This is a genomic window from Seohaeicola zhoushanensis, from assembly GCF_014656415.1.
Classification (GTDB): Bacteria; Pseudomonadota; Alphaproteobacteria; order Rhodobacterales; family Rhodobacteraceae; genus Seohaeicola_A; species Seohaeicola_A zhoushanensis.
The window spans coordinates 1-42,985 of record NZ_BNCJ01000021.1 but is presented as its reverse complement, the minus strand read 5'-3'; the positions used below and the strand labels follow the sequence as shown (position 1 = coordinate 42,985).

The 42,985-nt window shown below is 67.8% G+C and carries 41 protein-coding genes; 23 read left to right on the top strand and 18 right to left on the bottom strand.

The features are described from left to right. The first annotated feature begins 92 nt into the window (after nucleotides 1-92). The 3 genes from leuC (at nucleotide 93) to IE266_RS22245 (ending at nucleotide 3,634) form a co-directional block, all read left to right on the top strand. Nucleotides 93-1,511 carry a 3-isopropylmalate dehydratase large subunit gene (leuC, locus tag IE266_RS22255; protein WP_189682339.1) on the top strand — a complete coding sequence of 473 codons (1,419 nt, stop codon included), beginning with the start codon at nucleotides 93-95 and terminating at the stop codon, nucleotides 1,509-1,511. 145 nt (nucleotides 1,512-1,656) lie between these two features. Continuing rightward, nucleotides 1,657-2,673 carry a YeiH family protein gene (locus IE266_RS22250; protein WP_189682338.1) on the top strand — a complete coding sequence of 339 codons (1,017 nt, stop codon included), beginning with the start codon at nucleotides 1,657-1,659 and terminating at the stop codon, nucleotides 2,671-2,673. A 67-nt stretch (nucleotides 2,674-2,740) separates the two neighbouring features. Next, nucleotides 2,741-3,634 (top strand): LysR family transcriptional regulator, encoded by an 894-nt coding sequence (locus tag IE266_RS22245; RefSeq protein ID WP_189682337.1) that lies wholly within the window; start codon nucleotides 2,741-2,743, stop codon nucleotides 3,632-3,634. A 2-nt stretch (nucleotides 3,635-3,636) separates the two neighbouring features. Here the strand turns inward: IE266_RS22245 and IE266_RS22240 are convergent, their stop codons facing one another. Further along, the gene (locus IE266_RS22240) at nucleotides 3,637-4,185 is read right to left on the bottom strand and encodes a helix-turn-helix transcriptional regulator (protein ID WP_189682336.1); all 549 of its coding nucleotides are present in this window, start codon (nucleotides 4,183-4,185) and stop codon (nucleotides 3,637-3,639) included. 85 nt (nucleotides 4,186-4,270) lie between these two features. Here IE266_RS22240 and IE266_RS22235 point away from each other — a divergent pair, with 85 nt between their 5' ends. Beyond that, entirely contained in the window at nucleotides 4,271-5,431 is a 1,161-nt protein-coding gene (locus IE266_RS22235; RefSeq protein ID WP_189682335.1) for an acetyl-CoA acetyltransferase, read from the top strand. After that, entirely contained in the window at nucleotides 5,428-6,945 is a 1,518-nt protein-coding gene (locus IE266_RS22230; RefSeq protein WP_189682334.1) for a class I adenylate-forming enzyme family protein, read from the top strand. Before IE266_RS22235 ends, IE266_RS22230 begins: the two co-directional genes overlap by 4 nt. A 12-nt stretch (nucleotides 6,946-6,957) precedes the next feature. Here IE266_RS22230 and IE266_RS22225 read toward each other — a convergent pair whose 3' ends face one another. The 7 genes from IE266_RS22225 to IE266_RS22195 are packed head-to-tail and all read right to left on the bottom strand — an operon-like array spanning nucleotide 6,958 to nucleotide 12,303. After that, entirely contained in the window at nucleotides 6,958-7,848 is an 891-nt protein-coding gene (locus tag IE266_RS22225; RefSeq protein ID WP_189682333.1) for a lysophospholipid acyltransferase family protein, read from the bottom strand. 38 nt (nucleotides 7,849-7,886) lie between these two features. Continuing rightward, nucleotides 7,887-8,156, bottom strand: coding sequence for an HPr family phosphocarrier protein (locus IE266_RS22220; protein ID WP_189682332.1), 270 nt, complete (start codon nucleotides 8,154-8,156; stop codon nucleotides 7,887-7,889). Next, nucleotides 8,153-8,563 (bottom strand): PTS sugar transporter subunit IIA, encoded by a 411-nt coding sequence (locus IE266_RS22215; protein WP_189682331.1) that lies wholly within the window; start codon nucleotides 8,561-8,563, stop codon nucleotides 8,153-8,155. Before IE266_RS22215 ends, IE266_RS22220 begins: the two co-directional genes overlap by 4 nt. After that, nucleotides 8,560-9,441 carry an RNase adapter RapZ gene (gene rapZ, locus IE266_RS22210; protein ID WP_189682330.1) on the bottom strand — a complete coding sequence of 294 codons (882 nt, stop codon included), beginning with the start codon at nucleotides 9,439-9,441 and terminating at the stop codon, nucleotides 8,560-8,562. Before rapZ ends, IE266_RS22215 begins: the two co-directional genes overlap by 4 nt. Next, nucleotides 9,438-9,890 (bottom strand): HPr kinase/phosphorylase, encoded by a 453-nt coding sequence (locus IE266_RS22205; protein WP_229864392.1) that lies wholly within the window; start codon nucleotides 9,888-9,890, stop codon nucleotides 9,438-9,440. The genes rapZ and IE266_RS22205 overlap by 4 nt, the downstream gene beginning before the upstream one ends. Further along, on the bottom strand, nucleotides 9,868-11,592 hold the full coding sequence (locus IE266_RS22200) for a sensor histidine kinase (RefSeq protein WP_189682328.1): 1,725 nt from the start codon (nucleotides 11,590-11,592) through the stop codon (nucleotides 9,868-9,870). Before IE266_RS22200 ends, IE266_RS22205 begins: the two co-directional genes overlap by 23 nt. Before the next feature lie 9 nt (nucleotides 11,593-11,601). Further along, a complete protein-coding gene (locus IE266_RS22195; protein WP_189682327.1) occupies nucleotides 11,602-12,303 on the bottom strand; it encodes a response regulator transcription factor in 702 nt (233 codons plus the stop codon). Between the two features lie 328 nt (nucleotides 12,304-12,631). Here IE266_RS22195 and IE266_RS22190 point away from each other — a divergent pair, with 328 nt between their 5' ends. The 3 genes from IE266_RS22190 (at nucleotide 12,632) to IE266_RS22180 (ending at nucleotide 15,761) form a co-directional block, all read left to right on the top strand. Continuing rightward, a complete protein-coding gene (locus IE266_RS22190; protein ID WP_189682326.1) occupies nucleotides 12,632-14,230 on the top strand; it encodes a phosphoenolpyruvate carboxykinase in 1,599 nt (532 codons plus the stop codon). A 323-nt stretch (nucleotides 14,231-14,553) separates the two neighbouring features. After that, complete coding sequence (locus tag IE266_RS22185; RefSeq protein WP_189682325.1) at nucleotides 14,554-15,087, top strand: DUF3859 domain-containing protein; 534 nt, start codon at nucleotides 14,554-14,556, stop codon at nucleotides 15,085-15,087. Beyond that, nucleotides 15,084-15,761, top strand: a complete 678-nt coding sequence (locus tag IE266_RS22180; RefSeq protein WP_189682324.1) for a glutathione S-transferase family protein — start codon at nucleotides 15,084-15,086, stop codon at nucleotides 15,759-15,761. The genes IE266_RS22185 and IE266_RS22180 overlap by 4 nt, the downstream gene beginning before the upstream one ends. Before the next feature lie 137 nt (nucleotides 15,762-15,898). On the opposite strand, the gene IE266_RS27205 is transcribed toward IE266_RS22180, so the two are convergent. Then, nucleotides 15,899-16,663: a hypothetical protein gene (locus tag IE266_RS27205; RefSeq protein WP_268249768.1), complete on the bottom strand. Its 765-nt coding sequence runs from the start codon at nucleotides 16,661-16,663 to the stop codon at nucleotides 15,899-15,901. Between the two features lie 138 nt (nucleotides 16,664-16,801). On the opposite strand from IE266_RS27205, the gene IE266_RS22170 reads away from it, so the two are divergent. Beyond that, entirely contained in the window at nucleotides 16,802-17,806 is a 1,005-nt protein-coding gene (locus IE266_RS22170) for a GT-B fold glycosyltransferase domain-containing protein (protein WP_189682323.1), read from the top strand. Between the two features lie 225 nt (nucleotides 17,807-18,031). Here the strand turns inward: IE266_RS22170 and IE266_RS22165 are convergent, their stop codons facing one another. Continuing rightward, nucleotides 18,032-18,709, bottom strand: a complete 678-nt coding sequence (locus tag IE266_RS22165; RefSeq protein ID WP_189682322.1) for a hypothetical protein — start codon at nucleotides 18,707-18,709, stop codon at nucleotides 18,032-18,034. 212 nt (nucleotides 18,710-18,921) lie between these two features. Here IE266_RS22165 and IE266_RS22160 point away from each other — a divergent pair, with 212 nt between their 5' ends. Then, the gene (locus tag IE266_RS22160) at nucleotides 18,922-20,214 is read left to right on the top strand and encodes an O-acetylhomoserine aminocarboxypropyltransferase/cysteine synthase family protein (protein WP_189682321.1); all 1,293 of its coding nucleotides are present in this window, start codon (nucleotides 18,922-18,924) and stop codon (nucleotides 20,212-20,214) included. Nucleotides 20,215-20,227: 13 nt separating this feature from the next. Here IE266_RS22160 and IE266_RS22155 read toward each other — a convergent pair whose 3' ends face one another. Then, on the bottom strand, nucleotides 20,228-20,920 hold the full coding sequence (locus IE266_RS22155; RefSeq protein ID WP_229864390.1) for an SIMPL domain-containing protein: 693 nt from the start codon (nucleotides 20,918-20,920) through the stop codon (nucleotides 20,228-20,230). 188 nt (nucleotides 20,921-21,108) lie between these two features. On the opposite strand from IE266_RS22155, the gene IE266_RS22150 reads away from it, so the two are divergent. Both IE266_RS22150 and IE266_RS22145 read left to right on the top strand, forming a co-directional pair. Continuing rightward, the gene (locus tag IE266_RS22150) at nucleotides 21,109-23,853 is read left to right on the top strand and encodes a hypothetical protein (protein WP_189682319.1); all 2,745 of its coding nucleotides are present in this window, start codon (nucleotides 21,109-21,111) and stop codon (nucleotides 23,851-23,853) included. A gap of 239 nt (nucleotides 23,854-24,092) precedes the next feature. Then, nucleotides 24,093-24,728, top strand: coding sequence for a VPLPA-CTERM sorting domain-containing protein (locus IE266_RS22145; RefSeq protein ID WP_189682318.1), 636 nt, complete (start codon nucleotides 24,093-24,095; stop codon nucleotides 24,726-24,728). Between the two features lie 66 nt (nucleotides 24,729-24,794). Here the strand turns inward: IE266_RS22145 and IE266_RS22140 are convergent, their stop codons facing one another. Both IE266_RS22140 and hppD read right to left on the bottom strand, forming a co-directional pair. Then, nucleotides 24,795-25,937: a calcium-binding protein gene (locus tag IE266_RS22140; protein WP_189682317.1), complete on the bottom strand. Its 1,143-nt coding sequence runs from the start codon at nucleotides 25,935-25,937 to the stop codon at nucleotides 24,795-24,797. Nucleotides 25,938-26,131: 194 nt separating this feature from the next. Then, nucleotides 26,132-27,226 (bottom strand): 4-hydroxyphenylpyruvate dioxygenase, encoded by a 1,095-nt coding sequence (gene hppD, locus IE266_RS22135; protein WP_189682316.1) that lies wholly within the window; start codon nucleotides 27,224-27,226, stop codon nucleotides 26,132-26,134. Between the two features lie 143 nt (nucleotides 27,227-27,369). Here hppD and IE266_RS22130 point away from each other — a divergent pair, with 143 nt between their 5' ends. Together IE266_RS22130 and IE266_RS22125 are read left to right on the top strand one after the other, a co-directional pair. Beyond that, complete coding sequence (locus tag IE266_RS22130) at nucleotides 27,370-27,825, top strand: Lrp/AsnC family transcriptional regulator (protein ID WP_189682315.1); 456 nt, start codon at nucleotides 27,370-27,372, stop codon at nucleotides 27,823-27,825. A gap of 22 nt (nucleotides 27,826-27,847) precedes the next feature. Next, complete coding sequence (locus IE266_RS22125) at nucleotides 27,848-29,734, top strand: cation:proton antiporter domain-containing protein (RefSeq protein ID WP_189682314.1); 1,887 nt, start codon at nucleotides 27,848-27,850, stop codon at nucleotides 29,732-29,734. A 148-nt stretch (nucleotides 29,735-29,882) separates the two neighbouring features. Here the strand turns inward: IE266_RS22125 and IE266_RS22120 are convergent, their stop codons facing one another. Beyond that, the gene (locus IE266_RS22120) at nucleotides 29,883-31,313 is read right to left on the bottom strand and encodes a Glu/Leu/Phe/Val family dehydrogenase (protein ID WP_189682313.1); all 1,431 of its coding nucleotides are present in this window, start codon (nucleotides 31,311-31,313) and stop codon (nucleotides 29,883-29,885) included. 338 nt (nucleotides 31,314-31,651) lie between these two features. Between IE266_RS22120 and IE266_RS22115 the strand changes: the two genes are divergently transcribed. The 3 genes from IE266_RS22115 to IE266_RS22105 are packed head-to-tail and all read left to right on the top strand — an operon-like array spanning nucleotide 31,652 to nucleotide 34,392. Beyond that, nucleotides 31,652-33,262, top strand: coding sequence for a TadE/TadG family type IV pilus assembly protein (locus IE266_RS22115; RefSeq protein ID WP_189682312.1), 1,611 nt, complete (start codon nucleotides 31,652-31,654; stop codon nucleotides 33,260-33,262). Further along, complete coding sequence (locus IE266_RS22110) at nucleotides 33,259-33,798, top strand: TadE/TadG family type IV pilus assembly protein (RefSeq protein WP_189682311.1); 540 nt, start codon at nucleotides 33,259-33,261, stop codon at nucleotides 33,796-33,798. Before IE266_RS22115 ends, IE266_RS22110 begins: the two co-directional genes overlap by 4 nt. 3 nt (nucleotides 33,799-33,801) lie before the next feature. Next, nucleotides 33,802-34,392, top strand: coding sequence for a TadE/TadG family type IV pilus assembly protein (locus IE266_RS22105; protein WP_189682310.1), 591 nt, complete (start codon nucleotides 33,802-33,804; stop codon nucleotides 34,390-34,392). 37 nt (nucleotides 34,393-34,429) lie between these two features. Here the strand turns inward: IE266_RS22105 and IE266_RS22100 are convergent, their stop codons facing one another. Together IE266_RS22100 and IE266_RS22095 are read right to left on the bottom strand one after the other, a co-directional pair. Then, entirely contained in the window at nucleotides 34,430-34,915 is a 486-nt protein-coding gene (locus IE266_RS22100) for a hypothetical protein (RefSeq protein ID WP_189682309.1), read from the bottom strand. A gap of 199 nt (nucleotides 34,916-35,114) precedes the next feature. Then, the gene (locus tag IE266_RS22095) at nucleotides 35,115-37,310 is read right to left on the bottom strand and encodes a primosomal protein N' (protein ID WP_189682308.1); all 2,196 of its coding nucleotides are present in this window, start codon (nucleotides 37,308-37,310) and stop codon (nucleotides 35,115-35,117) included. 89 nt (nucleotides 37,311-37,399) lie between these two features. On the opposite strand from IE266_RS22095, the gene fsa reads away from it, so the two are divergent. The 5 genes from fsa to IE266_RS22070 all read left to right on the top strand — a co-directional run bounded on the left by fsa (nucleotide 37,400) and on the right by IE266_RS22070 (nucleotide 41,391). Then, nucleotides 37,400-38,053, top strand: coding sequence for a fructose-6-phosphate aldolase (fsa, locus tag IE266_RS22090; protein WP_189682307.1), 654 nt, complete (start codon nucleotides 37,400-37,402; stop codon nucleotides 38,051-38,053). A gap of 218 nt (nucleotides 38,054-38,271) precedes the next feature. Further along, on the top strand, nucleotides 38,272-38,979 hold the full coding sequence (locus tag IE266_RS22085; protein ID WP_189682306.1) for a DUF484 family protein: 708 nt from the start codon (nucleotides 38,272-38,274) through the stop codon (nucleotides 38,977-38,979). After that, nucleotides 38,976-39,896, top strand: coding sequence for a tyrosine recombinase XerC (locus IE266_RS22080; protein ID WP_189682305.1), 921 nt, complete (start codon nucleotides 38,976-38,978; stop codon nucleotides 39,894-39,896). Before IE266_RS22085 ends, IE266_RS22080 begins: the two co-directional genes overlap by 4 nt. Nucleotides 39,897-40,013: 117 nt before the next feature. Then, on the top strand, nucleotides 40,014-40,628 hold the full coding sequence (locus IE266_RS22075; RefSeq protein WP_189682304.1) for a hypothetical protein: 615 nt from the start codon (nucleotides 40,014-40,016) through the stop codon (nucleotides 40,626-40,628). A 70-nt stretch (nucleotides 40,629-40,698) separates the two neighbouring features. After that, nucleotides 40,699-41,391, top strand: a complete 693-nt coding sequence (locus IE266_RS22070; protein WP_189682303.1) for a CDP-alcohol phosphatidyltransferase family protein — start codon at nucleotides 40,699-40,701, stop codon at nucleotides 41,389-41,391. Nucleotides 41,392-41,424: 33 nt separating this feature from the next. On the opposite strand, the gene IE266_RS22065 is transcribed toward IE266_RS22070, so the two are convergent. After that, on the bottom strand, nucleotides 41,425-41,892 hold the full coding sequence (locus IE266_RS22065; protein WP_189682302.1) for a hypothetical protein: 468 nt from the start codon (nucleotides 41,890-41,892) through the stop codon (nucleotides 41,425-41,427). A gap of 72 nt (nucleotides 41,893-41,964) precedes the next feature. After that, nucleotides 41,965-42,417 carry a methylated-DNA--[protein]-cysteine S-methyltransferase gene (locus IE266_RS22060; protein ID WP_189682301.1) on the bottom strand — a complete coding sequence of 151 codons (453 nt, stop codon included), beginning with the start codon at nucleotides 42,415-42,417 and terminating at the stop codon, nucleotides 41,965-41,967. Between the two features lie 195 nt (nucleotides 42,418-42,612). Here IE266_RS22060 and IE266_RS22055 point away from each other — a divergent pair, with 195 nt between their 5' ends. After that, complete coding sequence (locus IE266_RS22055) at nucleotides 42,613-42,900, top strand: hypothetical protein (protein WP_189682300.1); 288 nt, start codon at nucleotides 42,613-42,615, stop codon at nucleotides 42,898-42,900. Nucleotides 42,901-42,985: the final 85 nt, after the last annotated feature.

Genomic DNA, 42,985 nt, shown 5'->3' with positions numbered 1-42,985 from the left:
ACCCTCCGGGCGGCGCCGGCGCGCCTGCCCGGACCCCCAGGGCCCTGCCCTCCTCTCCCCCCTCTCCCGGAACTGCAGCAACGGAGGCGCCGATGCCCGGCCCACGCACCCTTTACGACAAGATCTGGCAGGACCACCTGGTCGGCACCCAGGACGATGGCGGCACGCTGATCTACATCGACCGCCACCTGGTGCACGAGGTGACCAGCCCGCAGGCCTTCGAGGGGCTGCGCGCCGCCGGTCGCAAACTGCGCTCGCCCGAGCGCACCATTGCGGTGCCCGACCACAACCTGCCCACCACCGAGGGGCGCGAGACCCATATCGAGGACGACCAGAGCCGCGTGCAGGTCGACCTGCTCGACCGCAACGCCCGCGAGTTCGGGCTGCACTATTACCCGGTCGCCGACGTGCGGCAGGGCATCGTGCACGTCGTCGGCCCCGAGCAGGGCTGGACCCTGCCCGGTACCACCATCGTCTGCGGCGACAGCCACACCGCCACCCACGGCGCCTTCGGGGCGCTGGCGCAGGGCATCGGCACCTCGGAGATCGAGCATGTGATGGCGACGCAGACGCTGCTACAGTCGAAGTCGAGGAACATGCGCGTCGAGGTCAGCGGGCCGCTGCCGCGCGGGGTGACGGCCAAGGACATCGCGCTGACGATCATCGGACGGATCGGCACGGCCGGGGGCACCGGGCATGTGATCGAATATTGCGGCGACACCATCCGGGCCCTTTCGATGGAGGGGCGGATGACGCTGTGCAACATGTCGATCGAGGCCGGCGCGCGGGCCGGGATGATCGCCCCGGACGAGACCACCTTCGCCTATCTCAAGGGGCGGCCCCATGCGCCGAAGGGCGCGCAATGGGAGATGGCCCTGGCCTATTGGCGCGGCCTGCAGTCCGATCCCGGCGCGCGGTGGGACCGCGAGATCAGCATTGACGCCGCCGAGATTGTGCCGACCGTGACCTGGGGCACCTCGCCCGAGGATACCGCGCCGATCACCGGTGCGGTGCCGGACCCGGAGCGGTTCGAGGGCCCCAAGCGCGAGGCGGCGCGGCGGGCGCTCGACTACATGGGGCTGACGCCGGGGACACCGATGGAGGAGGTGGCGATCGACGTGGCCTTCATCGGCTCCTGCACCAACAGCCGGATCGAGGACCTGCGCGCCGCCGCCGAGGTGGTCAGGGGCCGCAGGCTGGCGCCGGGGGTGCGCGGCATGGTGGTGCCCGGCTCGGGGCTGGTGCGGGCGCAGGCCGAACAGGAGGGGCTGGCGCGGATCTTCACCGAGGCGGGCTTCGAGTGGCGGCTGGCGGGCTGTTCGATGTGCCTGGGCATGAACCCCGACCGGCTGGAGCCGGGCGAGCGCTGCGCCGCCACCTCGAACCGCAATTTCGAGGGCCGGCAGGGGCGCGGCGGGCGCACCCACCTGATGAGCCCCGCCATGGTCGCCGCCGCCGCGATCACCGGCCGGCTGACCGATGTGCGCAAGCTGGAGACGGTGGCGTCCTGAGCGCCAAGCGGGGCGCGGCGGCCGGCCATTGCGCGAGGCCCGCCGCCACACCCAATCATTCGATTGAAGCGAACATAATCTCAAGATCATTCCGTTGGATCACCGGGGGCGATGAGGCGTAACGCAGGGGCCGAAAGGACCCATCATGCAAATTTCCCTCTCCCCGCGCCGCGTCACCTCGGCGCTTCCCCTGCTGCTGCCCGGCCTGGCTCTGGCCGCTGCCATCGCCCTTGTCGCCCGCTCCGCCGCTTCGGCCTCGGAGGTCGGCTGGCTCAGCCCGATGATCCTGGCGGTGTTGCTGGGGATGGGGCTGAACCGGGCGCTGGGGGCCCCGGCCTGGGCGCAGCCCGGCCTTGCGCTGGCCATGCGCCCGCTGCTGCGGCTGGGGGTCATGCTGCTGGGGTTGCAGCTCAGCCTCGCGCAGCTTGGCGCGCTGGGGCTGAGCGGGCTGCTGGTGGTGGCGCTCTGCCTTGCCGCCACCTTCGTCTTCACCCTGGCCTTCGGGCGGCTGCTGGGCGTCGACCCGGCGCTGACCGAGCTGATCGCCGCCGGCACCTCGATCTGCGGCGCCTCGGCGGTGGTGGCGGCCAACACGGTGACGCGGGCGCGCGAGGAGGACGTGGCCTATGCCATCTCCATCGTCACGCTCTTCGGCACGGTGGCCATGCTGGTCTTCCCGATGCTGCAACGGGTGATCGAGCTTTCGCCGGCGGGCTATGGCCTGTGGATCGGCGCCTCGGTGCACGAGGTGGCGCAGGTGGTGGCGGCGGGGTTCCAGGGCGGCAGCGATGCCGGCGAATTCGCCACCATCTCCAAGCTCGCGCGGGTGATGCTGCTGGCCCCGGTGGTGCTGGTGCTGGGCCGGCTGGCGCTGCGGCGGCGCGGCGCGGGAAGCGACACGCCGGTGCCGGCGGTGCCGTGGTTCGTCGCCGGTTTCATCGCCCTGATGCTCGTCAACAGCCTGGTCGCGATCCCGGAACAGGCCGCCCAGGCAACCCGTGCCGCCACCAGCTTCCTGCTGACCGCCGCCCTCGCCGCCGTCGGAATGCAGACCGATCTGGCCAAGCTGGTCTCCAGGGGCGGACGACCGCTGCTGCTGGGCTTTGCCGCCTTCCTCTTCATCGGCACGCTGGCACTTGGCCTCGCCGCGATTGCGGTCTGAGGGTGCGGAGGCTAGGGATGCAGGCGGCCCGAACCGCCATGGCGCGGGCCGCCAATGGAGACGGCCCGTGACCCTTGACCAGCTTCGCATCTTCGTCGCGGTCGCCGAGCGCGAGCACCTGACCCAGGCCGCCCACGCGCTGAACCTGACCCAGTCGGCGGTCAGCGCGGCGATCTCGACACTGGAGGACCGCCACCAGGTCCGCCTGTTCGACCGGGTCGGGCGCGGGCTGAAGCTGACGCCCGAGGGCCGTATCTTCCTTGCCGAGGCGCGCGCCGTGCTCGACCGCGCCGCCGGCGCGGTGGCGGTGCTCGACGATATCGCCGGGCTGCGGCGCGGCACGATCACCGTGGCGGCAAGCCAGACCGTTGCCAACCACTGGCTGCCCGCGCGGCTTGGCCGCTTCAACGAACGCTTCCCCGAGATCGCCATCACCCTGGTGATCGGCAACTCGGCATTCGCCGCCGCGCAGGTCGAATCCGGCACCGCCGACCTCGGCATCATCGAGGGGCAGATCGCGCTGCCCCGCCTCGACGTCGCGGCGGTGGCCGAGGACGAGATGCACCTCGTGGTTTCGCCCCGCCACCCCTGGGCCGTGGCGGGAAAGATCACCCCGCGCCAGTTCCCGGCAACGAAATGGGTGCTGCGCGAGAAGGGTTCGGGCACGCGCGCGGTCTTCGAAGCGGTCCTGCAGCAGGCCGGGCTGGGGCTGGACGACGTCCAGATCGCGCTGGAGCTGCCCTCGAACGAGGCGGTGCAGGCGGCGACCGAGGCGGGCATCAACGCCACCATCATGTCGGGCGCGGTGGTCGCCCGCGCGATCGAGGCCGGCGCACTGGTGCGGGTCGCCTGCCCCCTGCCGAAACGGCACTATTACCTGCTGCGCCACACCGAGCGCCACGTCACCCGCGCCGCCGGGATGCTGGCCGCACTGCTGTCGGAGCCCGGCCCGGCGGAATAGGTTCAGCGCGGCACCGCCGTCAGGCAGCGCACCAGCTCCAGCGAGTTGCGCACGCCGAAGCGGGCCATCAAGCGGTTCTTGTGGACATGCACCGTGCGCGGCGAGATCTCGAGCCGGCGGGCGATCTCCTTGGCGGTCAGCCCCTCGACCAGAAGCATCCCCACCTGCCGCTCGCGCCGCGACAGCACCGCCACCGGGCGCTCGGCCGAGAGGTCGGAGAAGCTCCAGACCGCGCGGGCCAGCGGGCGCGCCGGGTCAAGCGCCTGCCCCCGCACCCGGCACCAGAACAGCGCCCCGTCGCGGCGGCGCATGATGCGTTCGTCGGCATAGGCCCCGTGTTCCAGCAACTCGCGCGTCCAGTGCTCGCCGGTATTGGCGAATTCGTCGGACGAGGGATAGAGCATCGCCAGCGACGCCCCCTCCAGCTCGTTCGCCGCGTAGCCGAAGGTCACGGCGAAACGGGCGTTGCAACGGCGGATGATGCGGTCCTCGGTATAGATGAGGCCGACCGGGGCATTCTCGAAAATGGCGCTGTCGATATCGGAAGGCATTCACCGGCACCCGGAATTAGGTAACTTTGCGGACTATCCGCCGGCCGCTTCCCGAGTAGGATCCGGGCCGAACAGGAGGACCATCATGCAACCATGTATCATCGGCTGGGGCCATACGAAATTCGGCGCGCTGCGCGATCAGAGTTTCGAGGATCTGGTCATTGCCGCCGCCCGCGAGGCGCTGGACCACGCCGGGGTCGCGGCCGAGGATGTCGACGGGATCTGGCTGGGGCACTTCAACTCGGGCATGGTGCCCGACGCCTTTGCCTCCTCGCTGGTGCTGGGCATGGACGAGGGCCTGCGCTTTACCCCCGCCACGCGCTGCGAGAATGCCTGCGCCTCGGGCTCGGCGGCGATCTGGTCGGCGCTGAACGCGATCCGCGCGGGCGAGGCCAAGGTGGCGCTGGTGATCGGCGCCGAGAAGATGACCGAACTCGACACCGCCGGGGTGACCAAGGCGCTCTCGGGGGCCTCCTACCAGAAGGAGGAAAGCGGCGTCTCCTTCCCGCAGATCTTCGGGCGCATCGCCGGGCAGTATTTCCAGCGTTTCGGCGACCGGGCCGAGACGCTGGCGAAGATCGCCGTGAAGAACCACTCCAATGCGCTGGCCAACCCGCTGGCCCACATGCAGAAGCAGGTGAGCTTCGATTTCGCCAACACGGTGTCCGAGAAGAACCCGCTGATCGCCGCGCCGCTGCGGATGACCGACTGTTCGCTGATCTCGGACGGGGCGGCGGCGCTGGTCATCGTCGCGCCGGAACTGGCCGGGGATTTCGCCCGCGCCGTGACCTTCCGCGCCACCGCGCAGGTCAATGACATCATGCCGATCTCGCAGCGCGACATGACCGAGCTGACCGGCGCGCGCATGGCCTTCGGGAAGGCCTTCGAGAAGGCGGGCGTCACCCTCGACGACATCCGTTTCGCCGAGGTGCATGACTGCTTCACCATCGCCGAGCTGATGGTCTACGAGGCGCTTGGCCTCAAGGACAAGGGCAAGGGCGCCGAGGCGGTTGACGAGGGACTGGTGTTCCGGGGCGGCAGGCTGCCGGTGAACCTCTCGGGCGGGCTCAAGGCCAAGGGGCACCCGGTGGGCGCGACCGGCGTGTCGATGCACGTCATGGCGGCGCGGCAGGTCACCGGCACCGCTGGCGAGATGCAGGCCGACCGCGCCGACCTGGGCCTCGTGTTCAACATGGGTGGCTCGGGCGTGGCGAATTACTGTTCGATCCTCGAGGCGGCGCGATGAACCCTGCGGAATGGCTCGCGCGGACGGCGCGGGCGAACCCGGACGCCCCGGCGCTGTTCCATGGCAGCCGGCTGGTCTGCGAATATGCCGGCTTCGCCCGGCAGGCCGCGCGGGTCGGCGCGGGGCTGGTCGCGCGCGGCATCGGGCCGGGCGACCGCGTGGCGATCTTCATGGCCAATTGCATCGACTACCTGCCGATCTTCTACGGCGTGCTCTATGCCGGCGCGACCGTGGTGCCGGTGAACGGCAAGCTGCACGCCCGCGAGGCGGCCTGGATCGTTGCCCATTCCGGCGCCAGGCTGGTCTTCACCCGCGATGCCGAGGCGATGGCGGCCCTGACCGACACGCCCTGCATCTCGCCCGGCAGCGCCGCCTTCGCCCGGATGCTGGACAGCGAACCGCTGCCCTGGCCGGCGCTGATGGCGGGCGGCGATGCGGCCTGGCTGTTCTATACCTCGGGCACAACCGGGCGGCCCAAGGGCGCGGTGCTGAGCTGCGACAACCTGCTCGCCGCCTCGCTGGCCTATATCGCCGACGTGGACGACGTCACCGCCGGTGACGCCGCGCTTTATGCCGCGCCGCTGTCGCATGGCGCGGGGCTCTACAACTTCATCCACGTGCAGCGCGGCGCGCGCCATATCGTGCCGGAAAGCGGCGGCTTCGACCCGGCCGAGATCCTGGCCCTGGCGCGCGAGATGCGGAACCTGTCGATGTTCGCCGCCCCCACCATGGTCAAGCGGCTGGTCGACACCGCCCGCGCCAGCGGCCAGGACGGCGACGGGATCAAGACCATCGTCTATGGCGGCGGGCCGATGTATGTCGCCGACATCAAGGAAGCGCTCGCCGTCCTCGGGCCGAAGTTCGTGCAGATCTATGGCCAGGGCGAGTCGCCCATGACCATCACCGCGCTTTCGCGCGGCGATATCGCCGACAGCGCCCACCCCGACTGGGAGGCGCGGCTCGCCTCGGTGGGGCGGGCGCACAGCGTCGCCGAGGTGCGGATCGTCAACCCCGAGGGCACCCCCCTGCCCCCCGGCGAGATCGGCGAGATCGCGGTGCGGGGCCCGCAGGTGATGACCGGCTATCTCGACAACCCGGCGGCCAATGCCGCCTCGCTGCGCGATGGCTGGCTGATGACCGGCGATCTCGGCCAGCTCGACAGCCAGGGCTATCTCACGCTGCGTGACCGGGCCAAGGACATGGTGATCTCGGGCGGGTCGAACATCTACCCCCGCGAGGTCGAGGAGGCGCTGCTGACGCATCCCGAGGTCAGCGAGGTCTCGGTCATCGGCGCGCCGGACCCGGATTGGGGCGAGATCGTCGTCGCCTTCGTGGTGCCCGGCGCGGACTGCGCCCCGACCGCCGCCAGCCTCGACGCGACCTGCGTCGCGCAGATCGCCCGGTTCAAGAAGCCCAAGCGATATGTCTTCGTCGGCGAGCTACCGAAGAACAACTATGGCAAGGTGCTGAAGACCGAGCTGCGCGAACGCCTGAAGGAGATCGACCGGGGCTGAACGGCCCCGGTTCTAGCGCCCGCCGAGCCGCAGCGTGTGATCGCGCAGCCAGGCGAGGAAGCCGCGCGGGTCGGTCTCGAGCTGCGCCATGCGGTCATCGGGCACCACCTCGCCGATCACCGGCGCGTTGGGCTTGTTGCACGAGCGCACGATCTCGTGCAGCAGCAGGCCCTGCCGCAGGATCGGCGAAACGCGGTTGGCGATGAGATACCAGCGCGAGTTGTGGCCGTGGAAGTGGATCGGCACCACCTTCGCGCCCGACTTGCGGATCATCTTGGCGGTGAAGAGGTTCCACTCGCGCTCGATCGCGGGACCGAACCAGCTGTCGGACGACATCACCACGCCCGAGGGGAACAGCGCCACGACGCCGCCCTGCGCCAGATGCGCCATCGCCTTGGCACGCATCTCGACCATCTTGCGCTGCGCTTCGGGGTCATGCGGGAAGGGCACCGGAATCATGAACGAGGTCGCCGCCTCGTCGAGGCCGGTCAGCACCGATCGGGTGAGGATGCGATAGTCCTGCCGCACGCGGCCGATCAGCTCGGCCAGGATCATCCCGTCGACCATGCCGTGCGGATGATTCGCCACCACCACCACGGGGCCTTCCTTGGGAATGTTGGCGATCTGCTCGGCCGGGGTCTGCAGGTCGATCCCCATGACGTCGAGCGCGCCCTTCCAGAACTTCTGGCCGCGATAGTCGGCGTTGGTCTTCTCGAACTTGTTGACCATGCGCAGGATGGTCAACTTGCCGGTCATCCACTCGATGGCCTTGATCGCCAGCGAGGTCCAACGGTCGTCGAAGGAATTCGCGTAGGTCAGCGTACGGCGGTCATAGATCTCGCCGTTGGTCGACTGCGTCTCGGCAGCGCCATGCCCCGGACCGTCCTGTGCGGTGTCCACCACTCTTGCCACCCCCAACGTTCTGCCGGCCCCTCCGGCGGTCAGAACCCTTCGCCGAACTTGTCCGCCACAAGGGACTCGATCGCGTCGGCGAGAGCTTCAGCATCCGGCCCGGAGGTCTCGACGTCAATAGTCGTTCCCTTCGAAGCCGCGAGCATGAGAAGGCCCATAATACTATCACCGGACGCGGACAACCCGTCGCGCGACACCTCTGCCCTTGCGTCAAAGGCCTCGACCACCTCGACCAGCTTGGCCGACGCGCGCGCGTGCAGCCCCTTTTCATTCACTATTTTCAGGGTGCGACGTGTCATTTGGTAACCGTGGGAGGATCGGACGTGATGATCTGGGTGTTGATGTATTTTTTACCCGCGTCCATCGCGTTGCGCACGGCCTCGGCCACCGGCAACTGGCGGCTTTTCGCCAGTTTGATCAACATGGGAAGGTTGGCGCCATAGAGGATGCGCCGGTTGTCGGGGCGGCAGGCCAGCAGCGAAAGGTTCGACGGCGACCCGCCGAAGAGGTCGGTCACCACCACCACTCCGTCACCGATATCGACGGCATCGGCGGCGGCGCAGATCTCCTTCTCCTTTGCGGCGCGGTCGTGGTCGACTTCGATCGACACGGCGCGAAGACCGGGCTGGTGCCCGACCACATGCTCCATGGCGGCCAGGTATTCCTTGGCCAGCCCGCCATGAGCGACAATGACAATACCGATCACGCCCTGCTCTCTTCCGTAGCTCGCCCTTCAAGCTCGCGATGCCTAATTGACACTTGCTGTCCGTCCTCCGCAAGGGTCTTGGCCAGGGTTTCGGCGAGAACGACCGAACGGTGTTGCCCGCCGGTGCAGCCGAACGCGATGGCCAGGTGCGCCTTGCCCTCGGCCACGAAGGCCGGCAGCAGGAAACGGGTCATGTCGACGACCCGGTCGAAGAAGCCCTCGAACCGCGGGTCGGCCCGCACATGCGCCGCGACCTGGGCATCGCGCCCGTCGAAGGCGCGCAGGCCCGGTACCCAGTAGGGGTTCGCCAGGAAGCGGCAGTCGAAGACCATGTCGATGGCGCGCGGCAAGCCGCGCTTGTAGCTGAACGACTGGATGGTGAGCGCGAGGCCGGTGCGGCTCTCGGGTGCGATCCAGCGGGCGACCTCGGCCTTGAGTTCGTGCACGTTCAGGTCGGAGGTGTCGATCAGCGTGTCGGCCCGGTCGCGGATCGCGCCCAGCAGGTCGAGCTCGCGCGCGACGCCGGTCTCGGGGCTCTCGGCGGGGGCCAGCGGGTGGCGGCGGCGGGTCTCGGAATAGCGGCGCAGCAGCACGTCGCGGCGGCAGTCGAGGTAGAGCAGCGTCAGCTCGGTATCGCCGCGCGCGGCCAGTTCGTCGATCAGCTGCAAGAGGCCGGCGGCCGAGAAATCGCGGGTGCGGGCGTCGATGCCCAGGGCCAGCGGGCGCTCGGCCCCGCCATCGAGCAGGCGCGGCACCAGGCGCATGGGCAGGTTGTCGATGGTCTCGAAGCCGATGTCCTCGAGCGCGTGGATCGCGGTCGAGCGGCCGGCCCCGGAAGGGCCGGTGACAAGAACCAGTTGTGTCTTTGCCGGCGTCATGGCGTGTCCCGTCGGCCTGCCCTGAGGAACTGCAGGAGGGCCGGTGCCAGATGTGGCATTTTTGCTGCCCGAAGCAAGGGAATATCGAGGCCGTGCAAGCAGATGTGATGCGGCGTTGGCAGCCGCTCGGTTTCCTCGGCGTCAAGATCTGCCGCCAGGATCACCGGCACCGGCCCGGCCGGCTCGGCGTTCAGCAGGCCGATGCCGCGCGCCTCGATCAGGCCCGAGAGCGGTGCCGGGCAGGAGGCGATCAGCGCCTCGCCTTCGCGGGCCAGGATGGTGCGGTCGTCGGCCACCAGCCGCGCGCCATGCGCCATCAGCGCCAGCGCGAGGCCCGACTTGCCGCTGCCCGAGGCGCCCAGGATCAGCAGGCCGCGCCCGTCGAGCGCGACACAGCTGGCGTGGAGCGTGAGGGGCGCTGCGCCGTCAGACCGGGAGGCCGACGACAAACCGCGCCCCCAGCGGTTCCGAGGTGATGTCGGCCTCGGTCGGGCGGATGTTCTCGGCCCAGATGACGCCGCCATGCGCCTCGACGATCTGCTTGGAGATCGCCAGGCCAAGGCCCGAGTTGTTGCCGAAATGCTCGGCCGGACGCTGCGAGTAGAAGCGCTTGAACACCTTGTTGAGCGCCTCGTCCGGGATGCCGGGGCCGGTATCCTCGACCACGACCAGCACGCGGTTCTGCCGCTGGCGGGCCCAGACGCGGATGGCGTCGCCCTCCTCGCAGAAGGAGATCGCGTTGGTGATGAGGTTGACGAAGACCTGCGCCAGCCGCGCCTCGAGCCCGTGGATAACGATCTGCCCGGCGGGCAGGTCGGTGATATAGTCGATGCCCTTGGCCTGCGCGTCCTCGCCCAGATACTGGTTGAGGTTCTTCAGCATGGTGAGCAGGTCGAAGGGTTCCTCCTCCTCCTTCACCAGTTCTGCGTCCAGGCGCGAGGCGTTGGAGATGTCGCTCACCAGCCGGTCGAGCCGGCGCACGTCGTGTTCGATCACGTCCATCAGCCGTTCGCGCTGGTCGTCGCGCTTGACCATGCGCAGGGTGCCGACAGCCGATTGCAGCGAGGCGAGCGGGTTCTTGATCTCATGCGCCACGTCGGCGGCGAACTGTTCATTGCCGTCGATGCGGTTGTAGAGCGCCGAGACCATGCCGCGCAGCGCCCGGCTCAGCCGCCCGATCTCGTCCGGGCGGGCCGAGAGGTCGGGGATGCGGATGCGGCCGGGGTTCATGCGGCGCGAGTCGCGGTCGCGGCCGAGTTCGGCGGCCTCGGCCAGGTCGGCCAGCGGGTTGGCGATGGTCGAGGCCAGCACCAGCGAGAGGCCGATCGAGACCAGGATGGCGACGACGAACATCTGCAGCACGCGTTCGCGTTCGCCGCGCACCAGCGCATCGATCTCGCCCGAGGGGCTGGCGACGGCGACCGCGCCCAGCGCGACCTCGCCCCGCTTGATCGGCGCGATGGCCGAGAGCACGGTGCCCCCGGCGGTGTCGAGCCCGGTCTCCACCATCGTCCCGCCGGTCAGCGCGGCGGGCACGGCGGCGGTCAGCTGCTCGGCCAGCGGTGCTGCGGCGCGCGGCTCCTTGGGGGCGAGCAGGCCGGCAGTGCCCTGCCAGATCCGGGTCAGCGTGTCGGTGATGAGCGTGTGGCCCTTCGGCTCGGGCGTCAGCGCGTCGAGCGCGGCGCTCTGGCCGATGCCCTTGGTGCGGCCCAGCAGCTCGCCCTTGCGGTCGAAGACCAGCACCTCGACGCCGTTGCGCAGGCTGAGGCCCGCCAGCGTCGCGGCGACGGCGTCGACCTGCTCGGTCCCGAAGGCGCCCTCTTCGAGCTTGGCCTCGAAGACGTTGGCGATCAGCTCGGTCTCGCCCACGAGCGCATTGGCCCGCTGACGCACCAGGCTGTCGCGGGTGTCGTTCAGATAGAGGATGCCCGCCGCCAGGATGATCAGGGCGATCAGGTTGAACATCACGATCTTGCGGGTGAGCGGCGACCCCTTCAGCGAGAAGAAGTTGCGCCGCGCGCGCTTGACCCGCAGCTCATCGGCGATGCCGGCGTCCGGGGCGACCCAGTCGTCGCCCAGAACGACGTCGCCGCCGCGATGATTTCGAGAGGTTGGCCGGTCGCGCACGAAGGTCCTTTCGGCGATGCTCATCAACGCCAACTATTCTTCGTTGTAGCGGTAGCCGATCCCGTAGAGAGTCTCGATCGCCGAGAAATCATCGTCGGCGGTCCGCATCTTCTTGCGAAGACGCTTGATGTGGCTGTCGATGGTGCGGTCGTCGACGTAGACCTGGTCGTCATAGGCGACGTCCATCAGCTGGTCGCGCGACTTAACAAAGCCCGGACGCTGTGCAAGTGCCTGAAGCAGAAGGAATTCCGTGACGGTCAGCGAGACGTCCTTGCCCTTCCAGGTGACCGCGTGGCGCAGCGGATCCATCCGCAGGTGGCCGCGTTCCATCACCTTGGCCTCGGGGCCGGTGCCGGTGGCATCGCCCTCGACCGCTTCCTGGCGGCGCAGCAGCGCGCGGATGCGTTCGACCAGCAGGCGCTGGCTGAACGGCTTCTTGACGTAGTCGTCGGCGCCCATGCGCAGGCCCAGAACCTCGTCGATCTCGTCGTCCTTCGAGGTCAGGAAGATGACCGGCATCTGGGTCTTCTGGCGCAGGCGCTGCAGCAGGTCCATGCCGTCCATGCGCGGCATCTTGATGTCGAGCACGGCCATGTCCGGCAGTTTCTTGTTGAACGCGTCCAGCGCCGCCTGTCCGTCATTGTAGGTTTCGACCTCGAAGCCTTCTGCTTCAAGAGTCATGGAGACGGACGTCAGGATGTTCCTGTCGTCGTCCACCAACGCGATCTTAGACATCTGAATGCCCCTATGCTGCTCGTTATTCGCTTCTTTTTCCTGAATACATCGCTGCTTTGGCCTTTCGAATCAATCCTTAAGTGCGAATCACCCAAGAGTTAGGGCGCAAATCTGGCAAAAAAGTGTTAGAAAGGACTGAATTGTCGCAGAACTGCCACGACCCCCTGACAGCCCGAAACGGATGATTGCGCTAAACATCGCCGTGGTGGCGCTAACTGTGCCAAAGCGTCCTGTTCACTGCTTCCAGCGACATGTTATGAGCGCCGTAACGGCACCCGAGCGCCCCAGCGCGCACCAGTTGCAGCGCCGTCCAAGGAGACTAACCCGCATGACAATCGGACACGTCAACCCGAGGTTCCGCCTCGAAGATCAAGGCATCACCGGACTGGGAGAGGTTCACTACAACCTCATGGAACCAGCGCTGGTCGAAGCGGCCCTGCGCCGCGGCGAAGGCCGCCTTGGCAAAGGCGGCGCCCTGCTGGTGACCACCGGTAAGTTCACCGGACGCTCGCCCAAGGACAAACATGTCGTGAAGACCGACAGTGTCGCCGACAAGATCTGGTGGGAGAACAACGCGGCCATGTCGCCCGAGGGCTTCGACGCCCTCTATGCCGACATGATCGAGCACATGAAGGGCCGCGACTACTTCGTGCAGGACCTCATGGCCGGCGCCGACCCGGCGCATTCGATCGACGTTCGCATGGTGACCGAACTGGCCTGGCACGGCCTGTTCATCCGCCACATGCTGCGCCGCCCCGATCGCAGCGACCTGGACGACTTCACCGCCGACTGGACCGTGATCAACTGCCCGAGCTTCCAGGCCAACCCGGAGCGGCACAACTGCCGTTCGGAAACCGTGATCGCGATGAACTTCGACAAGAAGGTCATCCTGATCGGCGGCACCGAATATGCCGGCGAGAACAAGAAATCGGTGTTCACCCTGCTGAACTACCTGCTGCCCGAGAAGGGCATCATGCCGATGCACTGCTCGGCCAACCACGCCGTCGGCAACCCGGTCGACACGGCGATCTTCTTCGGCCTCTCGGGCACCGGCAAGACCACGCTCTCGGCCGACCCGGCGCGCGTGCTGATCGGCGACGACGAGCATGGCTGGTCGGACCGCGGCACCTTCAACTTCGAAGGCGGCTGCTATGCCAAGACGATCTCGCTGAGCCCCGAGGCCGAGCCCGAGATCTTCGCCACCACCTCGAAGTTCGGCACCGTGATCGAGAACATGGTCTTCGATCCCGAGACCTTCGAGCTCGACTTCGAGGATGACAGCCTGACCGCGAACATGCGCGCGGCCTACCCGCTGGAGTATATCTCGAACGCCTCGGCCACCGCGCTTGGCGGCCATCCGAAGAACATCATCATGCTGACCTGCGACGCCTTCGGGGTTCTGCCCCCGATCGCCCGGCTGACCCCGGCGCAGGCGATGTATCACTTCCTGTCGGGCTTCACCTCGAAGGTGGCCGGCACCGAGCGCGGCGTGACCGAGCCCGAGCCGACCTTCTCGACCTGCTTCGGCGCCCCCTTCATGCCGCGCCGCCCCGAGGTCTACGGCAACCTGCTGCGCGACAAGATCGCCCAGCACGGCGCGACCTGCTGGCTGGTCAACACCGGCTGGACCGGCGGCGCCTATGGCACCGGCAACCGGATGCCGATCAAGGCGACCCGCGCGCTGCTGACCGCCGCGCTCGACGGCACCCTGGCCGAGGTCACCTTCCGCAAGGATCCGAACTTCGGCTTCGACGTCCCCGTCGACGTGCCGGGCGTGCCGCAGATGCTGCTCGACCCGCGCCGCACCTGGGACGACAAGGCGGCCTATGACAAGCAGGCGGCCAAGCTGGTGCAGATGTTCGCCGAGAACTTCGCCAAATACGTCCCCTACATCGACGAGGACGTGAAGGCCGCCGCCATCGGCTGAGGCTTTCGGCGCCGAGATTGGAAACCGCCTCCGGGAAACCGGGGGCGGTTTTGTTTTGGCCATTCAGGGCGGAGCAGGCCGGGCAGCGCCTGCCTGGGCGGGCGCCAGGGCACCGCGGCGACAGCGGCGGGCGGCGCGTCAGGCGCGCGACCGCGGCACTGGCGGGGAGGTTGAAAGCGCCTGCCGGGGGGCAGGCAGGCGCTGCCCGGCCTGCGGCCGGGTAAAGAGCGCCCTGCCTTGCCCCCAAGCGGCAAACCGCGGCCGCACGGGGCTGTGACCGGGGCGCGCTTGACAAGCGGGGGCAACGGGCGCCTGCTGCGGCCATGATCCGCCGCCTCGCCCCGCTCTGCCTTGCCCTGCTGCCGCTGCCGCTGAGCGCCGGCGGTGTCGAGCATCGCGCGGATACGCTGCTCAAGCTCGAATTCGGGGCCTTCTGCCAACTGGCCTCGGTCGACTCGGTCGAGGCACCGGACACGCTGGCGCAGCGGGTCGACCTGCTGCCCGTGACCCCGCCGATCCGCTGGCATGGCCCGGTGGTGCCAGCGAAGGCAGGCCTCTCCTTCGGGGTGCGCACCGAGACCGGGGGCTTGCAGATGTATCCGGTGACCATCGAGGTGACGCATCCGCCCTTCCTCGGCTCGGGGATGACGCATCAGAGCTATGTCACCACGCTGGGCGGCGATGACGCCTCGATCAACGCCTACAGCTTCGACCTGCCCGAGGAGATGGTGACCGGCACCTGGACGATCCGGGCCCTGTTCGGCGGCGAGCCGCTCTACGTGGTGAGCTTCGAGGTGGTGCGCCCCGAGGATGCGCCCTGGATCGGCCAGGACTGCGGCGCGGATTACCTGTCGTGACGCTGATCCTGCATTCGCATCCGCTGGCCTCCTTCTGCTGGAAGGTGCTGGTGGCGCTTTACGAAGCCGGCACGCCTTTCGAGGCGCGGCTGCTCGACCTCGGCGACGATGCCGCGCGGGCGGCGCATCTCGACCGCTGGCCGGTCGGCAAGATGCCGCTGCTGATCGACGAGGCGCGCGGCGAGGTGGTGCCCGAGACGACGATCATCCTGGAGTATCTCGACCGCCACTATCCAGGCCCCGAACCGCTGCTGCCGGCCGCTCCGGAGGCGGCGCTGGAGGTGCGGCTCTGGGACCGTTTCTTCGACCTCTACGTCCACCAGCCGATGCAGAAGATCGTGACCGACCGGCTGCGCCCGGAGAAGGACCGCGACCCCTTCGGCGTGGCCGAGGCGCGGGCGCAGCTGCAGGTGGCCTATGGCATGGTCGAGACCCGGATGGCGTCGCGCGCCTGGGCCTGCGGCGCGGCCTTCACCCTGGCCGATTGCGCCGCCATGCCGGCGCTGTTCTATGCCGGGATCGTTGAGCCCTGGGGCCGGCGCGACGCCGTCCCGGCCTATTTGGACCGGCTGCTGGAGCGGCCAGCGGTGGCGCGGGTGATCGCCGAGGCGCGACCGTTCTTCGGCTACTTCCCCTATGCCGAGGCCATGCCCGCCCGCCTGCGCGACGGCTGAGCGATTGCACCGCGCCGGCGCGTGGCGCCGGGTTGGGGGCGCTGCCCCCTCTTGGCCTGGCGGCCAATTCACCCCCGGAGATATTTTTGAAGAAGAGAAGCCAGGGGCGCGGCGCGGGGTGGCGGCGCGCCGCGGTCTCAGGGGATCACCACCCCGGCGCGGTTGAAGCGGACGCGGTCGGTGGTGAGGTCGTCATAGGTCAGCATCACCTCGATCAGCTGGACCGTGCGCAGCGGGAACTCGCGGTAGGGGTTGCCGTCGCCTTCGAGGATCGCCGCCGCCTGCGGCTGCTCGAGATGGCATTGCGGCAGCGGCCAGGGCTCGGGCGCGGCGCCGTTCAGGCCGATGCGGATTTCCAGCAGGCCGCAGCGCCAGGACCAGAGGTGGGTGACGTAGAGCAGGTCCTTGCCGCCGTATTCGCGCACCGCGATCCAGTTCGACCGGGTGGCGTTCAGGATCGGCCGCACCTCGAGCGCGGTCAGGAAGCGGCCCGAGGGCACCTGCGGTTCGGCGACGAGATTGGCCGCCGGCGCGGGGGCGGCGGCCTGGGTCCTGGGCGCGAGGAAGGCGAGCTGGGCCTGTGGCGCGGCGGCCTGGGGTACTGAGGGTTGCGGCGCTGAGGGTTGCGGCGCGAGGATCGCCGGGGCCACCGGCTGCGGCGCGGCGGTGGCGGGCTGTGCCGGGGCGGCGGCGGGTGCGGGCGGGAAGACCGGCAGGTTCAGGGCCGTGCCCTGCGGCGCGGGCGCGGGTGTCGGAATGACGGCGGGGGCCTCGGTCTGCGCGACGGCCGGCGCTTCGGCCACCACCGGCGACGGGACGACCCGCGACGCGGACGACCCGTTGTCGATCGCCGCCGCCTGCTGAACCGATGTTGCCAGCATCAGCAGAAAAATCTCGAGCATGAAAATCACCTCCACCAGATCCCGTTTGCCGGGAGAATTCAGGACCTGCGCAATTGCAGGGTTTTGGGCCGCCACCCCTGCCCCTATACTGCCCGCAAAACACACTTGTCGCAGCATAAATTTGCGACCGGGAGCAGTATGGCAAACAATCCGGGCGGCCGCCAAGCCTTCAATGTGATGATCGTCGGCCAGGCCGGGCGGCTGCAATACGAATGCCTGCTCTTCGCCGCCTCGCTACGCCATTCGGCACCGGATTTCGCCGGGCGGCTCTTCGTGGCGGTGCCGCAGGCGGGGCCGTGCTGGGACGGCGATCCGGCGATCCGCAACCCCGAGGTGCTGGCGGCGCTGGCGGGCCTGGGCGCCGAGATCCTACCCTTCGAGAACCGCGTCTTCGGGGCCTCCTACCCGCATGGCAACAAGATCGAGGCGCTACTGGCGCTGCCCGAGGGCGAGCCCTTCGTCTTCTTCGACAGCGACACGCTGATCTGCGGCGACCTGGGCGCGGTGCCCTTCGATTTCGCCCGGCCCTCGGCCTCGGAGCGGGTCGAGGGCACCTGGCCGGTGCCGACGCTCTACGGGCCCGATATCGGCGGCATCTGGCAGGCGCTCTACGACCGGTTCGGGCTGGATTTCGCCGCGAGCCTCGATCCCGGCCAGCCCGAGAACTACTGGCGACGCTATCTCTATTTCAACGCCGGCTGGTTCTATGGCCCCTGCCCCCGCGTCTTCGGGGCGCGCTTCCTCGACTATGCCCGCGACATCCGCGACGACCCGCCCGTCGCCCTGACCGGGCAGAGCTTCGACCCCTGGCTCGACCAGGTGGCGCTGCCGCTGGTGATCCATGCCCTGGGCGGCGGCCGCGATCTCCTGCCGGAGGGGCTGCTCGACGGGGCGGTCTCCTGCCATTACCGCCACTTTCCGCTGCTCTACGCGCGCGAGAGCGATGCGGTGGTCGCGCTGCTGGAGACCATCGCGGCGCCCAACAAGCTGAAGAAGATCCTGAAAAACCACGAAGCGATGAAGCGGACGGTCTACCAGGGCCGCGGGCAGAAGGTGCGGGCGATGTTCGACCGCGCCAACCTGCCGCGCAACGAGAAGGCGATCCGCAACCGGATCCGCGAGGCGGGGTTCTGGATCCGCTGAGGCGTGGCGTGATCTGGATCACCGACAGCGGCGGGACGTCATGTCAGGATTGAAGCATCCAAGCCCGACAAAAGGACCGGACGCATGACCTTCCTGCTCTTCGCCGCCCTGCTGACCTGCCTGCTCGCCGCGCCGCGGGCCGAGCGCGCCAGGGTCAGGTCATGAGAAAAGGCCGCCCCCCGAGGGAGGCGGCCTTGACGGTAACAGACCCGATCTGGAGGGGGATCAGGCGCGTTCCAGGAGCGTGTAGGTCGAGATCACCTCGCCCGTGACCTGGGCGCGCTGGATCTTGCCGTTCTCGTCGCGCTTGCTCTTGGCGCCGGCGGCGCGCTTGATGAGGCGGCCCATCTGCTGGTTGATCGGCGCCTTGGCGCGGGCCAGGGCGCGTTCGTCGGCGGTATCGGCGTCCACGGCGGCGTCGTAATTGGCCTGGAAGGTGGCGTCGGTCGCCGCGCGCTTCATCACCGAGAGGATGAAATGCTCGTCAAAGCCGCCAGCCTTGTCGATCTCGCGCGAGATATCGACGATGCGGTCGAGCACGGCGCGCTTGGCGGCCAGGCGCTTGGCCAGGGCATCGCCTGCCGGAGCGTTGTCGATCACATAGGTTTCGACCAGCTTCTGCATGAAGGGGGCGACGTCCATGCCGGCCTCCCTGGCGGCGGCGGTCACGAACTTGCGCACGTCGGTTTCCATCAGGAAGGTCACCGTGTTGGCTTCGGCCAGGCGCTTGCGCTTGGCGAGGCGCTTTTCGGCGAGCGTTGCCGGAGGCGCCTTGGCCTCGGCTGCGGCCTTGCCCTTGCCGGCCTTCGCCGGTTTCGCGGCCTTGCCCTTGCCAGCTGCGGCGCGCTTGCCTGCACGTGCCTTTTTGCCGGTCTTTTCAATCGTTTGAATTTCGTCGTTCATATCAGTCTCCTGACCTCAACATAGGTTATGTCTATGTTGGTCCGCAGCAAAAGTCAACATAGTCAAAAACTATGCTGTGGCCGATCGGCGACAGCCCGCCGCCCTGCTCCCTCCCGCTGATTTTGCTGCGACAATCGCGAATTGCGGTGAACCCCGGCGCGAAATGCTCTAACGCTGTCGCCTGAGTCATCCGAACTGAGGGAGAGGAAACCATGTCCGACGGACCCACCTATGGCTTCGACACGCTGCAGATCCATGCCGGCGCCCGGCCCGATCCGGCCACCGGGGCGCGGCAGACGCCGATCTACCAGACCACGGCCTATGTCTTCCGCGACGCCGATCACGCCGCCGCGCTCTTCAACCTGCAGGAAGTGGGTTACATCTATTCGCGCCTGACCAACCCGACCGTCAGCGTGCTGCAGGAACGCATCGCCACACTGGAGGGCGGCGTCGGCGCGGTCTGCTGTTCTTCGGGGCACGCGGCGCAGATCATGGCGCTGTTCCCGCTGATGGCGCCGGGGCGCAACGTGGTGGTCTCGACCCGTCTTTACGGCGGCACCGTCACCCAGATGAGCCAGACCATCAAGCGCTTCGGTTGGTCGGCCAAGTTCGTCGATACCGATGACCTCGGTGCCGTCGAGGCCGCCATCGACGCCGACACCCGCGCGATCTTCTGCGAGAGCATCGCCAACCCCGGCGGCTATATCAGCGACATCCGCGCGCTGGCCGATATCGCCGACAAGGCCGGCGTGCCGCTGATCGTCGACAACACCTCGGCCACGCCCTACCTCTGCCGCCCGATCGAGCTGGGCGCGACGCTGGTGGTGCATTCGACCACCAAGTATCTGACCGGCAACGGCACCGTCACCGGCGGCTGCGTGGTGGATTCGGGCAAGTTCGACTGGTCGGCCTCGGACAAGTTCCCCTCGCTCTCCGCGCCGGAACCGGCCTATCACGGCCTCAAGTTCCACGAGACCTTCGGCCCGCTGGCCTATATGTTCCACGGCATCGCCGTCGGCCTGCGCGACCTGGGGATGACGATGAACCCGCAGGCGGCGCATTACACGCTGATGGGGACCGAGACGCTGTCGCTCAGGATGCAGCGTCATGTCGAGAACGCCGAGAAGATCGCCAACTGGCTCGAGAACGATCCGCGCATCGAATACGTGACCTATGCGGGCCTCGAGTCCTCGCCCTATTACGAGCGCGGCCGCAAGGTCTGCCCGAAGGGCGCCGGCGCGCTGTTCACCTTCGCGGTCAAGGGCGGCTATGACGCCTGCGTCAAGCTGGTGAACGCGCTCGAGATCTTCAGCCACGTGGCGAACCTGGGCGACACCCGCTCGCTCATCATCCACTCGGCCTCGACCACCCACCGCCAGCTGACGCCCGCGCAGCAGGAAGCCGCCGGGGCGGGCCCCGGCGTCGTGCGCGTGTCGATCGGGATCGAGGACGTGAACGACCTCATCGCGGATCTGGACCAGGCGCTGAACAAGGCCACCGCCTGATCCCGCCTCGGTCTCACTCGATGGCGAAGGTCATCGAGACCGAGACCGAGACGTTGATCTCTCCCGCGGCGACCGGCATGCCGCCGCCGCGGGCCATGGCCATCTCCATCATCGGCTGAGGGCCGCCGCCGCCCATCTCGGTGATCTGCTGCACTGGCCCGAGCGTCACGCCGGCCGCCTCGGCCAGTTCCTTCGCCCGTGCCATGCCATCGGCCACCGCGCGCTTGCGGGCCTCGGCTTCCTGCGGGCCTGGGTCCTGCAGCGAGAAGCGGATACCGCTGAAGTCATTGGCCCCGTCGCCGATCGCCGTGTCCAGGATCGCGCCCAGCCGGTCGAGATCGCGCACCCGCACCGTAACCGTGTTCGAGGCGGCAAAGCCGCTGATCTCGGGCGTGCCGCCGCGGTTGCCCGGATCGCTCCAGATCGGCGTGACCGAGATGTTGCGGGTCTGCACGTCGCGCGCCTCGACCCCCATGGCCGTCAGCCGGTCGAGCACGGCCGCCACGGCGGCCGAGGTCTCGCCCATAGCCGCCATCGCCGCCTTGCCCTGGTTGGTGACCCCGAGCGAGATCACCGCCATGTCCGGAACCGCCTCGACCTGGCCTTCGCCGGTCACCACGATCTGCCGCGGCGGCACAGTTTCGCCCATCGCGGGCGCAGCCAGTGCACAGGCCAGTGCGGCTGCTGACAATACCTTGCCGTTCACGTCCATTCTCCCTTAATATTTCTCGAATTTTATCATACGTAGGGGCTGCGGACCGTTGCCCGCAAGGGCGGCTTCGGTGAATTTCTGTTCTTAGGCAAGGACCTGCCACGGGCCTTGCCGAATTGGCGCAGAGGGACTACCGGCGTCGCTGTGGGATGACCCGTGGCTCTGATTGGGAATCGCCGCTGATGAAACCGGCCTTTGCGCTCTCGCTGTCCTTCGATGGCATCGCCCTGCTGCACCGCGCGGCGGGCGGATGGCGTACGGTCGGCGAAGTTTCGCTCGACACCGCCGACCTGACCGGCGACCTCTCCGCGCTGCGCGAAAAAGCGCTGCGCATCGCCCCGGGCGAGCTGCGCTGCAAGGTCATCATCCCCAACGACCAGGTCCGCTACCTGAGCGTCGAGACCGGCAGCTTTACCGGCGAGGCGCGCGACGAGATGGTGCGCACGACGCTCGACGGGGCCACGCCCTATGCCATCGACGAACTGGCCTTCGACACCACGCCCGACGGCGCGATGACCCATATCGCCGCCGTCGCGCGCGAGACGCTGGACGAGGCCGAGGATTTCGCCAGCGAGCACGGCTTCAGCCCGGTGAGCTTCGTGGCGGTGCCCGGCGACAACCCCTTCCTGGGCGAGCCCTTCTTCGGCGCCGCGCGGGGGCTGGGCAAGAAGGAACGGGTCGAACCCGATGGCGTTGCCGTGGTCGTGGTCGGCCCCGCGGTGATTCCCGCCGAACATCCGGCGCCCGCGAAGGCCCCGTCAGGCCCGGTGCCGAGCTTTGCCAGCCGCCGGTCGCATAGCCTGGCCCCGGCTTATGACGTCACCCCCGACGGCGAGGCCCCCGCCCCCCGCATCACGCTGGGCGCAACCGCGGCCCTGGCCTCGGAACTGGCGGCCGAGCCCGAAGAGGCGGTGCTGCCTGACGAGGTGGAGGACCTGCCCGCCGAGGCCGAGGCGCCCGCCCCCGAGCCGGTCGACGCCGGCACCGCCGACCCCACCCTTCCAGCCGAGGAGGATGTGGCCGAGGAGGTTGCGGCGGAGGAAAGCGATCACGACGACCTCCCCGAAGAGGATTTCGCCGAGACCGACGACCAGCACGACCACGACCTGCCCGAGCCGGTCTTTGTCGACCTGCCCGAGGACAAGCCGAAACGCGGCACCGTCGCCGCACCGGCCCTCGCCGTGCCCGACGAGGCCGCGCCCGCCGAGGGCTTCGCCGCCTTCCTGACCCGGCGCACCCGCCCGGCCCGCAGCGAAACCGCAAGCGCGCCGCGCCCCGCGCTCGGCCCAGCCACGGCGAACGGCCCGGTGCCGCCTGCGGCCCGCCCGGTCGTCGCGCCGATACCGCAGCGCCAGGTGCCACAGGACGAGGCCGCGCGCATGACCGTCTTCGGCGCGCGCAACAACGAGACGATCTCGACCGACGGCCGCCGCATCGGCCTGATCGTCACCGGCGGCCTGCTGGCACTGCTCACCGTCATCGCGATCTGGGCCAGCCTGTTCCTCGACGACGGCGTCGCCGGGCTGTTCCGCTCGGGCACGCCCGAACGGACCGAGATCGCCCTGCGCCCGGCCACGGTTCCGGCCCCTGCCGTGCAGTCCGATGAACCGGTCCTGCCCGTCGCCCCGGTGGAAACCGGCGATGTCGAACCGGCGACCCAGCTCACCACCGGCGAGGCCGCCGCGACCGATGGCCTCTCGGCCACCGACGCCGCCGTGCTCGACGCCCTGCGCGGCGCGGCCGAGCCCGATCCGGCAGCCGAAGAGACCGTCGACGCCGCCCCCGAGCCGGACGTTCCGGTCGAACCCGAGGCATCGCCCGAGGCCCCCGCCGAGGTCGAGACGGCGATGCTGAGCAACCCCGACGTCGCGGTCGAGGACGAGGCCCTTGCTGATGGCGAGCCGATCGACGAACCCGTGGTCGAGGCCCAGCCCGAAGAGCCCCTGACCGACGCCGCGCGCTATGCCGCCACCGGTATCTGGCCCACTGCGCCCGAGGTGCCCGAGACCCCCTCGATCATCGGCATCGACGACCTCTACATCGCCTCGATCGACCGCAGCGACCTGGCGCAGGACGCCATTGCGCTGGTCTCGCCCGCCGAACTCGACACCGACCGCCCGCCCGGCACCCAGAACTCGCCGGCCGCGGCGACACATGAATTCCAGCTCGATTCCGCCGGCCTGGTGGAGGCGACCCGCGAAGGCACGCTGAACCCCGACGGGGTGATGGTCTATGCCGGCCGCCCCAGCAAGCGGCCGCCGAACCGCCCCGCCGTGGCCGACACCCCGCCGCCGGTCAACTCGGCCGAACTCGCGCGGCTGGCCAAGGTGCGGCCCAAGCTGCGCCCCGCCGATATCTCGGAAAAGGCCGAACGCTCGGAACTCGGCGGGCTGACCCGCGCCGAACTCGCCGCCGTGCGCCCGCGCCCGCGTCCCGCCTCGCTCTCGGTACCCGCGCCCGCCGCTGCCGAACCCGAGGCCGCGCCGGAAACCGCGGAGACCGAGCGGCCCAGCGCCGGCTCGGCCCTCGCCGTCTCCAGCTCGCCCCGCCCCGACGCCCGCCCTGCCGGCTTCGCCAGCCTGGTCGCCCGCGCCACGCCCACACCGACGCCCTCGCCGCAAGCCGACCAGGGCGACGATGGCGAGCCCGATACCGTCGCCTCCGCCGCCCCGCGCATCCCCACCAGCGCCTCGGTGGCGCGCCAGGCCACCATGCGCAACGCGATCAACCTGCGGCAGATGAACCTGATCGGCGTCTACGGCACGCCGTCGAACCGCCGCGCCCTGATCCGCCTGCCCAGCGGGCGCTACAAGAAGGTGCAGGTCGGCGACACCGTCGACGGCGGCCGCATCGTCGCCATCGGCGACGGCGAGTTGCGCTACCAGAAGGGCGGCCGCAACCTGACCCTCAAGGTGCCGAGCGGCTGAGTCCGACATCAGCGCTGCGCGCCCGACTCACTCGCCTCGCATTGAATGGAAACAATGCCCCTTCGTGAATCGCATTGTTTCCGCCCAGACCGGGCCCTCACAAGACACCTATTCAGAAAACCCCAGCATTTCCTGACAACTTCCGCGCGAATTTCTGCACGCGCGTCATTTCGATGGACCGCGCCCGGCGAAAGCGTCATCAACACCGCAGATTAACCGTCTTGAGTTTGGAGTTTACCTTGGGACCGAAGTTTGGAACCACCCTGGCCGCCGCCGTTTTCGGGCTGCTGTCGATCACGAATACCGCCCAGGCCGCGACGGCGGAATGCGTTGTCGGCGACTGGAAGTTCGTCTTTTCCGACGTCGCGAACGTCGCCACCGATGTTTCCTGCGGTTCCGGCCAGCCCGATTACAGCGGCTCGCCGACCACGGAAGAGCTGTTCGGCCAGACCTACACCCTGGCCGCGAAATACGAAAAGCAGGGTGACGGACCCACCGTCGCCTTCGAGAAGGGCGACCGCGCGATCGACTTCACGGACGGACTGGCGCTCAAGAACGGCGGCACCGACAGCTGGTCGCTCACCGACCCGCTCGGCATCGCCTCCTCCTGGCTGATCGGGCTGAAGCAGGGCAATGCCTATGCGCTGTTCAATGCCTCGGCCAGCTCGGGCACCTGGGCCATCTACAAGTGGAACCCGGGCAAGAAGAAATACAACCTCAGCAACGACTTTTCGCACTACGACCTGTGGTACCTGCCGAGCGAGGACGGCAATATCGAGTTCGAGCCCGAACCGGTTCCGGTTCCCGCCAGCCTGCCGCTGCTGGCCGCCGGCTTGGCCGCCTTCGGCCTGATGCGCCGCAAGCGCCGCGCCTGACAAGGCCCGGCACGCAAACGAAAGGCGCGGCCAGCAGCCGCGCCTTTTTGCTGTCGCGAGTGGGGCTCAGAACAGGAAGTTGTCGGCGTTTTGCAGGTCGGCGACCTGCATGTTCTTCACCAGGATATCGGTGCCCTCAAAGCTCACCAGCACGTCGCCGCCCTTCTGGACAAAATCCAGCCCGCGAAGCCGCGAGGCGCCCCGGCCGATCTCGATGTGATCGAGGCCCAGCTCGAAATCGCGGATGACATTGTCGCCCTGGTTCTTCTGGAACCAGAAGACGTCGCGCCCCGCCCCGCCGGTCAGCACGTCATTGCCGGCACCGCCGGCCAGAAGATCGTTCCCCTTGTCGCCGAACAGCACATCGTTGCCCTGGTTGCCAAGCAGCAGGTCGCGTCCGCCGCCCCCCTTCAGCCGGTCGTCGCCGTAGCCGCCTTCGAGCTGGTCGTTGCCGCCCCCGCCGAACAGCCAGTCGCGCGCGCGGTCGCCGAAGAGCTTGTCATCGCCGCCCTGACCGTAGAGCCAGTCGTCGCCTTCCAGCCCCCGCAGCGTGTCGTTCCCGCCCGCGCCAAAGATGATGTCGCGGATCACCCCGGCATAGGTATCGCCCGAAATGGTGTTCCCGGCCGAGTTGCCCCCGTGCAGGCCGATCTTCCAGTCGTTGAATTCGATGACCTCGACATTGCTCAGGGTATCCCGGCCCTGCGCGCTGACGACTTCGAACCTGTTGGAGAAGATCATGTTGAACTTCGCACTGGCCTGGTTGACCTCGAGCCGCATGGTGTCGACCCCGGTGCCGCCATCGACAAAATCGTTGCCGTTGCCCAGCCGGACCCAGTCGTCGCCGCCGTAGAGGTAATAGGTATCGCCGGTGTTCCAGTAGGAAGTCACCTTGTCCGCGCCGGCCAGCATGATCCGCTCCAGTTGGCTCGGATCCATGTAGGCCATCGTCTCGGCATCAATCGACAGCCCGCTGATCGACGCCAGCGTGGTGCTGCCATAGCTCACGGTCATCCCATAGACGGTTCCGCTGGTCAGACCATAGGCGTCGTAATAATAGCGGCCCGGAATGCTGACATAGAAACCGTCCACATAGCCTGCCAGCAAGGTCGCGCTGGTGGTCGTGATTCTCGCGTTATCGACGTTCAGCGCATAGAGATCCGAATAGGTAAAGGCATTCATGCCTGAATAGAGTGAAATGACGGCCATTGCCTTCTCCTAATAATAGACTTCGGAGAACCATCCGGGTTCGCTTTCCGTCGCATTCCCGGGGTTTCCCGAGGGCAATTAGACGCGAAATGCAGGAGTTAACAAGCAATACCGTAAATATCTGCGAGATTTGCGGGAAACGAAAAACGCCGCGGGCGTCCCCGCGGCGTCTCTCCACCTCCCCCTGGACCCGCTTATTCCGCGGCGATCTCCCCGGTGGCGATCTGCTCGGCCTCGATGCTTTCGAAGAGCGCCTTGAAGTTGCCCTCGCCGAAACCGTCGTCGCCCTTGCGCTGGATGAACTCGAAGAAGATCGGCCCGATCACCGTTTTCGAGAAGATCTGCAGCAGGATCCGCGTCTCGCCGCCGTCGACCACGCCTTCGCCGTCGATCAGGATGCCGTGCTTCTTCATCCGCTCGATCGGCTCCTCGTGGCCCTGCACGCGCTCCTTCGACAGCTCGTAATAGGCATCCGGCGGGCCGGGCATGAAGGTGATGCCCTTCTCGGAAATCGCATCCGTCGCGTCATATATGTCGTCAGTGCCCACCGCGATATGCTGGATCCCCTCGCCCTTGTATTTCTTGAGATAGGAGACGATCTGCCCGGTCTCGCCGCGGTCCTCGTTGATCGGGATGCGGATCCGCCCGCAGGGCGAGGTCAGCGCCCGCGAGAACAGGCCGGTATACTTGCCCTCGATGTCGAAGAAGCGGATCTGGCGGAAATTGAACAGGTTGCCGTAGAAATCGAACCACTTGTCCATGTTGCCCTTGAAGACATTGTGGGTCAGGTGGTCGAGATAGAAGAAGCCCACGCCGCGCGGCTTCGACTGGGCCAGCCACTCGAATTCGGCGTTATAGGGCGAGGTCTCGTAATACTGGTCGATGAAATAGATCAGCGACCCGCCGATGCCCTTGATCGCCGGCACGTCCATCGTCTTGCCCGGCCCCTCGAAGGGCTCGGCGCCTTTCGAGACCGCATGCGCGAAGGCATGCTGCGCATCGACCACGCGCCAGCCCATCGAGGGGGCGCAGGGGCCGTGTTCCTCGACAAACTTAGCGGCATAGCTCTCCGGGTCGGCGTTCAGCACATAGGTGATGTCGCCCTGCTGCCAGAGCTCGACATCCTTGCGCTTGTGCCGCGCAACCAGCTGATAGCCCATCTTCGCGAAGAGATCGCGCAGCGCCTGCGGCTCGGGATGGGCGAATTCGACGAATTCGAAACCGTCGGTGCCGGCGGGGTTTTCCTCGGAAATGACGGCTTTCGGCGCTTGGTGCGGGAACGGGCCCATGACGGCGTCTCCTCTGCTCTGATCTGTTCGCCCCATCATAATAGCGCAGATCCCATGCAGGTTTTGCGCGAAGTTGCGCCCCTTTTGCCTTCGACATGCGCGATTTTCACGTTATCCTTATATGGAACGCAAAAAGGCCGCACATGCTCGACTCGACCGACACCCGCCTGCTTGCCGCGCTGCAGGCCAATGCCCACCTGACGGCGCAGGAGCTGGGCGAGATGCTGAACCTCTCGCCCAGCCAGGCCGGCCGCCGCCGCCAGCGGCTCGAGACCGAGGGCTATATCACCGGCTATGCCGCCCGGCTCGACCCGGCGCGGCTCGGCCTCGCGGTGCAGGGCTTCGTGCAGGTGCAGCTCGCCACCCACGGCCCCGAGCAGTCGAAGGCCTTCGCCCGCCTGGTGCGGTCCCGCCCCGAGATCACCAGCGCCTGGACCATGACCGGCGAGGCGGATTATCTCCTGCGGGTCTATTGCACTAACCTCGGCGCTCTGAACACATTGATCCACGACGTCCTGCTGTCGCATCCCTCGGTCGCCCGCGTGCAAAGCCAGATCGTGATGGACCAGCTCAAGCAGGACGCCCCGCTGCCGACCTGACCCGACAGGAGTCCGCCGACCGATGGAAAGTTTCCTCTACCAGGCCTGCATCTACCTGGCCGCCGCGGTGATCGCCGTGCCCATCGCCGCGCGCCTCGGGCTGGGCAGCGTGCTGGGCTACCTCGCGGCCGGCGTCATCGTCGGCCCGGTGCTCGGGCTAGTGGGCGCCGAGACGGCCGAACTGCAGCATTTCGCCGAATTCGGCGTGGTGATGATGCTCTTCCTGATCGGGCTCGAACTCGAACCCCGCACGCTCTGGGACATGCGCCACCGGCTGGTCGGCCTCGGTGGGCTGCAGGTGGTGCTCTCGACGCTGGTGCTGATGGCGGCGGCGATGGCCGCCGGCCAGCCCTGGAGCGTGGCGCTCGCGGTGGGCCTGACGCTCTCGCTCTCCTCCACCGCCATCGTGCTGCAGACGCTTTCGGAGAAGGGGCTGATGCAGACCGGCGGCGGCCGTTCGGCCTTCTCGGTGCTGCTGACCCAGGATATCGCGGTGATCCCGATCCTGGCCTTCCTGCCGCTGCTGGCCGCGCCGGTCTACGGCAAGATCAACGAGGACGGCTCGATCTCGCTCGCCGTCAACGACGCCGGGAAAGGCGGCCACGCGGCCGCGCATCTGCTCCAGGGCCTGCCGGGCTGGGGCGTCACCCTGGTCACCATCGCGGTGATCGCCTCCATCATACTGGCCGGGGTCTTCCTGACCCGCCCGGTGTTCCGCTTCATCCATGCCGCCCGCCTGCGCGAGATGTATACCGCGCTGGCCCTGCTCATCGTGGTGGGCATCTCCTTCCTGATGACGCTGGTGGGCCTCTCCCCGGCGCTCGGCGCCTTCCTCGCCGGCGTGGTGCTTGCCAACAGCGAGTTCCGCCACGAGCTGGAAAGCGACCTCGAACCCTTCAAGGGCCTGCTGCTCGGCCTGTTCTTCATCACCGTCGGCGCCGGCATCAACTTCCACGCCTTCTTCGCCGCGCCCGACGACATGATCGGCCTCGCGCTGCTGGTGATCCTCATCAAGAGCGCCGTGCTCTTCCTGCTGGCTCGCCTGTTCAACCTGCACGGCCGCGACCGGGCGCTGTTCACCCTGTCGCTGGCGCAGGCGGGCGAATTCGGCTTCGTTCTGCTGGCCTTCTCGGAAAAGCTCTACATCATCCCCTCGGCGGTCTCCGAGAAGCTGCTGCTGGTGATCGCCCTCTCGATGATGATCACCCCGCTGCTCTTCATCCTCTACGACCAGATCTCGCGCCGCCTCGGCGACCGCGCCGACCCCTTCGAGCCCGACGAGATCGACGAGGAAGGCCCGGTCATCATCGCCGGCGTCGGCCGCTTCGGGCAGGTGGTGAACCGGCTGGTGCAGGCCAGCGGCTTTCGCACCGTGGTGCTCGACAAGGACATGCAGACGATCCAGCTGATGCGCAAATTCGGCTTCAAGGGCTTCCTCGGCGACCCCTCGCGCCCCGAGCTGCTCAAGGCCGCCGGGCTGATGAAGGCCCGCATCCTGGTGGTGGCGATGGACGACAAGGACAAGGCGACCCAGCTGGTGGCCTATGCCCGGCGCGAAAGGCCCGACCTGCATATCATCGCCCGCGCCTATGACCGCTTTCACGTCTTCCAGCTCTACCGCGCCGGCGCCGACGACATCGTGCGCGAGATGTTCGACTCCGCCCTGCGCGCCGGCCGCTACGTGCTCGAGAACATCGGCCTGTCGGAATACGAGGCCGCCGAGGCGCAGCAGACCTTCTACCACCACGACCGCGCCGCGGTGAAGGAACTGGCCCAACTCTGGGATCCGACGCAGCCGATCTCCGAGAACGCCGCCTATATCGCCCGCACCCGCGAGCTGCAGAAGGATCTCGAAACCGCGCTGCTCGCCCGCTTCACCGAAGGCGAGCGTAAGAAGAAATCCGCCTGACGCCGGCGCCGCCGACCGGCTCGGGCGCACCCTGCCCCAGGCTTCTCTTCTTCAAAAATACTCCAAAGCGACACCGGCCAGGCGCGCGGAGCACCGTATATCGCCTCCCCGGCCCACGCGCGGTAGGGCGGGGTTTACCCCGCCGCCCCTAGAGGCCCTTGGCGCGATAGCTTGCCGCCACCCGGCTGATCGAGATCAGGTAGGCGGCGGTGCGCAGATCCTTCACGTCGTCGCGGCCGTGCCAGACGTCGCGCATCGACTGGTAGGCGGTGCGCATGGTGTCGTCGAGGCCCGAGCGGACCAGTTCCAGCTCGCCCGCGCCGCGCAGGTATTTCTCCTTGAAGCCGGGGCTCAGCGTCCAGCCGAGGCCGCGGTCGGCGCTGAGGCGTTCGAGTTCTTCGACGATCAGCTGGTGGCGCGATTCCTCCTGGCGGCGGCCCATGCGGCCGAAGCGGATGTGGCTCAGGTTCTTGACCCATTCGAAGTAGGAGACCGTCACCCCGCCGGCATTGGCATACATGTCGGGGATGATGACCACGCCCTTGTCGCGCAGGATCTCGTCGGCGCCGGCGGTCACCGGGCCGTTGGCCGCCTCGATGATGAGCGGCGCCTTGATGCGGGCGGCGTTGCCGAGGTTGATGACCCCTTCCATCGCCGCCGGGATCAGGATGTCGCAGTCCTCCTCCAGCACCGCCGCGCCCTCGGCGGTATGGGTGGCGTCCGGATAGCCGGTGACGCCGCCGTGGCTGGTCAGCCAGTGGCGCACCGCCTCGACGTCCAGCCCCTTGGGATTGAACAGCGCGCCATCGCGCTCGATGATCCCGGTGATCAGCGCGCCATCCTCCTCGGAGAGGAACTTGGCGGCGTGGTAGCCGACGTTGCCGAGGCCCTGCACGATCACCCGCTTGCCCTCGAGGTCGCCGGACAGCCCGGCCTTCTGCACCCCGATCTGGTCGCGGAAGAACTCGCGCAGGGCGTATTGCACGCCGCGCCCCGTCGCCTCGGTGCGGCCCTGGATGCCGCCGGCGTTGATCGGCTTGCCTGTGACGCAGGCATTGCCGTTGATGTCGGTGGTCTGCATCCGCTTGTACTGGTCGGCGATCCAGGCCATCTCGCGCTCGCCCGTGCCCATGTCGGGGGCCGGCACGTTCTGGCTGGGGTTGATGAGGTCGCGCTTGATGAGCTCGTAGGCGAAGCGGCGGGTGATCTGTTCCAGTTCGTGCTCGTCATACTGGCGCGGGTCGATCCGCAGACCGCCCTTCGAGCCGCCGAAGGGCGCCTCGACCAGGGCGCATTTGTAGGTCATCAGCGCCGCCAGCGCCTCGACCTCGTCCTGGTTCACGCCCATGGCATAGCGGATGCCGCCCTTGACCGGCTCCATGTGTTCCGAGTGCACCGAGCGGTAGCCGGTGAAGGTGTGGATCTGGCCGCGCAGCCGCACCCCGAAGCGCACCGTATAGGTCGAGTTGCAGACGCGGATCTTCTCCTCGAGCCCTGGCGACAGGTCCAGCAGCGCCACCGCGCGGTTGAACATCAGATCCACGCTTTCGCGGAAACTCGGTTCCTTGATCGTCGCCATTACCGTCCCTCCCGGTTGCACCGCACGAGTCGCGCGCGGCCGACTGTTGTCCCGACTGTATGGCGAGGAGATGACGGAAAGCCACGCCAAACGGCAAATTTCTCCGCCGCGCCGCGGCAATCCCCCCTTGCGGCCAAGTCGTGCCCCGTACGATTCTCCGCTTTGTTCAAAGCCGCGCAACAACCCGCGGGAATCCGTGAAACCGTGGCGGGTACGGGCGGGAATAGGCCCGCTTCCGGCGGCTTTCCGCCCAAATTACGACATGTTTTTCGCCCAGAACGATGGGGATGAATTGTTGGTCGACCGCTGCCGGACTCCCGGCGGCAGAGAGGTTAGTCATGCGTGTGCAACAAGGAAAGAAAGCGACTCGTTCCTTCGGTTTGGCACTTGAATCCGGCAGGTTCGACAAGGGCGCACTGCGCCGCTTCGGAAAGGACGAAGACGGATCTCTCCTGATCTTCGGCGTCTACATCTTCGTGCTCATCCTGATGATCGGCGGTATCGGCATCGACCTGATGCGCTTCGAGCGCGACCGGGCCGAGCTGCAATATACCCTCGACCGCGCCGTTCTGGCCGCGGCCGACATGGAACAGCAGCTCGATCCCCAGGCGGTGGTCCAGGACTACTTCGACAAGGCCGACCTCGGCGGTTATCTCGGCGGTGTCGCCGTCACCGAGGGCACCGGCTTCCGCCGCGTCTCGGCCAATGCGGAATCGAACGTCCTCACCCAGTTCATGCACATGACCGGCGTCGACACGCTCAGGGCTCCGGCCATCGGGACCGCCGAGGAGAGTATCGACAACCTCGAGATCTCCATGGTGCTCGACATCTCCGGTTCGATGAACACCGGCACGCGCCTCGAGGATCTCAAGGTCGCCACGCACAACTTCATCAACTCGGTCTTCTCGAACGGCAACAGCGACGAGATCTCGATGTCGATCGTGCCCTTCGCCACCCAGGTCAACGTCGGCAAGTCGCTGCTCGACAAATACACCACGACGCAAGAGCACCAGTATTCGCATTGCGTCGATTTCGTCGCCGACGAGTTCAAGAAGACCGACCTGTCGCGCGTGGTCGAGATGGACCGCACCGCGCATTTCGACCCCTTCACCTCGACAACGAACCCGATCGAGATCCCGGTCTGCCCGGTGCGCAGCAACTCGGCCATCGTGCCGCTGAGCAACAAGCCCGCCGATCTGCACGCCTATGTCGACGACATGACGGCGCAGGGCAATACCTCGATCGACATCGGCATGAAGTGGGGCACCGTGCTGCTCGACCCGAGCACCCGCAGCGTGGTCAGCGACCTGATCGCCGACGGGATCGTGGACCCCGCCTTCGAGGGCCGGCCGAACGATTACAACAGCGGCCGGATCCTGAAGGTGATCGTGCTGATGTCGGATGGCGAGAACACCAACCAGTACATGCTGAACCCCTCGCTGCGCGAGGGCATCTCGGACGTGTGGTACAACGCCGAAGCCAACAAATACACGGTCTACAAGTCGAACGGGAACCCGAACTACTGGTGGCCGCATATCCGCGCCTTCAAGGACCACCCCTACGGCAACGAACTGCCCGGCCAACCGGCCGAAACCGGCACCGCGGTGCGCCTGACCTATCCGGAACTGTTCAACCGCGTGTCGCTGCTGTGGAACGTCTACAACAACTACACCTACAACGGGAACAGCTACGGCGATTGGTACCAGGCGGCCTTCAGCTTCCTCAACGGCACCGCCAAGGACCAGTTCACCAAGCAGATGTGCGGCGCCGCCAAGGATGAGGGCATCATCATCTTCGCGGTCTCGCTCGAAGCGCCCAAGCGCGGCGTGCGCGTCCTCAAGGATTGCGCAAGCTCCGACGCCCACTTCTTCGACGTGGAAAGCAACGAGATCAACGATGCGTTCAACGCGATCGCCACGTCGATCCGCAAACTGAGGCTGACCCAATGATCCGCGAATTCGCCAGTTCTCTGCGCCGGTTCCGCAAGTCGGAAAGCGGTCACGCCACCATCGAGTTCGTCATGGTCTTTCCGGCGATGCTCTTCCTCCTGCTCTCCGGGGTCGAACTCGGCATGATCTCGCTGCAGCACGCGATGCTGGAGCGCGCGATGGACATCACCGTGCGCGACATCCGCCTCGGCACGGGCAACGTGCCGCAGCATGACGATATCAAGGACCTGCTCTGCAAGCGGGCCGGCTTCATCAGCAACTGCAGCGACAACATGCTGCTCGAGATGGTGGTGATGGACCCGCGCGACTGGACCGGCATCTCGGGCACCGCCAGCTGCACCGACAAGGCCGAAGAAGTCATCCCCAAGGTCGAATTCCGCAATGACGCCAGCGAGAACGAACTGATGGTTCTGCGCGCCTGCGCCAAGATCGACCCGATCTTCCCGACCACCGGCCTTGGCAAGGGGCTGGTCAAGGATGGTGCCGGCCAGTTCGCCCTGGTCTCCACTTCCGTCTTCGTTCAGGAACCGAGGTAAGCCATGCTGTTGACTTCGTTCAAAAACCGCCTGCGCGCCTTTCGCGACGACACGTCGGGCAACGTCACCGTCGAATTCGTCCTGGCGATGCCCATCCTCTTCTGGGCCTTCATGGCAAGCTATGTCTTCTTCGACGGCTACCGGCAGAGCGCGGTGAACCTCAAGGCCGCCTACACGGTCAGCGACCTCATCTCGCGCGAGACCGAGGCGATCAACGACAATTACATCGACAGCATGTTGCGGCTGATGGAACTGATGACCCGGACGCCCTCGGACGTCGACCTGCGGGTCTCGGTGATCCGCTGGGACGAGGACGAGAGCCGCTACTACCTCGACTGGTCGGCCAATCGCGGCTTCCCGGCGGCGCTGACCAATTCCAACATCTCGGATATCGAGGCCCGCCTGCCGGTGATGCCCGACAACGAGCGGGTGATCCTGGTCGAGACCAACAACGTCTTCGTGCCGCTGTTCAACGTCGGCCTCGACGACATCAACCTGGCCAACTTCGTCTTCACCCGTCCGCGCTTCGTGTCGCAGGTGGTCTGGGAGGGCGACCCTCCGGGCGAAGAGACCTATCCCGACAACGACACCTGAGCCGAAGCATAAGGCTGACAAGGACAGGGGCGCGGATCTATTCCGCGCCCTTCTCGTTTCGTTCGAGCAGCAGGGCCGAGAGGATGTCGCTCACCAGCTTGGCCTGGTGTCCCGGCACCACGCCGCCAACGCCGACCCGGCGGCCGACGCGCCACCAGAGGCCGGGCCGCCAGGCCCGCCCGGCGGGGGTGTTGGTGGTCACGAGGAACCCGTTCGAGGGTTTGAAGGCCATGGCGCCACGCTCGATCGAGCGGATGTCCTCGACGCGGGCCAGCACCATGCCGGCGCTGTCGCGCAAAACCTCGCGGGTCAGTTCGATGCGCAGCTGCGTCGCCGCATACATCCGCGCCGCCGCCCAGAGCGACAGCAGGCCGATGCCGATGAGGAAGACTTGCCAGACCGGTTCCGGCGGCTTGGCCAGGGCCACGTAGATGGTCACGCCGCCAAGGCCGGCCAGCATGGCCAGCCCGATCCAGCGCCGGATCACCGAGGCCTCGATCACCGCCAGAATTTCATCGTCCATTCCCGCCCTCCCCGCGCGCGTTTTGTTGCGCTTAGCGGAAATGGCGGGAGAGGAACAGCCCGCTGATCATGCGGAAGATGGCATGCGGACTCATGGGCTACCCGGCCGCACAAGTGGTGTCCCGGAAAGTCACTCTAAAAATTAATAACGATTTCAATATCTTGAAAAGCGTCCTGGCTGGGACGCTCCGAAACGGGCCTCAGAAGAAGCTCTGCGGGTCGATATCGACGGCCAGCCGCAGGTCGCCTTTCAGCCGGAACGGCGCGATCCAGCGGGCCAGCGCGTCCTGCAGCGGCGCGCCCTTCGGCGCCTTCACCAGCAGCCGCACCCGGTGCCGCCCCCTGACCCGCGCGATCGGCGCCGGAGCGGGGCCGAAGACCTGCGCCCCGATCTGCCGCAGCGGCCCGTCGGCGCGGGCCAGCGCATTGCCCAGGTCGAAGACCTGCGCCACGTCCGAGCCCGACAGGATGATCCCCGCCATCCGGCCGTAGGGAGGCACCCCCGCCTGCTCGCGCTCGCGCGCCTCGGCCCGCCAGAAGGCCTCCTCGTCGCCGCCCAGGATCGCCCGGATCACCGGGTGCTCGGGCTGGAAGCTTTGCAGCAACGCCTCGCCCGATCGCTCCGACCGCCCCGCCCGGCCCGCCACCTGCCGCATCAGCTGGAAGGTCCGCTCGGCCGCGCGCAGGTCCGATCCCTGCAGCCCGAGGTCGGCGTCGATCACCCCCACCAGCGTCAGCAGCGGGAAGTTGTGCCCCTTGGCCACCAGCTGGGTGCCGATCACGATATCCGCGCCGCCCGCCGCGATCTCCTCGATGCTCGCCTTCAGCGCCCGCGCCGAGCCAAAGAGATCGGAGGACAGCACCGAAATCCGCGCATCTGGGAAGACAGCCGCCGCCTCCTCGGCCAGCCGCTCGACCCCCGGCCCCACCGGCGCCAGCTTCCCCTCGACGCCGCAGGAGGGGCAGGCCTCGGGTATCGGCTTGGTCTCGCCGCACTGGTGGCACATGAGCCGCTTGAGGAAGCGGTGCTCGACCATCCGGGCGTCGCAATGGTCGCAGCCGATCTGCTGGCCGCAGGCCCGGCAGAGCGTCACCGGCGCATAGCCGCGGCGATTGAGGAAGAGCAGCGACTGCTCGCCCTTCTCGAGCCGCGTCTGAACCGCGCGCCGCAGCGTCGGTGACACCCACCGGCCCGCCTCCAGCTGCTCGGCCCGCATGTCGATGGCCCGCATCGTCGGCAGCACCGCCGCCCCGAAGCGCGAGGTCAGGTCCAGGCGGCTATACTTGCCCGCCTCGGCATTGGCCCAGGTCTCGAGCGAGGGCGTGGCCGAGGCCAGCACCACCTGCGCGCCCAGGATCGAGGCGCGCAGCACCGCCATGTCGCGGGCATTGTAGAGCACCCCGTCCTCCTGCTTGTAGGAGGTGTCGTGTTCCTCGTCGACGACGATCAGGCCGAGGTCGCGGAACGGCAGGAACAGGGCCGAGCGCGCACCGACCACCAGCTGCGCGCCACCCTCGCCCACCATCCGCCAGGTGCGGCGGCGTTCGGTCATGGTGACGCCCGAGTGCCATTCCGCCGCCCGCGCGCCGAAGCGCGCCTCGACGCGGGTGGTGAATTCGGCGGTCAGCGCGATCTCGGGCAGCAGCACCAGCGCCTGCCGGCCGGTCCGCAGCGCCTCGGCCACGGCTTCGAGATAAACCTCGGTCTTGCCCGAGCCGGTGACGCCCTTGAGCAGCGTGGTGCCGTAGCAGCCGGCCCGCACGCCGGCCTGAAGAACGCCGGCCGCGGCGCGCTGGTCGTCGGTCAGCTCCTTCCCCGGCAGGTCGGGGTCGAGCCGGGGAAAGGGCGTGTCGCGCGGGCTGTCCTCTTCGGCCACCGCGCCCTGCGTCACCAGGCCCTTGACCACCGAGGGCGTCACCCCCGCCATCTCGGCCAGTTCGGAGAGGGTGAAGGCCAGCCCGCCATACTCGCGCAGCACTTCCAGCACCCGGCCCCGCGCCTCGGTCAGGCGGTCGGGAGCGCGCGCGCCCAGCCGGTAGACCTTGCGCATCGAGGGCGGGTCGCCCAGCCCCGGCGCGCGGGTGGCCAGGCGCAGCATGGCGGTCATCGGGGTCAGCGTGTAATCGGCGGCGCGGCGCAGGAAGAGGCGCATCTCCTCGCGCATCGGCGCCGCATCCAGCACGCGGCTGACGCTGCGCACCTTGGCGATGTCCCAGTCGCCCCGGCCCGGCCCCCAGACCACGCCCAGCACCCGGCGGGGGCCCAGCGGGACCTCGACGAAGGCGCCCAGGAAGCAGCCGCCCTCGGGCGCGCGGTAATCGAGCACGCGGTCGAGCGGCTGGGTGGTCAGCACGCCGACCAGCTCGCCTTCGCCGAAATACTCGCGTTCCGTCATCGCGCCCGCTCCCGATCGGGGCTTTTCGCCCGTCGGGTCATCAGGTAAAGCCAAGCCGACCCGAGGCCAACCCATCAGAGGAAGCTGCCATGAAATTCTTCGTAGACACCGCCGAGATCGACGCGATCGCCGAACTTCACGCGCTGGGGATGGTCGATGGCGTGACCACCAACCCCTCGCTCATCATGAAGTCGGGCCGCGACATCAAGGAAGTCACCGCCGAGATCTGCAAGATGATCGACGGGCCGGTCTCGGCCGAGACCGTGGCGCTGGACGCCGAGGGGATGATCGCCGAGGGCCGCGAGCTGGCCAAGATCGCCGACAACATCGCCGTCAAGGTGCCGCTGACCTGGGATGGCCTCAAGGCCTGCAAGGTGCTGAGCGGCGAGGGCCGGATGGTCAACGTGACGCTCTGCTTCTCGGCCAACCAGGCGCTGCTGGCGGCCAAGGCGGGCGCGACCTTCATCTCGCCCTTCATCGGCCGGCTCGACGACATCAACCTCGACGGGATGCAGCTGATCGAGGACATCCGCACGATCTATGACAACTACGATTTCAGCACCGAGATCCTCGCCGCCTCGATCCGCACGGTGAATCACATCACCGACGCCGCCCGGATCGGCGCCGATGTCATCACCGCTCCGCCCTCGGTCATCAAGGCGCTGGCCAGCCACCCGCTGACCGACAAGGGCCTCGAGACCTTCCTCAAGGACTGGGCGAAGACCGGTCAGAAGATCCTCTGACGCGGCGCCCGGCGGCCGCCGGTGCTGGTGAGTATTTGAAAAGAGAAGAAGCGGGGGGCGCGTGCCAATGGGTTGGCGGGCGCCCTTTTTCCGTCGTGGCGGCGCGGCCCGGCCATGAGCGAAAAATCCCGCCAGGCCGAATTTTCCGGCAGCATTCGCGCGAAGCCGTGTTATAGACCTCGCCAACAAGAAGAAGAGACGGGCAAGAGCGGACAGGCATGAGCGGCAGCGCGAAACTCGAAGAGGCGGTAAGGTCGGAGATCCTGGCCAAGCCCTACGCGATTCTTGACGATCAGGACGTGATGCACGCGCTGATCGAGGCCAATGCCAAGGCGATGGGCAACAATGTCGTCGACCTGCGCGGCATCGTGATGGAGCGGCTGGAAACGCGGCTCGACCGGCTGGAAGACACCCACCGTTCGGTCATCGCGGCGGCCTACGAGAACCTCGCCGGGACCAACCAGGTGCATCGCGCCATCCTGAAGATGCTGGAACCCACGGGCTTCGAAGCCTTCCTGCGCGGGCTGGGCGGCGATGTCGCCGAGATCCTGCAGGTCGACCGGATCACCCTGGTGCTGGAGACCGTGCAGAACGACGACGACCCGGTGGTCGACCGTCTCGATTCGGTGCTGGCCCTGGCCGAGCCGGGCTTTGTCGATACCTACCTCAGCCACGGCCGGGGCGGCCCGGCGCGGCCGGTGGTGCTGCGCCAGGTGCATGACGCCTCGCCGCTGGTCTATGGCGAGGCGGCGGACTGGGTGCGCTCGGAGGCCTGCCTCAAGCTCGACTTCGGCAAGGGGCGTCTGCCCGGAATGCTGGCCATGGCCGCCGAGGATCCGCACCAGTTCTCGCCCACCCAGGGCACCGAGCTGCTGGCCTTCTTCGCCGGCGTTTTCGAGCGGACCATGCGGCACTGGCTGTCGTGACCCCGGTCTCGCCCGCGGCGAGCGACGCGCTGGCCCGCTGGCTGGAGACGCGGCGCGCGCTGGAGGGCACCGCCGAGAACACGATCGAGGCCTATCGCGGCGATGTCGCGGGCTTTCTCGGCTTCATGACACGGCACATGGGCGAACCGCAGGGGCTGGGCGCGCTGCGGCGCATCGGCGTGGCCGACATGCGGGCCTGGATGGCGGATGCCCGCGCCGAGGGGCTGACCGCGCGCTCGCTTGCACGCAAGCTCTCGGCGGTGAAGAGCTTCATGCGCTGGCTCGCCGAGCGCGAGGGCATCGAGGTGACGGCGGTGCTCTCGGCCCGCGCGCCGCGGTTTACCAACAAGCTGCCCCGCCCGCTGGCCGAGGATGCCGCGCGGGCGATGATCGACCATGTCGAGCTGCAATCGGAAACGCCCTGGGTCGCCGCGCGCGATGCCGCCGTGGTGACGTTGCTCTATGGCTGCGGGCTGCGGATCTCGGAGGCGCTGGGGCTGAAGGGGGCCGACAGCCCCCTGCCCGGCGTGCTGCGCATTCGCGGCAAGGGCGGCAAGGAGCGTCCGGTTCCGGTGATCGGGGCCGCGCGCGATGCGGTGGCCGAATATGTCCGCCTCTGCCCGCATGTGCTGACGCCTGACGGCCCGCTGTTCCTGGGCGTGCGCGGCGGGCCGCTGTCGCCGCGACTGATCCAGGGCGCGATGGCCAAGGCGCGGATGCAGCTCGGCCTGCCGGCCTCGGCCACGCCGCACGCGATGCGGCATTCCTTCGCCACCCACCTGCTGGCCGCCGGCGGCGACCTGCGGGCGATCCAGGAATTGCTGGGTCATGCCTCGCTCTCGACCACGCAGGCCTATACGGCGGTCGACACCGCCCGCCTGATGGAAGTCTACGAGAAGGCGCATCCGCGGGCCTGAGCCGGCCGGGGCGCCAATGCGCTTGACCCGCGCCGCATCTGCCCGCACCCTTCCAGCAGCCGCATTTTCCGGCTGTCCGGTTCGCGCCGGTCCCATATTTCATGCAAGGGATTCATCATGCCCCAGTCGAATGACCCGTTTGCCCCGGTCAAGGAGACCGTGGATAAGATCCACAAGTCGCTCAGCCGGATCGCCAAGACGCTGCCGAAGATCCTGAAGAACCTGACCGGCTTCCTGCGCAACCTCATCAAGGCGATCAAGCAGGGGCTGGCGCAATTCATCGCCACCGTCGGCAAGCATGTGGTCGACGGCTTCCTGAAGGTGGGTGACAACCTGCTGAAACAGGCCGAGCCGCTGCTGGCCGATCTGAAGCTGACCCTTGCCTCGCTCGACAAGGTGATTGCGCTGCTGGCCAAGGCGGCCAATCCGGCGGCGATCCTGGCCAGGCTCAAGGCCCTGTTCAAGAAGATCGCCGGGATGATCGCCGGGCTGCTGGCCAAGATCGTGGCCTTCATCGCCAGCCTGAACGTGATCGCCCCGGTCCTCGCCACCATCGAGTCGTTCCGCACCGTGCTGCAGCTGATGTTCAAGTGGATCGGCCAGGTGAGCGGGCTGCTGAGCGTGGTCAAGACCCTGCGCAGCCTGCTGAAGAAGGCGCTGAGCGCGGTCAAGTCGCACATCAAGGACACTGCCGAGGCCATCCGGAAGGTTGGCCAGATCGCCACAGCCTGAGCCCCGCCGGAGGCGGGCGCGCCGGGAAACCCTTTACATCCCCGGCCCGCTTCCGGCATGACTCTGAGCCATGACACCGCAATCCCGCGCCATCCTGGTTCATCTCTTCACGGCCACCGGCGCCGTCTTTGCCATGCTGGCCATGCTGGCCGCCGTCGAGGCCAAGTGGGACATGATGTTCCTCTGGCTGGTGGTCGCCTTCTTCGTCGACGGCATCGACGGGCCGCTGGCGCGCCGGTTCGAGGTCAAGGAATACGCGCCGCAGTTCGACGGCGTGCTGCTCGACCTCATCATCGACTATCTGACCTATGTCTTCATCCCCGCCTTTGCCCTGTTCAAGTCGGGGCTGATGGATGGCTGGACCGGCTGGGTGGCGATCATCGTCATCACCTTCGCCAGCGCCATGTATTTCTGCGACACCCGGATGAAGACGAAGGACAATTCCTTCTCGGGCTTCCCCGGCTGCTGGAACATGGTGGTGCTGGTGATCTTCGCGCTGGAGCCGAGCTTCTGGGTCAGCCTGGCGGTCGTCACGCTGCTGGCGGCGGCGATGTTCGTGCCGTTGAAGTTCGTCCACCCGGTGCGCACCGAGCGCTGGCGCGCGGTGACGCTGCCGATGGCGCTGGCCTGGACCTTCTTCGCCGGCTGGGCCGCCTGGGTCGATTTCCACCCGGAAAGCTGGGCGCACTGGGGGCTGCTGCTGACCAGCTTCTACCTGCTCTTCGCAGGCATCGTGCAGATGCTTATCCCCCAGCGGCACTGAGGTGCCGCCCGGCGCGAGGCCGGGCAGCCGGTGTCAGAACACCTCGTCGAGCCTTGTCTTGCGCCCGTTGAAGGTGAAGCTGTCGCCCTCGGCCAGGCCGTCGATGGCGGCGAAGATCGGGCTTTGGGTCGAGATGCCCATGTAGCTGCGCCCTTCGCAGTCGAAGGCCGATGTCGCCACCGCCACCACGAAATGCCGCTTGTTGAACGAGACCACGGCGCCGGGGCGGACGTGGTCGGCCAGCGCGAAGTCGAGCGCCTCGAGGGCGTCGATCTTGGCCTGATGCGTATGCACCGGTCCATCGAAGGCGGCGGCGAGATCGGCGCTCTCGCGGCTTTCGGCGATGTCCGAATTGTCATGCCCCTCGCGGTCGTCGAGCCGGGCCTCGCCGAGGAAGCGCTCGTAATGGGCGCGGGCCGTGGCCAGTTCGCCCTCTTCCAGATCCAGCATCCGGCTGCGGATCGCCGCCTTGAGGGCGGCGCGGTCTTTCTTGGCGCTCATCGGGTCTCCTTTTCCGTGGTATGGTGTTGCATGGAACCTAGGATCCGGCCGCCGGGGCGGCCTTGATCTGCGTCATATCAGAAGCCCCGCCGCGCCCTCGTGGCGCAGCAGCGCCACCTTGGTCTCGACCCCGCCGCGCGCCGAGAAGCCGCCGAGGCCATTGGCGCCGAGCACGCGGTGGCAGGGAATGACGATGGGCAGCGGGTTGCCGCCGCAGCCCTGCCCCACCGCCTGCGGCGTCGCGCCGAGGTCGCGGGCAAGGTCGCCATAGGTGCGGGTATGGCCGTAGGGGATCGCCAGCATCGCATCGCAGACCGCACGCTGGAAGGCGCTGGCCTCGACGCGCAGCGGCAGGTCGAAGGTTTCCAGCGCCCGCGCGAAATAGGCGGCGAGCTGGCGCTCGGCCTCGCGCAGCAGCGGGTCGTCGTCCTCGTGCCGGTCGTCGCTCCAGGTCAGCCCGGTCAGCGCGCCGGCATCGGCGGTGATGACCAGCGGGCCGAGGGGCGAGGAGATCGAGCGTTTCATCGTTGGGCCTCCCGCCCCCAGCATGGCACCGCGCCGCGCCTTATGCCAGCGCCGTGAAGGGCCGGAGGCGAGGGGGAACGCCGGATTGCCAAGGTTCCTGCACATTGCTGCCCGATTTCGCCGGCATCCTAGCGCGCGTTTAAGGCCCAATCCGGAATGCCGCGGCCGGATGTCCGCGCAAGAGGAGAAGACCGAATGCCGAAGACCATCGCCGCCGCGCTTGCCGTCCTTGCCTTCGCCCTTCCGGCCAGCGCCGACAACATGGGGAAATCCGGCCGCATCGCGAGCCTGCCGGTCAAGGTCGGCGGCTCGGAACTGCTGCCGCCGCCCGGCTACAAGGGCCGCTGGTGGACCGCGCCCAACCGCTGCGAATATTCCCGCACCGCGCAGGATGGCAGCACGGTCTGGTATCTCGTCATCAGCACCGCGCATCGCAAGTGCGACGCCTACCTGATCGAGAACGGGGTGACCGTCTCCTATTGAGACCGCGCGCTTCCGGCAGTCGGATCATGGGGGCGCTGCCCCCGCCGCGCCTGCGGCGCGACTCCCCCTGTCTATTCCGGCCTGT

Excerpts from the sequence above, each read along its gene's own strand:
- leuC (WP_189682339.1), top strand. The coding sequence starts at position 93 with ATGCCCGGCCCACGCACCCTTTACGACAAGATCTGGCAGGACCACCTG.
- IE266_RS22250 (WP_189682338.1), top strand. The coding sequence starts at position 1,657 with ATGCAAATTTCCCTCTCCCCGCGCCGCGTCACCTCGGCGCTTCCCCTG.
- IE266_RS22240 (WP_189682336.1), bottom strand. The coding sequence starts at position 4,185 with ATGCCTTCCGATATCGACAGCGCCATTTTCGAGAATGCCCCGGTCGGC.
- IE266_RS22235 (WP_189682335.1), top strand. The coding sequence starts at position 4,271 with ATGCAACCATGTATCATCGGCTGGGGCCATACGAAATTCGGCGCGCTG.
- IE266_RS22230 (WP_189682334.1), top strand. The coding sequence starts at position 5,428 with ATGAACCCTGCGGAATGGCTCGCGCGGACGGCGCGGGCGAACCCGGAC.
- IE266_RS22220 (WP_189682332.1), bottom strand. The coding sequence starts at position 8,156 with ATGACACGTCGCACCCTGAAAATAGTGAATGAAAAGGGGCTGCACGCG.
- rapZ (WP_189682330.1), bottom strand. The coding sequence starts at position 9,441 with ATGACGCCGGCAAAGACACAACTGGTTCTTGTCACCGGCCCTTCCGGG.
- IE266_RS22200 (WP_189682328.1), bottom strand. The coding sequence starts at position 11,592 with ATGAGCATCGCCGAAAGGACCTTCGTGCGCGACCGGCCAACCTCTCGA.
- IE266_RS22195 (WP_189682327.1), bottom strand. The coding sequence starts at position 12,303 with ATGTCTAAGATCGCGTTGGTGGACGACGACAGGAACATCCTGACGTCC.
- IE266_RS22190 (WP_189682326.1), top strand. The coding sequence starts at position 12,632 with ATGACAATCGGACACGTCAACCCGAGGTTCCGCCTCGAAGATCAAGGC.
- IE266_RS22185 (WP_189682325.1), top strand. The coding sequence starts at position 14,554 with ATGATCCGCCGCCTCGCCCCGCTCTGCCTTGCCCTGCTGCCGCTGCCG.
- IE266_RS27205 (WP_268249768.1), bottom strand. The coding sequence starts at position 16,663 with ATGCTCGAGATTTTTCTGCTGATGCTGGCAACATCGGTTCAGCAGGCG.
- IE266_RS22170 (WP_189682323.1), top strand. The coding sequence starts at position 16,802 with ATGGCAAACAATCCGGGCGGCCGCCAAGCCTTCAATGTGATGATCGTC.
- IE266_RS22165 (WP_189682322.1), bottom strand. The coding sequence starts at position 18,709 with ATGAACGACGAAATTCAAACGATTGAAAAGACCGGCAAAAAGGCACGT.
- IE266_RS22160 (WP_189682321.1), top strand. The coding sequence starts at position 18,922 with ATGTCCGACGGACCCACCTATGGCTTCGACACGCTGCAGATCCATGCC.
- IE266_RS22150 (WP_189682319.1), top strand. The coding sequence starts at position 21,109 with ATGAAACCGGCCTTTGCGCTCTCGCTGTCCTTCGATGGCATCGCCCTG.
- IE266_RS22140 (WP_189682317.1), bottom strand. The coding sequence starts at position 25,937 with ATGGCCGTCATTTCACTCTATTCAGGCATGAATGCCTTTACCTATTCG.
- hppD (WP_189682316.1), bottom strand. The coding sequence starts at position 27,226 with ATGGGCCCGTTCCCGCACCAAGCGCCGAAAGCCGTCATTTCCGAGGAA.
- IE266_RS22130 (WP_189682315.1), top strand. The coding sequence starts at position 27,370 with ATGCTCGACTCGACCGACACCCGCCTGCTTGCCGCGCTGCAGGCCAAT.
- IE266_RS22125 (WP_189682314.1), top strand. The coding sequence starts at position 27,848 with ATGGAAAGTTTCCTCTACCAGGCCTGCATCTACCTGGCCGCCGCGGTG.
- IE266_RS22120 (WP_189682313.1), bottom strand. The coding sequence starts at position 31,313 with ATGGCGACGATCAAGGAACCGAGTTTCCGCGAAAGCGTGGATCTGATG.
- IE266_RS22115 (WP_189682312.1), top strand. The coding sequence starts at position 31,652 with ATGCGTGTGCAACAAGGAAAGAAAGCGACTCGTTCCTTCGGTTTGGCA.
- IE266_RS22110 (WP_189682311.1), top strand. The coding sequence starts at position 33,259 with ATGATCCGCGAATTCGCCAGTTCTCTGCGCCGGTTCCGCAAGTCGGAA.
- IE266_RS22105 (WP_189682310.1), top strand. The coding sequence starts at position 33,802 with ATGCTGTTGACTTCGTTCAAAAACCGCCTGCGCGCCTTTCGCGACGAC.
- IE266_RS22100 (WP_189682309.1), bottom strand. The coding sequence starts at position 34,915 with ATGGACGATGAAATTCTGGCGGTGATCGAGGCCTCGGTGATCCGGCGC.
- IE266_RS22095 (WP_189682308.1), bottom strand. The coding sequence starts at position 37,310 with ATGACGGAACGCGAGTATTTCGGCGAAGGCGAGCTGGTCGGCGTGCTG.
- fsa (WP_189682307.1), top strand. The coding sequence starts at position 37,400 with ATGAAATTCTTCGTAGACACCGCCGAGATCGACGCGATCGCCGAACTT.
- IE266_RS22085 (WP_189682306.1), top strand. The coding sequence starts at position 38,272 with ATGAGCGGCAGCGCGAAACTCGAAGAGGCGGTAAGGTCGGAGATCCTG.
- IE266_RS22075 (WP_189682304.1), top strand. The coding sequence starts at position 40,014 with ATGCCCCAGTCGAATGACCCGTTTGCCCCGGTCAAGGAGACCGTGGAT.
- IE266_RS22070 (WP_189682303.1), top strand. The coding sequence starts at position 40,699 with ATGACACCGCAATCCCGCGCCATCCTGGTTCATCTCTTCACGGCCACC.
- IE266_RS22065 (WP_189682302.1), bottom strand. The coding sequence starts at position 41,892 with ATGAGCGCCAAGAAAGACCGCGCCGCCCTCAAGGCGGCGATCCGCAGC.
- IE266_RS22060 (WP_189682301.1), bottom strand. The coding sequence starts at position 42,417 with ATGAAACGCTCGATCTCCTCGCCCCTCGGCCCGCTGGTCATCACCGCC.
- IE266_RS22055 (WP_189682300.1), top strand. The coding sequence starts at position 42,613 with ATGCCGAAGACCATCGCCGCCGCGCTTGCCGTCCTTGCCTTCGCCCTT.